This window comes from Paraburkholderia nemoris, from assembly GCF_905221015.1.
Taxonomy (GTDB): domain Bacteria; phylum Pseudomonadota; class Gammaproteobacteria; order Burkholderiales; family Burkholderiaceae; genus Paraburkholderia; species Paraburkholderia nemoris.
Map to the genome: position 1 here is coordinate 341703 of NZ_CAJNBO010000005.1, position 57671 is coordinate 399373.

Annotated in this window: 49 protein-coding genes (2 of these 49 cut by a window edge); 30 read left to right on the forward strand and 19 right to left on the reverse strand. The window is 62.8% G+C overall.

The window, feature by feature from the left end; all coding sequences use genetic code 11:
* Together clpA and clpS are read right to left on the reverse strand one after the other, a co-directional pair.
* Positions 1-1717, reverse strand: the 5' portion of a protein-coding gene (clpA, locus tag KHO33_RS10425) for an ATP-dependent Clp protease ATP-binding subunit ClpA (RefSeq protein ID WP_074282414.1). It extends 581 nt beyond the left edge of the window; the window shows 1717 of its 2298 coding nt (coding positions 1-1717); its start codon is at positions 1715-1717; its stop codon lies beyond the left edge, outside the window.
* The gene (clpS, locus tag KHO33_RS10430; RefSeq protein ID WP_006050100.1) at positions 1714-2028 is read right to left on the reverse strand and encodes an ATP-dependent Clp protease adapter ClpS; all 315 of its coding nucleotides are present in this window, start codon (positions 2026-2028) and stop codon (positions 1714-1716) included. The genes clpA and clpS overlap by 4 nt, the downstream gene beginning before the upstream one ends.
* Positions 2029-2581: 553 nt before the next feature.
* On the opposite strand from clpS, the gene KHO33_RS10435 reads away from it, so the two are divergent.
* The gene (locus tag KHO33_RS10435; RefSeq protein WP_007180614.1) at positions 2582-2788 is read left to right on the forward strand and encodes a cold-shock protein; all 207 of its coding nucleotides are present in this window, start codon (positions 2582-2584) and stop codon (positions 2786-2788) included.
* 248 nt (positions 2789-3036) lie between these two features.
* Here KHO33_RS10435 and icd read toward each other — a convergent pair whose 3' ends face one another.
* The gene (icd, locus tag KHO33_RS10440; RefSeq protein ID WP_054042652.1) at positions 3037-4293 is read right to left on the reverse strand and encodes an NADP-dependent isocitrate dehydrogenase; all 1257 of its coding nucleotides are present in this window, start codon (positions 4291-4293) and stop codon (positions 3037-3039) included.
* 330 nt (positions 4294-4623) lie between these two features.
* Between icd and KHO33_RS10445 the strand changes: the two genes are divergently transcribed.
* The 12 genes from KHO33_RS10445 (at position 4624) to KHO33_RS10500 (ending at position 19072) form a co-directional block, all read left to right on the forward strand.
* The gene (locus KHO33_RS10445) at positions 4624-5193 is read left to right on the forward strand and encodes a pseudouridine synthase (protein ID WP_200564729.1); all 570 of its coding nucleotides are present in this window, start codon (positions 4624-4626) and stop codon (positions 5191-5193) included.
* Positions 5194-5648: 455 nt separating this feature from the next.
* Positions 5649-5843: a hypothetical protein gene (locus KHO33_RS10450; protein WP_011489640.1), complete on the forward strand. Its 195-nt coding sequence runs from the start codon at positions 5649-5651 to the stop codon at positions 5841-5843.
* A gap of 145 nt (positions 5844-5988) precedes the next feature.
* The gene (locus KHO33_RS10455) at positions 5989-6495 is read left to right on the forward strand and encodes a DUF192 domain-containing protein (RefSeq protein WP_054042654.1); all 507 of its coding nucleotides are present in this window, start codon (positions 5989-5991) and stop codon (positions 6493-6495) included.
* A gap of 317 nt (positions 6496-6812) precedes the next feature.
* Positions 6813-8918, forward strand: a complete 2106-nt coding sequence (fusA, locus tag KHO33_RS10460; RefSeq protein ID WP_054042656.1) for an elongation factor G — start codon at positions 6813-6815, stop codon at positions 8916-8918.
* Positions 8919-9127: 209 nt separating this feature from the next.
* Positions 9128-9655 (forward strand): cupin domain-containing protein, encoded by a 528-nt coding sequence (locus KHO33_RS10465; RefSeq protein WP_054042658.1) that lies wholly within the window; start codon positions 9128-9130, stop codon positions 9653-9655.
* A gap of 18 nt (positions 9656-9673) precedes the next feature.
* Positions 9674-10693 (forward strand): HoxN/HupN/NixA family nickel/cobalt transporter, encoded by a 1020-nt coding sequence (locus KHO33_RS10470; RefSeq protein ID WP_054042661.1) that lies wholly within the window; start codon positions 9674-9676, stop codon positions 10691-10693.
* A gap of 332 nt (positions 10694-11025) precedes the next feature.
* Complete coding sequence (locus KHO33_RS10475) at positions 11026-12690, forward strand: ABC transporter substrate-binding protein (RefSeq protein WP_200564730.1); 1665 nt, start codon at positions 11026-11028, stop codon at positions 12688-12690.
* A 45-nt stretch (positions 12691-12735) separates the two neighbouring features.
* Positions 12736-13746, forward strand: a complete 1011-nt coding sequence (locus tag KHO33_RS10480; protein ID WP_200564731.1) for an ABC transporter permease — start codon at positions 12736-12738, stop codon at positions 13744-13746.
* Complete coding sequence (locus KHO33_RS10485) at positions 13743-14621, forward strand: ABC transporter permease (RefSeq protein WP_200564732.1); 879 nt, start codon at positions 13743-13745, stop codon at positions 14619-14621. The genes KHO33_RS10480 and KHO33_RS10485 overlap by 4 nt, the downstream gene beginning before the upstream one ends.
* Positions 14618-16789, forward strand: coding sequence for an ABC transporter ATP-binding protein (locus KHO33_RS10490; RefSeq protein WP_200564733.1), 2172 nt, complete (start codon positions 14618-14620; stop codon positions 16787-16789). The genes KHO33_RS10485 and KHO33_RS10490 overlap by 4 nt, the downstream gene beginning before the upstream one ends.
* Positions 16790-17230: 441 nt before the next feature.
* A complete protein-coding gene (locus tag KHO33_RS10495) occupies positions 17231-18253 on the forward strand; it encodes a hypothetical protein (RefSeq protein WP_200564734.1) in 1023 nt (340 codons plus the stop codon).
* Positions 18254-18577: 324 nt separating this feature from the next.
* Positions 18578-19072: a hypothetical protein gene (locus KHO33_RS10500; RefSeq protein WP_200564735.1), complete on the forward strand. Its 495-nt coding sequence runs from the start codon at positions 18578-18580 to the stop codon at positions 19070-19072.
* Between the two features lie 80 nt (positions 19073-19152).
* Here the strand turns inward: KHO33_RS10500 and KHO33_RS10505 are convergent, their stop codons facing one another.
* Positions 19153-19998, reverse strand: a complete 846-nt coding sequence (locus tag KHO33_RS10505; RefSeq protein WP_054043582.1) for an aldo/keto reductase — start codon at positions 19996-19998, stop codon at positions 19153-19155.
* A gap of 204 nt (positions 19999-20202) precedes the next feature.
* Between KHO33_RS10505 and KHO33_RS10510 the strand changes: the two genes are divergently transcribed.
* Positions 20203-20949: a GntR family transcriptional regulator gene (locus KHO33_RS10510; protein WP_200564736.1), complete on the forward strand. Its 747-nt coding sequence runs from the start codon at positions 20203-20205 to the stop codon at positions 20947-20949.
* Positions 20950-20985: 36 nt separating this feature from the next.
* Here KHO33_RS10510 and KHO33_RS10515 read toward each other — a convergent pair whose 3' ends face one another.
* Positions 20986-22377 (reverse strand): CoA transferase, encoded by a 1392-nt coding sequence (locus tag KHO33_RS10515; RefSeq protein ID WP_200564761.1) that lies wholly within the window; start codon positions 22375-22377, stop codon positions 20986-20988.
* 134 nt (positions 22378-22511) lie between these two features.
* Here KHO33_RS10515 and KHO33_RS10520 point away from each other — a divergent pair, with 134 nt between their 5' ends.
* A complete protein-coding gene (locus KHO33_RS10520; protein WP_200564737.1) occupies positions 22512-23747 on the forward strand; it encodes a citrate/2-methylcitrate synthase in 1236 nt (411 codons plus the stop codon).
* A gap of 92 nt (positions 23748-23839) precedes the next feature.
* Here KHO33_RS10520 and KHO33_RS10525 read toward each other — a convergent pair whose 3' ends face one another.
* A complete protein-coding gene (locus KHO33_RS10525; protein ID WP_054043580.1) occupies positions 23840-24145 on the reverse strand; it encodes a DUF2917 domain-containing protein in 306 nt (101 codons plus the stop codon).
* Positions 24146-24359: 214 nt separating this feature from the next.
* Between KHO33_RS10525 and KHO33_RS10530 the strand changes: the two genes are divergently transcribed.
* From KHO33_RS10530 to KHO33_RS10540, 3 genes are all read left to right on the forward strand, one after another.
* Entirely contained in the window at positions 24360-25778 is a 1419-nt protein-coding gene (locus tag KHO33_RS10530) for an aminotransferase-like domain-containing protein (RefSeq protein ID WP_200564738.1), read from the forward strand.
* 187 nt (positions 25779-25965) lie between these two features.
* The gene (gene mdtD / locus KHO33_RS10535; RefSeq protein ID WP_200564762.1) at positions 25966-27351 is read left to right on the forward strand and encodes a multidrug transporter subunit MdtD; all 1386 of its coding nucleotides are present in this window, start codon (positions 25966-25968) and stop codon (positions 27349-27351) included.
* 283 nt (positions 27352-27634) lie between these two features.
* On the forward strand, positions 27635-28909 hold the full coding sequence (locus tag KHO33_RS10540; protein WP_054034669.1) for an EAL domain-containing protein: 1275 nt from the start codon (positions 27635-27637) through the stop codon (positions 28907-28909).
* On the opposite strand, the gene KHO33_RS10545 is transcribed toward KHO33_RS10540, so the two are convergent.
* Positions 28865-29839 (reverse strand): sigma-70 family RNA polymerase sigma factor, encoded by a 975-nt coding sequence (locus KHO33_RS10545; protein WP_200564739.1) that lies wholly within the window; start codon positions 29837-29839, stop codon positions 28865-28867. The genes KHO33_RS10540 and KHO33_RS10545 overlap by 45 nt on opposite strands.
* 201 nt (positions 29840-30040) lie before the next feature.
* On the opposite strand from KHO33_RS10545, the gene clpP reads away from it, so the two are divergent.
* Entirely contained in the window at positions 30041-30697 is a 657-nt protein-coding gene (clpP, locus tag KHO33_RS10550; RefSeq protein WP_200564740.1) for an ATP-dependent Clp endopeptidase proteolytic subunit ClpP, read from the forward strand.
* Positions 30698-30852: 155 nt separating this feature from the next.
* Positions 30853-32286, forward strand: a complete 1434-nt coding sequence (locus KHO33_RS10555) for an NYN domain-containing protein (RefSeq protein ID WP_200564741.1) — start codon at positions 30853-30855, stop codon at positions 32284-32286.
* 143 nt (positions 32287-32429) lie between these two features.
* Here the strand turns inward: KHO33_RS10555 and KHO33_RS10560 are convergent, their stop codons facing one another.
* The 5 genes from KHO33_RS10560 to xseA form a co-directional block, all read right to left on the reverse strand.
* Complete coding sequence (locus KHO33_RS10560) at positions 32430-34169, reverse strand: PQQ-binding-like beta-propeller repeat protein (RefSeq protein WP_200564742.1); 1740 nt, start codon at positions 34167-34169, stop codon at positions 32430-32432.
* 291 nt (positions 34170-34460) lie between these two features.
* Entirely contained in the window at positions 34461-35039 is a 579-nt protein-coding gene (locus tag KHO33_RS10565; RefSeq protein ID WP_054034670.1) for a glycine zipper family protein, read from the reverse strand.
* A 661-nt stretch (positions 35040-35700) separates the two neighbouring features.
* A complete protein-coding gene (locus tag KHO33_RS10570; protein ID WP_200564743.1) occupies positions 35701-38169 on the reverse strand; it encodes a tetratricopeptide repeat protein in 2469 nt (822 codons plus the stop codon).
* A gap of 631 nt (positions 38170-38800) precedes the next feature.
* Positions 38801-39379, reverse strand: a complete 579-nt coding sequence (locus KHO33_RS10575; protein ID WP_054034297.1) for a superoxide dismutase — start codon at positions 39377-39379, stop codon at positions 38801-38803.
* A 219-nt stretch (positions 39380-39598) separates the two neighbouring features.
* Complete coding sequence (gene xseA / locus KHO33_RS10580; protein WP_200564744.1) at positions 39599-40978, reverse strand: exodeoxyribonuclease VII large subunit; 1380 nt, start codon at positions 40976-40978, stop codon at positions 39599-39601.
* 576 nt (positions 40979-41554) lie between these two features.
* Here xseA and lpxK point away from each other — a divergent pair.
* From lpxK to KHO33_RS10605, 5 genes are all read left to right on the forward strand, one after another.
* Positions 41555-42571: a tetraacyldisaccharide 4'-kinase gene (gene lpxK, locus KHO33_RS10585; RefSeq protein ID WP_200564745.1), complete on the forward strand. Its 1017-nt coding sequence runs from the start codon at positions 41555-41557 to the stop codon at positions 42569-42571.
* Positions 42552-42755 carry a Trm112 family protein gene (locus KHO33_RS10590; RefSeq protein WP_006050060.1) on the forward strand — a complete coding sequence of 68 codons (204 nt, stop codon included), beginning with the start codon at positions 42552-42554 and terminating at the stop codon, positions 42753-42755. Before lpxK ends, KHO33_RS10590 begins: the two co-directional genes overlap by 20 nt.
* A gap of 169 nt (positions 42756-42924) precedes the next feature.
* Positions 42925-43725 carry a 3-deoxy-manno-octulosonate cytidylyltransferase gene (gene kdsB, locus KHO33_RS10595; protein WP_200564746.1) on the forward strand — a complete coding sequence of 267 codons (801 nt, stop codon included), beginning with the start codon at positions 42925-42927 and terminating at the stop codon, positions 43723-43725.
* A gap of 213 nt (positions 43726-43938) precedes the next feature.
* Positions 43939-44604 (forward strand): adenylate kinase, encoded by a 666-nt coding sequence (gene adk, locus KHO33_RS10600; protein ID WP_054034304.1) that lies wholly within the window; start codon positions 43939-43941, stop codon positions 44602-44604.
* Positions 44605-44891: 287 nt separating this feature from the next.
* On the forward strand, positions 44892-45650 hold the full coding sequence (locus KHO33_RS10605; protein WP_200564747.1) for a 3-hydroxyacyl-CoA dehydrogenase: 759 nt from the start codon (positions 44892-44894) through the stop codon (positions 45648-45650).
* A 116-nt stretch (positions 45651-45766) separates the two neighbouring features.
* Here the strand turns inward: KHO33_RS10605 and KHO33_RS10610 are convergent, their stop codons facing one another.
* Positions 45767-46609, reverse strand: a complete 843-nt coding sequence (locus KHO33_RS10610) for a SirB1 family protein (RefSeq protein WP_200564748.1) — start codon at positions 46607-46609, stop codon at positions 45767-45769.
* 5 nt (positions 46610-46614) lie between these two features.
* Complete coding sequence (murJ, locus tag KHO33_RS10615) at positions 46615-48165, reverse strand: murein biosynthesis integral membrane protein MurJ (RefSeq protein WP_200564749.1); 1551 nt, start codon at positions 48163-48165, stop codon at positions 46615-46617.
* 574 nt (positions 48166-48739) lie between these two features.
* On the opposite strand from murJ, the gene rpsT reads away from it, so the two are divergent.
* Positions 48740-49018, forward strand: coding sequence for a 30S ribosomal protein S20 (rpsT, locus tag KHO33_RS10620; protein ID WP_054034306.1), 279 nt, complete (start codon positions 48740-48742; stop codon positions 49016-49018).
* Positions 49019-49249: 231 nt separating this feature from the next.
* On the opposite strand, the gene KHO33_RS10625 is transcribed toward rpsT, so the two are convergent.
* On the reverse strand, positions 49250-49597 hold the full coding sequence (locus tag KHO33_RS10625) for a DUF3579 domain-containing protein (protein ID WP_054034308.1): 348 nt from the start codon (positions 49595-49597) through the stop codon (positions 49250-49252).
* A gap of 437 nt (positions 49598-50034) precedes the next feature.
* Here KHO33_RS10625 and argF point away from each other — a divergent pair, with 437 nt between their 5' ends.
* Together argF and KHO33_RS10635 are read left to right on the forward strand one after the other, a co-directional pair.
* Positions 50035-50964 (forward strand): ornithine carbamoyltransferase, encoded by a 930-nt coding sequence (gene argF / locus KHO33_RS10630; RefSeq protein ID WP_054034310.1) that lies wholly within the window; start codon positions 50035-50037, stop codon positions 50962-50964.
* Positions 50965-51203: 239 nt separating this feature from the next.
* A complete protein-coding gene (locus KHO33_RS10635) occupies positions 51204-52430 on the forward strand; it encodes an argininosuccinate synthase (RefSeq protein WP_054034311.1) in 1227 nt (408 codons plus the stop codon).
* 143 nt (positions 52431-52573) lie between these two features.
* Here KHO33_RS10635 and murB read toward each other — a convergent pair whose 3' ends face one another.
* Positions 52574-53617: a UDP-N-acetylmuramate dehydrogenase gene (gene murB, locus KHO33_RS10640; protein WP_200564750.1), complete on the reverse strand. Its 1044-nt coding sequence runs from the start codon at positions 53615-53617 to the stop codon at positions 52574-52576.
* 184 nt (positions 53618-53801) lie between these two features.
* Here murB and KHO33_RS10645 point away from each other — a divergent pair, with 184 nt between their 5' ends.
* Positions 53802-54287, forward strand: a complete 486-nt coding sequence (locus KHO33_RS10645; protein ID WP_054034313.1) for a YajQ family cyclic di-GMP-binding protein — start codon at positions 53802-53804, stop codon at positions 54285-54287.
* 233 nt (positions 54288-54520) lie between these two features.
* Here KHO33_RS10645 and plsY read toward each other — a convergent pair whose 3' ends face one another.
* Entirely contained in the window at positions 54521-55141 is a 621-nt protein-coding gene (plsY, locus tag KHO33_RS10650) for a glycerol-3-phosphate 1-O-acyltransferase PlsY (RefSeq protein WP_054034315.1), read from the reverse strand.
* A 112-nt stretch (positions 55142-55253) separates the two neighbouring features.
* Entirely contained in the window at positions 55254-55745 is a 492-nt protein-coding gene (ybaK, locus tag KHO33_RS10655) for a Cys-tRNA(Pro) deacylase (RefSeq protein WP_054034317.1), read from the reverse strand.
* A 273-nt stretch (positions 55746-56018) separates the two neighbouring features.
* Between ybaK and KHO33_RS10660 the strand changes: the two genes are divergently transcribed.
* Positions 56019-57581, forward strand: coding sequence for a class I adenylate-forming enzyme family protein (locus KHO33_RS10660; RefSeq protein WP_200564751.1), 1563 nt, complete (start codon positions 56019-56021; stop codon positions 57579-57581).
* A 6-nt stretch (positions 57582-57587) separates the two neighbouring features.
* Here the strand turns inward: KHO33_RS10660 and xerD are convergent, their stop codons facing one another.
* A protein-coding gene (gene xerD / locus KHO33_RS10665) for a site-specific tyrosine recombinase XerD (protein ID WP_054034319.1) crosses the window boundary here: on the reverse strand, positions 57588-57671 show its 3' end. 852 nt of this gene lie beyond the right edge of the window; the window shows 84 of its 936 coding nt (coding positions 853-936); its start codon lies off the right edge, out of view; its stop codon occupies positions 57588-57590.

Genomic DNA, 57671 nt, shown 5'->3' on the forward strand with positions numbered 1-57671 from the left:
GCGCCTTCTCGATTTCGTCGAGCAGCAGCACGCAATGCGGCTTCTTCGTGACAGCTTCGGTCAACAGACCGCCCTGGTCGAAACCGACATAGCCCGGCGGCGCGCCGATCAAACGGCTCACCGCATGACGCTCCATATATTCCGACATGTCGAAGCGGATCAATTCGATCCCCAGCGTGAACGCCAGTTGCTTCGCCACTTCCGTCTTGCCGACGCCTGTCGGGCCCGAGAACAGGAAGGCGCCGATCGGCTTGTCGAGCTTGCCCAAGCCCGCACGCGCCATCTTGATCGCGGCCGACAGCGCGTCGATGGCCGGGTCTTGCCCGAACACCACGCTCTTCAGATCGCGATCCAGCGTTTGCAGCTTGCTGCGATCGTCTTGCGACACGCTTTGCGGCGGGACGCGAGCAATCTTCGAGATGATTTCTTCGATCTCGTTCTTGCCAATGGTTTTCTTCTGCTTCGACTTCGGCAGGATGCGTTGCGCCGCGCCCGCTTCGTCGATCACGTCGATCGCCTTGTCCGGCAGATGACGATCCGTGATGAAGCGTGCCGACAACTCAGCCGCCGCTGACAGCGCGCCCGACGAATACTTCACGCCGTGATGCTCTTCGAAGCGCGACTTCAGGCCGCGCAGGATCGCCACCGTCTGCTCGACGGTCGGCTCGGTCACGTCGACCTTCTGGAAACGGCGCGACAAAGCCGCGTCTTTTTCGAAGATGCCGCGATATTCCGTGAACGTGGTCGCGCCGATGCACTTCAGCGTGCCCGACGACAACGCCGGTTTCAGCAGATTCGATGCGTCCAGCGTGCCGCCCGACGCAGCGCCTGCGCCGATCAGCGTATGAATTTCGTCGATGAACAGGATTGCGTGCGGACGTTCCTTCAATTCCTTGAGGACCGTCTTCAGGCGTTGTTCGAAGTCGCCGCGATATTTGGTGCCGGCGAGCAGCGCGCCCATGTCGAGCGAATACACCTGCGCATCGGCCAGAATATCCGGCACTTCGCCGCGCGTAATGCGCCAGGCGAGCCCTTCGGCGATCGCGGTCTTGCCGACACCGGCCTCACCGACCAGCAGCGGATTGTTCTTGCGGCGGCGGCATAGCACCTGGACCACGCGCTCGACTTCCGACTCGCGCCCGATCAGCGGGTCGATGCGGCCGTCTTTCGCCATCTGGTTCAGATTCTGCGTGAACTGGGCGAGCGGCGTTTCCTTCTGCGCGGCGGCTTCGTCGGACTCGGCATTCGCGTCGCTCGCTTTCGCGGCGTCCGTGCTGCTGGTCTTGGCAATGCCATGCGAGATGAAATTCACCACATCCAGACGCGTCACGCCCTGCTGTTGCAGGTAGTACACCGCATGCGAATCCTTCTCGCCGAAGATCGCCACCAGCACATTCGCGCCGGTCACTTCCTTCTTGCCATTCGAGGTGGATTGCACATGCATGATCGCGCGCTGGATCACACGCTGGAAACCCAGCGTGGGCTGCGTGTCGACGTCGTCCGTGCCAGGCACGGTCGGCGTGTTGTCATGAATGAAGTTGCGCAGGTTCTGGCGCAGATCCTCGATATTGGCCGCGCATGCACGCAACACCTCCGCCGCTGTTGGATTGTCCAACAGTGCCAGCAAAAGATGTTCGACCGTTATGAACTCGTGCCGCGCCTGGCGTGCTTCCATGAACGCCATGTGCAGGCTGACTTCCAGTTCCTGGGCAATCATGCTTCCTCCATCACACACTGCAGCGGATGCCCGGCCTGCCGTGCGTGGGTAACGACTTGCTCGACTTTGGTCGACGCGATGTCCCGCGTATAGACCCCACAAACTCCCCTGCCCTCGCGATGCACCTTCAACATCACCTGCGTTGCGGTTTCACGATCTTTATTGAAATATTCCTGCACGATCATCACGACAAATTCCATTGGCGTGAAGTCGTCATTCAGCAGCACTACCTTGTACATGGAAGGCGGCTTCAGCTTCTTTTCCTGCCGCTCCAGTACGGTGCCGTCCTGCTTGTCCGGGATAATCGCCATACACCCATTCTAAACAACTAGGACAGGCCCGCAATCCTGTCAAAACCCGGCCGACCGGCCGGTGAGCCCGTTCGCTCCCGCCTGATGGGTAAATACCCCAAAGCGGTGCGTCATTTGACGAGCCGATTGCGGAGCCGGCCCCTATCCTGTGATGCGTCGCGGCCGTGCTGCGCCGCAGTCGGATCGAGTATCGCACAACCTGCCCATACTGGCTGACGGCACGCCCCCGGCCAGCGGACGGTGTGCGACCCGCAGAACAGCATGTGAGTCGATTATGCGACTTTTCAAGACAGCACGCTTGGGCAACCGCACATAAGAAAACAAAAGCGGGAAAAACCCTGGAAAACGCCTGTTTGCAACGCGACAACGACGTCTCAAAATTTTCTTGACACTCGAATAAAGAGCCTCAACAATCAAGCTGGCACTTTTTTCACTGCGCCATAAATCGAAAAAATGCCGATGGTGAGCTTGTGAGGAGGGAGCGGCTGCATCGCGCGGTCGTCGAGCTTTTCGAGGGCTCGTGGTAGTGACATGAGTTACAGGGGAAGTTGGAATGGCAACTGGTACGGTCAAATGGTTCAATGACGCAAAAGGTTTCGGATTCATCACGCCTGACGAAGGTGGTGAGGATCTGTTTGCACACTTCTCGGCCATCCAGATGAATGGGTTCAAGACCCTCAAGGAAGGTCAAAAAGTAACCTTCGAGGTCGTGCAAGGCCCGAAAGGCAAACAGGCATCGAACATCCAGGCACCTGCCTGATACCGTTCGTTACCCGTCCTTTTGAAACCCGGCTTCATGCCGGGTTTCTTTTTTGGGGCGGCACATTCTGATTTACGGCAAATCGTGACCATTGCTTGAGGCGGGGATAACGCGAATACCCAAATATCGGACACCCGCCTCTCTTTCCGAATGCTTTCGATACTCATCCGCCGCCGGCCGTAAAAAAACCCCGACCGCCTCACGGCGCCGGGGTTTTGACTCAGGCTGGAAAAACCAGCGCGAATCGCTTACATGTTTTCGATCAACACCTGCCCAAAGCCCGAGCAGGACACCTGCGTCGCGCCTTCCATCAAGCGCGCGAAGTCATAAGTGACCCGTTTTTGCAGAATCGACTTTTCCATCGACTTGATGATCAGGTCGGCCGCTTCAGTCCAGCCCATGTGACGCAGCATCATTTCAGCCGAAAGAATTTCCGAACCCGGATTTACGTAGTCTTTGCCGGCGTACTTCGGCGCCGTGCCGTGGGTGGCTTCGAACATCGCGACCGAATCCGACATGTTCGCCCCCGGCGCAATCCCGATACCACCGACTTGCGCGGCCAGCGCGTCCGAAATGTAGTCGCCGTTCAGGTTCAGCGTGGCGATCACGTCGTATTCCGCAGGACGCAGCAGGATCTGCTGCAGGAACGCATCCGCAATCACGTCTTTCACCACGATGTCGCCACCCGTTTTCGGGTTCTTGATCTTCATCCACGGACCGCCGTCGATCAGCTCCGCGGCGAATTCCTTCTGCGCCAGCGCATAACCGTAGTCGCGGAACGCGCCTTCGGTGAACTTCATGATGTTGCCCTTGTGCACCAGCGTGACCGAGCGGCGATTGTTGTCGATCGCATACTGGATCGCCTTGCGCACGAGGCGCTCCGTGCCTTCGCGCGACACCGGCTTGACACCGATCCCCGAGGTTTCCGGGAAGCGGATCTTCTTCACACCCATTTCTTCGCGCAGGAACTTGATGACCTTCTTCGCATCTTCCGACCCGGCAGGCCATTCGATGCCGGCATAGATGTCTTCCGAATTCTCGCGGAAGATCACCATGTCGATCTTCTCAGGTTCACGCACCGGCGAAGGCACGCCCTTGAAGTACTGCACCGGGCGCAAGCAGACATACAGATCGAGCTCCTGACGCAGCGCGACGTTCAGCGAACGGATACCGCCGCCGACCGGCGTGGTGAGCGGCCCCTTGATCGAGACGACGTACTCCTTCAGCACCTGTAGCGTCTCTTCCGGCAGCCACACGTCCGGGCCGTACACCTTGGTCGACTTCTCACCGGCGTAGATTTCCATCCAGTGGATTTTCTTCTTGCCCGCGTAGGCTTTTTCTACCGCGGCATCCACCACCTTCAACATCACCGGCGTGATGTCGAGGCCCGTTCCATCGCCTTCGATATACGGAATGATCGGCTGGTCGGAAACATTGAGCGAGAAATCTGCGTTGACAGTGATCTTGTCACCGCCGGTCGGAACCTTGATGTGCTGGTACGGCATGATCGGACTCCAGTGAAGGCTGTGCTGAAAGCTGATGGGAGACTGCGGAAACTGGGTGCTCCTCGCTACGCAATGCCGGACGCCTGCGAGCGGCCTGGACGCCTATTCTAGCCCACGCCGACGCAGGCCCGAGTCCGTATGCGGCTCGGGGTTTTCCAACATTGTCGAAAATCAAAACTAGCAACGCTGCTTATTCTTATGTCTTATATAAGACATAAGACTCAACGCGGGTCATTATGCATTATTATTCCGCCATTTACTACCGGGCTGGCGCCCTTCCTGGCCTGCGCGGCACGCTCCGGCCGCCGCTCGACCTTCATCGATTCCTCTATGCGACTCCTCGCCCTGAACAAACCGTTCGGCACCATCTGCCAGTTTTCGCCGCACGAAACGCGGGCGTCGCTGGCCGACTGGGTGAAAGTGCCCGGCATCTATCCGGCGGGCCGGCTCGACTCCGATAGCGAAGGGCTGCTACTCCTCACCGACAACGGCGCGCTGCAGGCACGCATCGCCGAGCCGCGTCACAAACTCGTCAAACGTTATTGGGCACAAGTGGAAGGCGCAGTCGACGATGCCACCTTGAAGAAGCTCGCACGCGGTGTCGATCTCGGCGATTACGTGACGCGGCCCTGCCGCGCCGAATACGTCGAGCCGACCGACTCGCTCTGGACTCGCACGCCGCCGATCCGCTATCGCGCCGCGATTCCGACCACGTGGATCGAGTTGTCGATCACCGAAGGCAAGAACCGCCAGGTGCGACGCATGACCGCTGCGGTGGGTTTCCCGACATTGCGTCTCGTGCGCGCCGGTATCGGGGCACTCGATATTTTTTCGCTCGGGTTGCAGCCAGGAGAGAGTGTCGAGTTGCCGCTGAAGGCCCCATGGGAAGGCATCGCCTGAACGCATTTGCATGCACGCCATGTCTGCACTGAATCCGCATCGAACCGCTATTTCGACCCGCGGCGAAAAAGCTAACTCGTTGTATCCGCAAACAAATTAGCGCGTGAAACCAATATGAAAAACGCGTGAAACAATTGCGTTCGCGATCGCTCTGCCGCCATTCATTTGCTTCAGCACGTTGGCATATAAATTTTCCACGAAATTCACGTCAACCGGTGCGCGAGCTCACGCGTTATTCGACGCAGATGCCGCCCGAAGCTATCCGGCATTCAGCCTTAAGGGCCTTTGCACACGCCGCTCTGGCGGTGAGTACGGGGAGTCTGAGCGCTAAGCAGACGCGTCGAAAAAAATGTTCGATGCGGCTGTCAACCGAAAGGTGGATGGCACGTTTACCGACATGACTCTACATATAACCGGGTCATTTGGTTAATCAACTAAAGCTGAGGATTCACAAAATGAACAAACTGATCGCCGCTCTGGTCGCTGGCCTCTTCGCAACGGCAGCATTCGCACAAGCTTCGGCACCGGCAGCAGCTTCGGCAGCTCCGGCAGCAGCAGCTTCGTCGGCAAAGAAGACCACGAAGCACGCTCACAAGAAGTCGCACAAGAAGGCAGCAGCAGCAGCTGCAGCTTCGGGCGCTTCGGAGTAAGTTTGTTGTAAAAACGCAGTCAAGAACTAGCTTCATTGCCGTTCTTACGGCGTTGAAAGGCAGATCACCGCAAGGCGATCTGCCTTTTTGTTTTTGACGCGCTCGCGTAACATTCGCGAGTTAAATTCCAGCAAGGAGTCATGCCGTGCGATTTCCCATGCGCTCGTTGATTGCGCGTTTCGCTGTTGCCGTTGCACTGCCGCTCGCCGCGATGTCGTTCGCCGCGACCACCGCTGCCCCCGCTCATGCGCAACAGATGCCGGCCGGCGCGAAGCAGCCTGGCGACTTTCCGCGCGCAAAGCTGACCGCGGGCATGTTCGTGATCGACGCAGCCGTCGCCGCCAATGACGCCGACCGCGAACAAGGTCTGATGTATCGCACGACGCTCGCGCCGAATGAAGGCATGCTGTTCGTCTTCAATGAAAACGCCGTGCATTGCTTCTGGATGAAGAACACGTTGATCCCGCTGTCGATCGCATTCATGCGCGCCGACGGCACGGTCACCGATATCGACGAGATGCAGGCCGAGACCACCAACAATCACTGCCCGAAGAACAACGGCGTGTATGCGTTGGAAATGAGCAAGGGCTGGTTCTCGTCGAAAGGCATCAAACCGGGCATGAAAATCCAGGGCTTGCCGGCCGCGCAATAAAGAAGGCGCGTCGAGCACGACGACACCCTGCCGATTCTTCAGCAGCTGCTTTTGAAAAAAAGCCGGTGCCTTTTACGAGGCGCCGGCTTTTTTGCATCCAGCGTGCGGCGTGCGATGCCCGGCACCATGCGGCAGAGGCCGGCGACGTCGCGCGAGCCCATACCAGCAGGCCTTCACACGCGGCTGGCAAGATTCCTGCAAAAGACAGGCCGACGCGCTATCCTAGTATTCTTGGCAAAGCAGCATCCAAGGCTCCCCGGGCAGCACAGACTGCCGCCCGGCAAGCGTTTCAGGCGCGCCATTTCAAGGAGGTTCACGTGCCCCGCAAGACTCCCATCGAGCGCTACCGGAATATCGGCATTAGCGCTCACATCGACGCCGGCAAAACCACCACCACTGAACGCATCCTGTTCTACACAGGCGTGACCCACAAGATCGGCGAGGTTCACGACGGTGCTGCGACGATGGACTGGATGGAACAGGAGCAGGAGCGCGGCATCACGATCACATCGGCTGCCACGACTGCTTTCTGGAAGGGTATGGCCGGCAACTATCCGGAACACCGGATCAACATCATCGACACCCCGGGTCACGTCGACTTCACGATTGAAGTCGAGCGCTCGATGCGCGTGCTCGACGGCGCCTGCATGGTGTATGACTCGGTCGGCGGCGTGCAGCCGCAATCCGAAACCGTGTGGCGTCAGGCAAACAAGTACAAGGTGCCGCGCATTGCGTTCGTCAACAAGATGGACCGCGTCGGCGCGGACTTCTTCCGCGTGCAACGGCAGATTGGCGAGCGCCTGAAGGGCAATGCGGTGCCGATCCAGATCCCGGTCGGTGCGGAAGATCACTTCCAGGGTGTGGTCGACCTCGTCAAGATGAAGGCGATTTACTGGGACGAAGAGAACCAGGGCATCAAGTTCGAGTACCGGGACATTCCGCCCGAGCTCGAGGCCACCGCGAAGGAATGGCACGACAAGATGGTCGAGGCTGCCGCTGAAGCGAGCGAGGAATTGCTCGACAAATACCTGCACGGTGGGACGCTGACCGAAGAGGAAATCAAGCACGGCATTCGTGTGCGTACCATCGCCAACGAGATCGTGCCGATGCTGTGCGGCAGCGCGTTCAAGAACAAGGGCGTGCAGGCCATGCTCGACGCGGTGATCGACTATCTGCCCTCGCCGCTCGACATCCCCGCGATTACCGGTCACGACGAGCACGACAACGAAATCGAGCGTCATCCGAAAGACGACGATCCGTTCTCCGCGCTCGCCTTCAAGATCATGACCGACCCGTTCGTGGGCCAGCTGATTTTCTTCCGCGTGTATTCGGGCGTGGTGAATTCGGGCGATACCGTCTACAACGCGACCAAGGAAAAGAAAGAACGCCTTGGCCGGATCCTGCAGATGCATGCGAACGAGCGCAAGGAAATCAAGGAAGTCTACTGCGGCGACATTGCCGCGGCAGTCGGCCTGAAAGAAGCGACCACGGGCGACACACTGTGCGATCCGCAACACGTGATCATCCTTGAAAAGATGATTTTCCCGGAACCTGTGATTTCGCAGGCCGTCGAGCCGAAGACCAAGGTCGACCAGGAAAAGATGGGCATCGCGCTCAATCGTCTGGCGCAGGAAGACCCGTCGTTCCGCGTGCAGACGGATGAAGAATCCGGCCAGACCATCATCTCCGGGATGGGCGAGTTGCACCTGGAAATTCTGGTCGACCGGATGAAGCGCGAGTTCGGCGTCGAGGCGACCGTCGGCAAGCCGCAGGTGGCTTACCGCGAAACGGTGCGCAACAAGGTCGAAGACGTCGAAGGCAAGTTCGTCAAGCAGTCGGGCGGCCGCGGCCAGTACGGCCACGCGGTGATCACGCTCGAACCGTCGGCGCAAGGCAAGGGCTACGAATTCGTCGACGCGATCAAGGGCGGCGTGATTCCGCGTGAATACATTCCGGCAGTCGACAAGGGCATTCAGGAAACACTGAAGGCCGGCGTGCTGGCGGGCTATCCGGTGGTCGACGTGAAGGTGACGCTGACCTTCGGTTCGTACCACGACGTCGATTCGAACGAAAACGCGTTCCGCATGGCCGGTTCGATGGCCTTCAAGGACGCGATGCGCAAGGCCAAGCCGGTGCTGCTCGAACCGATGATGGCCGTCGAAGTGGAAACGCCGGAAGACTTCATGGGCAACGTGATGGGCGATCTGTCAAGCCGTCGCGGCATGGTGCAAGGCATGGAAGACATCGCCGGCGGTGGCGGCAAGCTGGTGCGCGCCGAAGTGCCGCTCGCGGAGATGTTCGGCTATTCGACGTCGCTGCGTTCGGCAACGCAAGGCCGCGCGACTTACACGATGGAGTTCAAGCACTACGCTGAAACGCCGAACAACGTCGCGGAAGCCGTGATCAACGCGAAGCAGAAGTAAGCACCGCGGGTTGCAACACGTCATGTGCTGCAACCCGCAATGCGACGCAATGAAAGCAGACAGCAAAAGGCCCGTCCCCTGTGGATGGGCTTTTTTTTCGTCCGCGACGCCGCTTGGGGCAGCCGGCAACACACACGTTTTTGAACGTGCAAAAATGCCAAACGGCGCCGTGCCGACCGCCCGGACTAACGCCCATGAGGAGACACACCATGAGCCAGGATCACGAACACCCGCACTACAAGGATGAGCACAAGGACGAGCACGCGCCGGCGCCGATCGATTGGCGCGAGCACGGCGTCAAGGTCATCAAGGGCGACCAGCTCGACAGCAATACCGCGCAAACGCCGGGCATGAACCGCGCGGCGGCGATCAACGCGGCGCGCGTCGGCGCACAGAAAATCTGGGCCGGCACCGTGACGATTCATCCGAATGCGAAAACCGGCGCGCATCATCACGGCGCGCTCGAAAGCGTGATCTACGTGGTGCGAGGCCAGGCACGCATGCGCTGGGGCGAGCATCTCGAGTTCACGGCCGAAGCGGGCCCGGGCGACTTCATCTTCGTGCCGCCCTATGTACCGCATCAGGAAATCAACGCCAGTACCGACGATCCGCTCGAATGCGTGCTGGTGCGCAGCGACAATGAAGCCGTGGTGGTGAATCTGAATATCGACGCGGTGGAAGCGCCGGAAACGGTCTTCTGGGTCGATCCGATTCACAAGCATCCGCACGATCACTAAACCTCTTTCACGCAACTCATGATGCCGACCGATTCGCTGCGCCCTCGCCTCATCACGCTGTATGCCGTCCTGATCGCCGCCAATCTCGGCGCATGGGCGTGGGCGCTGATCGCGTTTCGCCACTATCCGCTGCTGCTCGGCACCGCGCTGCTCGCCTATGGCTTCGGTCTGCGCCACGCGGTGGATGCGGACCATATCGCGGCGATCGATGCCGTCACGCGCAAGCTGATGCAGGCGGGCAAGCGGCCGCTCGGCGTGGGCCTGGCGTTTTCGCTGGGCCATTCGACGATCGTGATCCTGGCGACGATCGGCATTGCGTGGACTGCGCACTCGCTGCACGGCCGCTTCGAGACCTTCAAGGCGGTCGGCGGTCCGATTGGCACCGTCGTCTCGGCGGTGTTTCTGCTGGTGCTGGCATGCGTGAACCTCGTGATCCTGCGCGACGTGTGGCGCCGCTATCGCCACGTCCAACGCGGCGGTGAACTCGCTGCTGAAACGACGGCAAACATCGCGCCCGCCGGTCTGCTGTCGCGCGCATTGCGGCCGATGTTCCGGCTCGTGACGAAAAGCTGGCACATGTACCCGGTCGGCGTGCTGTTCGGCCTCGGCTTCGACACCGCGACCGAAATCGGCCTGCTGGCGATCGCCGCGTCCGAAGCCGGCAAAGGTCTGCCGCTGTATTCGATCCTCGTGTTCCCGGCGCTCTTCACCGCGGGCATGACACTGGTCGATTCGACCGACAACGTGCTGATGGTCCACGCCTACGGCTGGGCCATGGACGATCCGAAACGCAAGCTCTACTACAACGCGAGCATCACGTTCGTTTCAGCGGTGGTGGCGATCGTCATTGGCGGCGTCGAAGCGCTGGGACTGCTGTCGGACAAACTCGGTTTGAACGGCGGTGTTTGGCATGCGGTGGCGGGCCTCAACGAACGCTTCGGCGTACTGGGTTACGGCATCATCGCCACCTTCATGGCGTGCTGGATCGGCTCGGTGCTGTTCCATCGCTGGCGCCGCGCCGACACGGTTGCGCGGTAAATCCAGTTTGCCTACGCGGAGGATCGGTAAGGTTTCCACGGCGGCGACGGCGCAACGGCAATTTCCGCGCTGCGGCATCGTGCGCTTCGCGCAGGCCGTGCGAGACAGCCTGCGAGCGTTGTCGTGACGACACACGTCGGCCCTTTTATACGCCAAACGGAGACCGGACCGCGCTGCAAGCGCGCCGAACCGGCGGGCAATCGCTTACACTGAAACCGCTTTTCGACACTGCAGCGCGCTGCAGCTTTTCGTCATTGCAATAAGTCGCCTTGTCGCGCGTATCCGGCGCGGCCCTTCAGAACCGACAGCAGAACGGACTGGACACTCCATCGATGAAGACTCCCGCGGACCGATTTCTCGAACTCGACCTAGCCCGCCGCACCGCCGACGCCTACGGCAATCACGCCATCGACGAATTCATCGCCGGCCGCATCACGCGCCGCGATCTGCTGCGCTATGCGAGCGTGATCGGTTTGTCGCTGGCTGGTGGCGGCGTGCTGAATACGCCGCGAGCCCGCGCGCAAGGCGCAGCGAGTCCGTCGAACCAGACAATCCGCGTAGCCCACCTGACGCCCGCCGGCGCCGTCGATCCGCTCACCGTGAACGATGCCGCGAGCCTCGCGCTGCTGAACCAGACCGGCGAGTTCCTGATCGACGACGACGGCGAAAAACTCATGCTGAAGCCGGCGCTCGCCTTGTCATGGAAGGCGAACGATAAGGGCGACGTGTGGACCTTCGCGCTGCGCCCGAACGTCAAATTCCACGACGGCCAGGCGTTCACCGCCAAAGACGTCGTCGCCACCTTCGATCGCCTCGCCGATCCGGCGAGCGGTTCGGCGGCACTCTCGGTGTTGAAGGGCGTGCTGTCGAAAGGCGGTGCGAAGGTCGTCGACGAGCACACGGTCGCCTTCCATCTCGATGCGCCGAACGGCAACTTCCCGTATTACGTTTCCTCGGACAATTTCAACGCCGTGATCCTGCCCGCGAACTATGCGGGTGGTTATGAAAAGAGCTTCATCGGCACCGGTCCGTTCAAGCTCGAAAAGTATCAGGCGAAGGTCGGCGCCTCGTTCGTGCGCAATCCGGACTATTGGGGCGACAAAGCGTTACCGCAACGCGTACAGTTCTCGTTCTACGCCGACGAACAGGCGCAAATGCTCGCGCTGCAAGGTCATCAGGCCGACGTGATGGGCACCTTCACCGTGCAGGGCGGCGCCGGCATTCTGAACAATCCGGACTACAAGGCAATCGGCGTGAAGTCGAGCGCGCATCGTCAGATTCATATGCGCAACGACAACCCGCTGTTCAAGGACAAGCGTGTGCGCCAGGCGCTGGCGTTGTCGCTCGATCGCGACGTGCTGGTGCGAGGTCTGTTCAAGGGCCGTGCGCAGATAGGCAACGACAGCCCGTTCGCACCGGTATTTCCGTCTTCCGATGCCGGCGTCGCGCAACGCAAGATCGACATCGCGAAGGCGAAGCAACTGCTTGCGCAAGCGGGCGTGCCGAACGGTTTCGACGTCACGCTGACCACCGAGAAGTACATGGAGATTCCCGATCTCGCGGTGGTCGTGCAGAACGCAGCGAAGGCGATCGGTGTGCGTATCAATCTGAAGGTGGAGAGTCAGTCGCTGTACTACGGCGCAGGCACACCGGGCAAATCGGATTGGCTCGACTCGCCGCTCGGCATCACCGACTACGGTCATCGCGGAGTGCCGAACGTGTTTTTGAACGCGCCGCTCACCAGCACGGGCACGTGGAACGCCGCGCACTTCAAGAACCCGCAATACGATCACCTGGTCGCGCAGTTCGTCGCGGCAGTCGACCTTAGCACGCAGAAGAAAATCTCTGGGCAGATCCAGACGCTGCTGCTCGACGAAACGCCCGTGATCATTCCGTTCTTTTACGATCAGTTGATCGCGATGCGCAAGGGTGTGAACGGCGTGCGCTTTACCGCGCTCGCGCAGCTGTATTTCGACCGCGCGGTGTTGAGCGCGTGAAGTTGAGCGCATAAGCGCACGGCACTTCTTCGGCAGGAGATCACAATGTCGACCACGGTGACCCCTTCCGCCTCTCCGGTCCCCAGCGGCAACGCCGGCCGTGTCGCGCGATTTCTGGCGACGCGAGTCGGTTTGTCGTTGATTACGCTGTGGCTGCTGTCCGTGATCGTGTTCGCGGGCGGCCAGTTGCTGCCCGGCGATATCGGCCGCGCGGTGCTCGGGCCGCTCGCCGATGCACGCGCGGTCGCCGCGCTCAATCATCAGCTCGGCGCGGACCGGCCGCTCATGACGCAATACGTCGAATGGATCTCGCATTTCGTGCGCGGCGACATGGGGCTTTCCTATGCGTACCGTGAACCGGTTGCGCCGTTTATCGCCGACGCCCTGGCGCATTCGGCCAAGCTCGGTCTGCTCGCGTTTATCGTCGTCGTGCCGCTCGGCATTGCGGGCGGCGTGTGGTCGGCCATGCACGCGGGACGCTGGCTCGATCGCACCATCAGCATCGCCGGTTTGTCGGCGACCGTGGTGCCGGAGTTCGTCTCGTCGATCGTGTTGATTCTGGTGTTCGGCGTGTGGCTGCGTTGGTTGCCGATCGAAGCGTCGTATCCGCCCGAAGCGAGCGCGCTCGAACAATTGCGCTATCTGATTCTGCCGGTGCTGCCGCTGGTGCTGGTGTTCTTCGGCTACATCGCGAGAATGGCGCGGGCGGGCACCGTCGAAGCGCTCGATGCGGACTACACCCGCACCGCGATCCTCAAAGGCTTGCCGCGCCGTACCGTGATCTGGCGGCACGTGTTGCGCAACGCACTGTTGCCGACCATCACCGTCGCCGCCACGCAGCTCGGCTACATGATCGGCGGCCTCGTGGTGGTCGAGACGCTGTTTCACTATCAAGGTATCGGCTCGCTGATCTACAACGCCGCCAAGGCCAAGGATTTTCCGATGCTCGAAGCGGGCGTGCTGACGATCGGCGTGGTCTACACCGTCGCCAACCTCGCCGCCGATGCACTGCATATCCTGCTCAATCCGCGACTGCGAGTGAGGAGCGCCGAATGAGCACCATTGTTCCGCCGGCCGCGCCGCCTGCGCCACGTCCGGCTACCGAACCGCGCTTCGACCAGTTGCGCGTGCTGCTGCGCTCGCCCACGTTTGTGGTCGGCGTGTTGATCGTTGGATGGTGGGTCGTCTGTGCGATCGCCGGGCAATGGATCGTACGGATCGACCCGTATGCATCCGATCCGCTCAATTCGCTCACGCCGCCTGATGGCACGCATTGGTTCGGCACCGATCAGCTCGGCCGTGACGTGTTCTCCCGAGTGATTGTCGGCGCGCGCGACATTCTGACCATCGCACCTTTGGCAACCCTGCTCGGCACGGTCGCAGGCACTGCGCTGGGATTGATCGTCGGTTACTTCGAGGGCTGGGTCGACAACGTCGTGGGCCGCGCAATCGACGCCGTGCTCGCGCTGCCGCTCGTGATCGTCGCGTTGCTCGCGCTGGCCGCGGTCGGTGCATCGAACTTCACCGTGATTCTCGTGATCGGCATTACCTTCACGCCGATCACCGCGCGCACGGTACGCGCCGCCGTATTCGCCGAACGGCATCTGGATTACGTCGCCGCCGCGCAATTGCGCGGCGAACGCGCGCCGTACATCATGTTCGCCGAGATTCTGCCGAACGTGCTGCCGCCGATCATTGTCGAGGCGACCGTGCGGCTCGGGTACGCCATTTTCGCGGTCGCCACGCTGTCGTTTCTCGGCTTCGGCATTCAGCCGCCTTCCGCCGATTGGGGACTCGCGCTGTCCGAGTCGTATGCATTGATGGCGGGTGGCGCATGGTGGACCGTGGTGTTCGCGGCCGGCGCCATCGCTTCGCTCGTGGTCGGCGTGAATCTGATCGCCGATAGCGTGCAAGGAGTGCTCGACCGATGAACGGCCCGCCGCCCGCCTCGTTCCCCGCCTTCGACGTCTCGAAGAGCGATCGCACGGATGCGCTGACCGTCGTCGGCCTGACGGTCACATACCGGATGCGCGGACGTGATCGCGAAGTGCTGCAGGACGTCTCGTTTCGCGTGCGGCGCGGCGAGGCGTATGGCCTCGTCGGCGAATCGGGCTGCGGCAAGTCGACGGTTGCGATGGCGGCGCTGCGCTATCTGCCGCGTAACGGCAAGGTGAAGGCCGGCAAGATCATCATCGCCGGCCAGGACGTGCAGAAGCTCGACGCCGACGCGTTGCGCACGATGCGCGCGAACGCGATTTCGATGGTCTATCAGGACCCAGGCCGCGCGTTGAATCCGTCACTGACGATCGCGCGGCAAGTCACGGAAGCCTTCGAAGCCGCCGGTGTTTCGCGTGACGAAGCCGTGCAGCGCACGGTCGAGATTCTGCAGCGGGTGCGCATTGCTGCACCCGAGCGCGTAATGGACAGCTATCCGCATCAGTTGTCGGGCGGCATGCAGCAACGCGTGGTGATCGCGATGGCGCTCGCCTCGAACCCGGCCTTGCTGATTCTCGACGAACCGACCACCGGCCTCGACGCCACCGTCGAAGCCGAAGTGCTCGACCTCGTGGCGCAACTGCGCGAAGAACTCGGCACTGCGGTGCTGTTCATCAGCCATAACCTCGCGGTGATCGGACGGATGTGCGAGCGCGTCGGCGTGCTGTACGCAGGCAAGCTGGTCGAGGAAGGCGCCACTCAGGACGTGTTCGCGCGGCCACGTCATCCCTATACGGTTGGACTGCTGCGCTGTCTGCCGACCACGGGACGCAGCAAGGACACCGAGCGGCTCGACACCATCGCGGGCAATTTGCCCTTGCCCGGCTCGGTCACGCAAGGCTGCATTTACGCCGACCGCTGCCGGCTCGCCGACGACCGCTGCCGCCGTGAGGCACCGCCGCCCTATCGCGTGAGTGCCGCACACGGCGATCAGATGTCGCGCTGCCATTACCACGAACGCGCAATCGAACTGCCGCGTGCATCCGCGGAAGGACTGCCCCTGCGTGGCGATGAGTCGCGTGAGAGCGAGCGCCCCGCTCTCGTGCTGCGCGCGGAAAATCTCTCGAAAACATTCCACGTGTCCGGCGCTCCGCTGCGCGCAGTCGACAACGTTTCGATCGATCTCGCCAGTGGCGAAACGCTCGGCCTCGTCGGCGAATCCGGCAGCGGCAAGACGACGCTAGCGAAACTAATGCTCGGCCTGCTCACACCGGACGCGGGCAGCGTGCTCGAACTCGACGGCACCCCCCTCGCCGCACGCGTCACGCGACGCAACGACGAGCAGGTCAAGTCGCTGCAGATCGTGTTCCAGAATCCGGACTCGGCGCTCAATCGCGCACATTCGGTGAAGCGGCTGATCGGCCGTGCGTTGTCGCGACTTACCGCGTTGCGTGGCGCTGCAATCGACGAACGACTCGCTACGTTGACAGCAGCCGTGCGTTTGCCCGAACGCTATCTCGGCTCGCGCACGCGTCAGTTGTCCGGCGGACTCAAGCAGCGCGTGGCGATCGCGCGCGCGTTTGCCGGTGAGCCGCGCGTGGTGGTTTGCGACGAACCCACGTCCGCGCTCGACGTCTCCGTGCAGGCCGCGATCCTCAACCTGCTCGCCGATCTGCAACGCGAGCGCGGCGTGAGCTACGTGTTCATCTCGCATGATCTGCACGTGGTGCGCTATCTGTCGGATCGCATTGCGGTGCTGTACCTCGGCCGCCTGCTGGAGATCGGACCGGCAGCCGCAGTCTTCGGCGGACCGCACCATCCCTATACCGAAGCGCTTCTGTCTTCGGTGCCGACACTCGACGCCCACGACAACACCGCCCGCATACGGCTGTCCGGCGATCTGCCCAGCGCCGCATCGCCGCCGTCCGGTTGCGTGTTCCATACGCGCTGCCCACGCAAACTCGGAGCGATCTGCGAACAGCAAGACCCGCCCTTCCTCGAAGCCGGCAGCGGTGACGCGGGTCAGCCGTCCGCGCATCGCATTCGCTGTCATATCCCCGTCGACGACCTGCGTGTACTGCAATCCGCCGCGCGCGACAACGCCGGCAAGGTCTCCGGCAGCGGCTCGGAAAACGCACCGGAAAACGCCGCGCGCAACGAATAACGCGCAATAAGTCGGCTTTCCGGCCACGCGTTTCATCATCGAAACATTTTCCTGCGTTTTTTCCTCGCGGCCATCGCACACCCCTATTCGACGCCCGTAGCCGCAAGGCTTTGCGGACCGTGGCATGGATATCGCTAAGTACTGTCCAGACATTCGAATCCAGAAGAGATCGGAAGAGAGCCTGAGAGCGCCGCTTGCGCGAATCGCAGCGACAAGAAGCGATACGTGACGAAGCGCGTTTGAACGGTATCTGCTGAAGCGCAGGCAAGCGTTTGTCAGCAAACCGGCTACGGCGCCGGGAAGACAGTGATGGTGTTTGACTTGCATCCGCAAAACAGACTCGGGGGGCGGCGAGGCTCGCGTTCAGACAGGCCCGGCGTCGGCGATTCAGCGTGGGAGATGGCGGCAGCGAGGTGTCGGCATCCCCTCGGGAGAGACGTGATGAAAACCACAAAATTCAATCAGTACTACTTCGGGGTACTACGGAGTACGGCAATCGCGGCGGGCGTAGCTTTGCTGATCACCCAGGTCGCGTATTCGGCGTCGACGGATGCGGTCCCCAAGTTGATGACGGTTGCCGATGCACCGCTGCCTGCGAGCGGCGCGCACGCAGCGACGCAAAGCGTGCAGGACGACAGTTCGGCGGCGGGCGCAGCGGCGACTGGCACCGCGCCTGATGAACCGACCGCTGCCGACGACGCGGCCATTGTGTTCAGTCCGCGCGATTGCACAACCACCAGTATCGGAGGGTGCGCGCAACATCGCGGCGGCAACGGCGCGGCGAGCGCTGGCAGCGGTGGCGCAGGTGCGAGTGGCAATGGCGCCGGCGGCGCAGCGGGCTCGGGCAGTGGCGGCGGCAAGGGTAACGGCAGCGGTAGCGGCGGTGGAAGTAGCGGCGGTGGAAGTAGCGGCGGTGGTAGCAGCGGTGGCGGAAGCAGCGGCGGTGGCAGCAGCGGCGGTGGCAGCAGCGGCGGCGGTAGCAGCGGTGGCGGTAGCAGCGGTGGCGGTAGCAGCGGCGGCGGAAGCAGCGGTGGCGGAAGCAGCGGCGGTGGTAGCAGCGGCGGCGGAAGCAGCGGCGGTGGTAGCAGCGGCGGTGGCAGCAGCGGTGGCGGCAGCAGCGGCGGTGGCAGCAGCGGCGGTGGCAGCAGCGGCGGTGGCAGCAGCGGCGGTGGTAGCAGCGGCGGTGGCAGCAGCGGCGGTGGCAGCAGCGGCGGTGGCAGCAGCGGCGGTGGCAGCAGTGGCGGTGGCAGCAGTGGTGGCGGCAGCAGCGGGAGCGGCGGCTGCGGTTGCGGTGGCGGCCCCGGCGGCGGGTTCGGCGGTGGGAAAGGCGGCCCCGGTGGTGGTTTTGGCGGAGGCTTCGGTGGCGGGTTCGGCGGCGGCTTTGGCGGAGGCTCCGGCGGCGGTCACGGAGGCAAGGGTGGCGGCGGCAATGGTGGTGGCAATGGCGGAGGAAACGGGCACTAGCAGTCGCCTGTTTCCCGGGTAGGGGGCCCCCGCGCCCTACCCGTCGCTAACGACATGCGTATGCCGTTCGCAGTCCCCCGGCAGCGGCGGTGATGTCTCGATCCCCCGGTCGAGCATCACCGCCCGAAGCCGGTCGAAGTCAGCAGCACCCACAAGCGGCCCGGCAAGACGGCACGCAACGTGCCGCCGCGAAACGCCGACAAACAGTTCCTGTTCTTGCACACGTTTAAAACCAAAACAATCGATCGTGTCGCGCGTGACCGGAACCAAACCGAAGCGATTGCCTCATATCAGATTCAACGTTCGATATGAGGGCACCACAACATGCAACGAAACGTCCCCCACCCCATAGCGCGCACGGCCACCGGCCTGCTGATGGTCGCCGCTCTGGGCCTCGCATCGCTCGCTAATGCGCAAACTTCGGCGCAAACTTCGGCGCAAACACCGGCCACATCGGCCCAGCCGCAGCCGCAAACCCTGTCGCAAGGCGCCCCGCCGGTCGATCCCACCTTCTCCGCCTATTCGCTCGCGCAAACCTGCAAGCTAAAAAACGATAACGTCGCGCAAGGTCAATGCGTCGGCGCGATCCGCGGCATCATCCACGGCTATCAGTACGGCGTGCTGTTCCTCGGTCAGCGCGCGTCGCTGCCGCCCAACGAAACGCAGCGTGTGTCGCTGTGTCTGCGCAATACGCAGGTGTCGTCGATCGTCGACGAATTCATTGCCGACGCCGCCCAGGTCAACGAAGACTCGCTCAAGCACACGCCCGCTGAAGTCGCCGTTCTGGGTTCCGTGCACATGCACCACAGTTGCAATTGATGACGCCCGCGCAGCGAGCCGCAGCGCCATAAGCGCCGCCTCCACGGCTGGCTGCAGTTCGCTGACGGCCGCTACTGCGCTCACAGCATTTCGAGTGGCCGCTTGCTGCGCGGCGGTTTGAAGTAAGTGTCGATGGCAGCGAGTTCGTGCGCGTCGAGTTGCAGTTGCGACGCCCGATGGTTGTCGCGCACATGCTCGACGCGGCCCGCTTTCGGAATCGCGAACACGCCGGGCTTTTGCAAGACCCACGCAAGTGCCACCTGAAACACCGAGACGCCCCGTGCGTCGGCAATATCGTCGAGCGGCGAGCGTTTCGGCAGGCGCGCGTGATCGACCGGACTGTATGCCATCCCCGGCATGTTGCGCGCGGCGAGCCACGGCAACAGGTCGAATTCCGGTCCACGGCGCGCGACGTTGTAGAGAATCTGATTGGTCGCGCACGCCTCACCGCCCGGCGTGGCGACGAGCTCTTCCATATCGTCGGTATCGAAGTTGCTGACGCCCCAGTGGCGAATCTTGCCCGCGCTGCGCAATGCCTCGAATGCCTGGACGGTTTCCGCGAGCGGCACCGAGCCGCGCCAGTGCAGCAGATACAGATCGAGCCGATCGGTTTTCAGGCGCTTGAGGCTCTGCTCGCAGGCCGCGATCACGCCGCGCCGGCTGGCGTTATGCGGATACACCTTGCTGACGAGAAAGACCTGATCGCGCAGCCCCGCCAGCGCTTCGCCGAGAAGCGATTCCGTGGCGCCGTCGCCGTACATTTCCGCCGTGTCGATCAGCGTCATGCCCAATTCGATGCCGCAGCGCAAAGCGGCGAGTTCCGAGGCGCGGCGCGCCGGCTGTTCACCCATCTCCCAGGTGCCCTGCCCCAGTTTCGGAATACGCTCGCCGTCGGGCAGGCTTACGCTCGCGATATCGGTCGTCATGCTTTCTCCTCGAAGTGGCTAAACATAGGGCAACGCGTCCATGTCGATGCGGCGGCGCAGGCGAATCCGCGGCGCTTGATATGGAAATCGTAGGGACGAGTTTAGCGGTTGCACGAGCATCGGATCGGGCACCAGGCAAAAGCCCGCTATAACGGAGCGCGCCGATGTCTTAGAATTGCCGCTTGCCCTTCTTGCGTGAGCCCCATGACCTCTGCCTCGGAAGACCGCTGGCGCGACCTGCGCCCGGACCCGGAAAACGACACGCCGCTGTATCTGCAACTCGCTCGCAAGCTCGGCAGTGCGATTCACGAAAACCGTTGGAACGCGGGCGAGGCGCTGCCCTCTGAGCGCGTGCTGTCCGAAGCGCTCGGCGTCTCGCGGATCACCTCGCGCAAAGCCATTGCCCTGCTGGTCGAACAGGGATTGATCCGCCGCACGCAAGGCGCGGGCAGTTTCATCACGCCGCGCTATGAAGATCCGCTGTCGCGTCTGTCGAGTTTCAGCGAAATGCTGCGGCGACGTGGTTTTACGCCGAGTTCGAAGTGGTTGTCGCGAGAAATTTCGCCGGCAAACCGCGATGAAGTGATTCAACTGGGCTTGTCGCCGGCGGCGGCTGTGACCCGGTTGCGCCGCTTGCGCCTCGCCGACGGCATTGTGATGGCCGTGGAGAATTCCACCTTCCCTGCCGCAGTGATTCCCGATCCTCAGGCGATCGGTGATTCGTTGTACACCTACCTGGAAAATCGCGGACTGACGATTGTCCGCGCGCTGCAGCATTTTCGCGCGGTGAACGCGAACGACGAGATCGCGCACCAGATGAGCATTGCCCCTAACGAGGCGCTGTTGCTGATCACGCGCGTCGGGTACACGGCGGATCAGCGGGCGATCGAGCTGACCGATACCTACTGCCGCAACGATTACTATGATTTCGTGGCGGAGTTGAGGAAGTAAGCGCGGTGTTTGTCCTTCGGGGCAATCGCAACGCCTTCACGCCCATTTCGCCTCATGCGCCCCTATCCGAGCCGGCGGCAAGTCAAAACGCGCAGGCGTCTCCTCCAGACGCTCGGCCGGTAGAACGCCCAGTACTCGCCCGAACTCCGACTGCACGGTTCCCAGACAATCCCGCACATCGTCGATCGAAACGTCCGGCGCCTTCCAGCCGTCGGGAAGCAATCCGAAGGATTGCAACCACCGGCCGGTCTGCGCGAGCGACACCCGCACGTGCCAACTCCCGCCATCGGTGGCTCGCCGCGCCAACGCGGCCATCGCGCCGAAAGCAGCCAAGTATCCCGTCGCGTGATCCAACGCCTGACAAGGCAGATGCTTCGGCTCATCCCATCCCGCTGCCTCGCGCTCGGTAAAAGCAATCCCACTCGCGGACTGCACCAGACTATCGAAGCCGCGCCGCGCAGCCCATGGTCCAGTGTGCCCATAAGCGCAAACCGAGACATAGACGATCCCCGGCCGCACTCGCGCCAATTCCTCGGGACCGAACCCGCGCGCCGTCAGCGCCCCCGGCCGATACGCCTGCAAAAACACATCGGCGCCGCTAACGAGGCCAGTTAACGTTTCCCGGCCAGCTGCATCGCGCAAATCGATCACAGCCGAGCGCTTGCCGCGCCCGTTGTCGATCACCAGCGGCGCAATGTTCGGCAAGTGCGGGCCGTTGACCATCAACACCTCGGCGCCATGCTGCGCGAGCGCACGCCCCGCCACCGGCCCGGCAATGATCCGCGACAAATCCAGCACCCGCACGCCCGCCAGCGGACGCTCCGCGCCGGCCTCGCGCGGCGGCTCGACCGGCGCATCGCCGATGCGCTCGATCTCGAACAACGGCAGCCCCGCAATCGCTTTCGCCTGATCGAGCGCGGCCCACTCGTCGGGCGTGCGAATCAATGCCGCGCACAAGCCGGCGTCGGCGAGCGTCTGATCAAGCGTCGCGCCATCCCAGCCGCGAATCGCCTCGGCCACCGCCGCGCGATCGTTCGCGCAGCCGAGCACCTTCAGCACGCCTTCGAGATGATGCGGAAAGTTTGTGTGCAGCTGAATCCAGCGGCCGTCGCGCGTCGCGTAGAAACCCATCACCGGATCACGCAAAGCGGGCGGCGGACCGTCGTCGATACGCAGATAGCGTTCGCTGCGAAATGAAGCCAGCGCGCGCCGCATCTCCACGGTGACGTGTTGCCGGCGCCCCGTGCGCAAGCGATGGTATTCGGCAGCCGCCAGGCCGCTCGCGGCGATGGTCGCCTGCGCCAATGCGCCGACCCGATAGACCGACGGCAGGCCTGGATCGGCGCCGGGAAGCGAGACGGAGCGCAGCGCAGTCGGGTCGCATTGCGCGGTCATCCAGATATGTTTGAGTGCGAGTTCAGGCGTCAGGGTGCTCATGTCGTTCGTCTCGTTCGAGTTGGAACAGGAAGAAAGTGAACCGAGTCTAGAATTCCGCCTTGCTACAATCAATCTTGATTATGATAATCAATATATATTGATTTCTTCGGTTTCTACGCATTTCCATGCCGCCCTCCCATTCCCTGACCGCTGCCGAAGCCGCCGCCACGCTCGGCATCAGCCTGCCTACGCTGTATGCGTATGTCAGCCGCGGCATGCTGAGCTCATCGCCGGATGCGCAGGGCAAGCACCGGCTCTACGATGCCGGCGAAGTGCGGCGGCTCGCCCGGCGCAAGGAAGACGGCAAGCGCGCCGGCAAGGTCGCGCAAAAGGTGTTGGACTGGGGCGTGCCGGTGCTCGAATCGTCGATCACGCTGGTGGCCGACGGCCGCCTGCTGTATCGCGGGCACGACGCCATGGAACTGGCGCGCACGGCATCCCTGGAGGATATCGCGGCGTTGTTGTGGGAATGCAGTGCGAGGCGTATCGCCGATGCACCGGCCGTCCCTTTCGCCGCCGCGCAGTGGGCCGCGTGGCTCAAGCTCTGGAGCGACAGCGCGCCGCTCGACCGCGCGCTCGTGCTGCTGCCGGCCGCCGCCGCGCAAATGCCGCGGGTATGGGCGCTCGGCCGCGACGCGCAACTCGATACCGCCTGCACGGTCATGCGCTTGCTGGCTGCCGCGATGGTTTCGGCAGCGCCGTCGAACGAACCGCTGCACAAGCAGTTGGCGTCGGCGTGGAATATACGCAACCGTCAGCAGGCGGGGCTGCTGCGCGCGGCGTTGGTGGCCTGCGCGGATCATGAACTGAATGCGTCGACCTTCACGGTCCGCTGCATCACGTCGACGGGAACGCATCTATTCGGCGCCGTGGCCGGCGGTCTGGCCGCCTTGGCCGGCCCGCGACATGGCGGCGAAACGGTACGGATTGCCGCGCTGCTCGATGAAGCGTCACGCGCTCCCGACCTCGACCGCTATCTGGCGAACCGCCTTGTCCGCCACGAGCACGGCGCGCATGGGCCGGTGCTGTCGGGCTTCGGTCATCCGCTTTATCCGGACGGCGATCCGCGCGCGCGTCTGCTGCTCGAGATGCTCGCCGACTGCGCGCCGGCCCGTTCGCCGCTAGGCGAACTGCAGGCGATCGCGCGCACTGTGCGCGACACGACGGGCGCTGAGCCGACTGTCGATTTTGCGCTCGTGGCCATCGAACGGATACTCAGCCTGCCGGCCGGCGCCGCGTTCACGCTGTTCGCGGTCGGCCGGGTGGTCGGCTGGATTGCTCACGCAATGGAACAGACGCGCGACGGCCGGTTGATCCGGCCACGCGCGCGCTATATCGGGGAGGTTGAAGGGAGGCCTTGACTGGCCGCGAAACAGACGCGGCGCACATCCGTGGCCGCATCAGCCGCAGTGGTTACAGCGGCTGAAGCAATTGCCGCAGCCACCTCACTCCGTCACGCCACACCGAACCAGCGCGGCAGCCAGTTCAACATCGGCGAACCGCTCAACGGCCGCGTTACAGCGCGCTCCGACCCGCTAGCCAGCGCGAAACGCGCACCGGCCCGCCCTGCGCTGACCCACGCCAGTGCACCACGCGGCAACTCGATCGATTGCCCCGTTGCCAGCCAGTGATCGCCGTTTTCGCCTTCGACAGTCAACCAGATCTCACCCGAGATCACCTTGAAGACCGACGGACGCGCGACACGCCAGGCCGCCGCAGGCTCGTCATGTTCCATTTCGAAAATCCGGACTTCACGCATCGCTGTTCTCCTTCAAAGAACTTTCCTGTTGTATTGATTATTGACGTGCGATCATCAGATACCCATGCACAGTTCCGAACACTTTCATCGGAACTGTTCAGTCGAAAAAACGGACAGTTGGCGGCAATCGCGCTTCATGGGCACGTGCAGCGCACGCCGCACCGAAGGCTCGGCGCGCCGGCACCCCAACTGCCCGGCGAAGGAAAAGCACCGTATGAAACTCGAAATCCAGCTCGATCGGGAAACCGGCGTACCACTCACCGAACAGATCGTCACGGGCGTCACTGCCTGGATTCGTTCGCGCACCGCTCACCCCGGCTCCAAGCTGCCGTCGATCCGTCAGTTCGCCGCCGACTACGGCGTGAGCCGGTTTCCCGTGATCGAGGCTTACGACCGGCTGGTGTCGCTCGGCTATGTCGACTCGCGTCACGGCTCGGGCTTCTATGTCGCCGACCGCCAGCCGCAAAGCGCGCAATGCCAGGGCACCTCGGACCCGCGCCGCGCCGAGGACGAATCGGGGCACATCCTCCAGCAGTTCAACTACCAAAGTGAGACGCTCAAGCTTGGCAGCGGCTTCATTCCCGACGCATGGCGCGACACGGAGAGCCTCGCGCAGGCGATCCGCCATGTGTCGCGCACCGACAGCGCGAGCATGGTCGATTACGCGCTCCCGCTCGGCAATCTGACCTTGCGTGAACATCTGCAAGGCCGTATTGCTCAATTGGGGATTCAGGCGGACGCCTCGCAGATTCTGATCACCAATGGCGCGAGCCAGGCGCTCGATCTGCTGATGCGCTACATGCTCAAAGCCGGCGACACAATATTCGTGGAGGACCCCGGCTACTACAACCTGAACGGTCTGCTGAAGCTGCACGGCGTGAAGCTGATCGGCATTCCGCGTACCCGCAACGGTCCCGATCTCGATGTACTGCAGGCGCAGTTGCAAGTGAATCGGCCGAAGCTGATGTTCATCAACACGGTATTCCACAATCCGACCGGCACAACGGTCGCGCCGCCGGTGGCATTCCGGCTGCTGCAACTGGCGCGCGAACACGGTTTCACGATCATCGAAGACGACATCTACGCCGACTTCCAGTCCGACGTCACCGACCGTCTCGCCACCCTCGACCAGCTCGAACACGTGATCTACGTGGGCGGCTTGTCGAAGACGCTGTCGTCATCGTTGCGGATCGGCTGCGTGGTGGCGAGCCACGCAATCATCAAGGATCTCGTCGACATCAAGATGCTGACGAGCATCGGCGGTTCGCGTTTTGCCGAGGCGGTCGCCGCGACGTTGCTGGAACGCGGCGCGTACCGCAAGTATCTGGAACGGCTGCGCCGCCGCATGCGCGACGCGCTCGGTTCGACCATCCAGACACTCGAAGACGCCGGCTGGGAGCTGTTCGAAAAGCCTGTCGGCGGCAAGTTCGTGTGGGCGCGCGTGCCGCACGTCGGTAACGCCGAACGGCTGGTGGCGTGCGGCGCACCGCTCGGCGTGACCGTGGCGCCTGGCAGCTATTTCCGGCCGAACATGGAAATGAGCCCGTGGACCAGGATTCACGCCGCGTTCGGCAATGACCCGCGTGCGCAGGCATTTTTCCGTGCCGCTGTGGCGTTGCCTCCCTCGGACTGACCTCGTCACCTTTGTCTTCACGCTGAGCGCATATCCGCTGCGCCGGGCCATGCTTTTCCCTAGAATAGCGAGTCCCAGCCCGTCCCTGCGCGCCTAGCCGCCCTCCATGTCCACGCCGCCGATCCTGCCCGCCTCCGCCCCCGCCGCCCCCACCACTTCGGGCCCCTCGGCCCGCTCGCTCACCGTGATGCTGTGGCTCGTCGCCACCGGCTTCTTCATGCAGACGCTCGACTCCACGATCGTCAACACCGCGCTCCCCGCAATGGCGACGAGCCTCGGCGAGTTGCCGTTGCGCATGCAATCGGTGGTGATCGCCTACTCGCTGACGATGGCGGTGATGATCCCGGTGTCCGGCTGGCTCGCCGACAAACTCGGCACGCGGCGCGTGTTCTTCAGTGCGATCCTCGTGTTCGCAGTCGGCTCGCTGCTGTGCGCCAATGCGCATACCCTGAATCAACTGGTGATCTACCGCATCGTGCAAGGCGTGGGCGGCGCGATGCTGCTGCCGGTCGGGCGGCTCGCGGTGCTGCGTACCTTTCCGGCCGAACGCTATTTGCCGGCTTTGTCGTTCGTGGCGATTCCAGGGCTGATCGGACCACTGATCGGCCCGACGCTCGGCGGCTGGCTCGTGAAAATCGCTTCGTGGCACTGGATCTTTCTGATCAACGTGCCAGTGGGGATCGTGGGTTGCATCGCCACCTTCATCTTCATGCCGGATAGCCGCAACGAGCACACCGGCAAGTTCGATCTGAAGGGCTATCTGCTACTGATTTTCGGTATGGTGGCGATCTCGTTCGCGCTCGACGGCCGCACGGAGTTTGGCATCCAGCACGCCACCGTGCTGGTGTTGCTGATCCTGAGCCTCGCCTGTTTTGTCGCCTACGGTTTGCACGCAGTACGCGAGCCCGCGCCGATCTTCCCGCTCGACCTGTTCAAGATCCACACCTTCAGCGTCGGGTTGCTCGGCAATCTGTTCGCGCGGATCGGCAGCGGCGCGATGCCGTATCTGATTCCTCTGCTCCTGCAGGTGAGTCTCGGCTATAGCGCCTTCGAGGCCGGCATGATGATGCTGCCGGTGGCGGCGGCAGGCATGGCGGCCAAGCGCCTTGTCACGACGCTGATCATCAAATACAGCTACCGGCGCGTGCTGATCGTCAATACGGTGCTGGTGGGGCTGACCATGGCGAGCTTCGCGCTCACTTCAGCCAGCCAGCCGCTGTGGCTGCGGCTCGTGCAACTGGCGTTCTTCGGCGCGGTCAACTCGATGCAGTTCACCGCGATGAATACGCTGACGCTCAAAGACCTCGGCACCGGCGGCGCGAGCAGCGGCAACAGCCTGTTCTCGCTCGTGCAGATGCTGTCGATGAGCCTCGGCGTGACGGTGGCCGGCGCATTGCTCGCGACCTTCACCGGCCTCCTGCCGCGCGTGACGGCCGCCAACTCGCTGCCCGCGTTCCACGCGACGTTCCTGTGTGTCGGCATCATCACGGCCGGCTCGTCGTGGATCTTCGCGCAACTTTCGCCGGACATCCGGACGCCCGCGAAAAAGACCGATCCTTCGGAGCGGACCTGAGTTTTGCGCCCGATTGCGGTAGCGTTGCCGCTTCCCGCCCGCTACCCGGCGCGCCTAGTCGCCGACCCGCAACGGGGCGCGGGCCGCACCACCGAAGTGCGAATCATCGCCTTCGCGCCCGCGCTAGCGCACAATCGCCGTACTGACAGCGGCAAGCGGGCGCGCCCAGAGTGTTTCCGCACGCGCATAGTTCTTGCTCGCCTATCCTGTAAACTCACATTTTGCGCGTGCCCGCTCGTGCCGAGCATGAGAAGCGCGCCGCCACTTCCACACGACTGACATGATGAGCATGATCGAACTCGATCCTCCCGGCTTCCAGCCGCCGCGCCCGATGGCGGGCGACGAAGGCTCCCGGCGCACCGTCCTGTACGGCGGCTACACGGTTTTCAGCGTGTTCCAGCCGGTTTTCTCGGTGTCGCACCGGCGTGCGATCGGTTATCACGCTTCGCTGCGCGCACACGACGAACATGCGCTGCAGGTGCCATCGCACGAGGTTTTCACGCAGGCGGCGCGGCGCGGCGACCTGCTGGAGCTCGGACGGCTCGCCGAATCGCTGCATCTGGGCAACTTCAACGCCTTCGACAGCCACGACGAATGGCTTTTCCTGAGCCTGCATCCGGCGGCGCTGATGGACACCAGTTACGGCGACGCACTGCTCGCCGGCCTCAAGGCGCTGGGCCTGCCGCCGCAACGGGTGGTGCTGGAAGTATCCGAACAGGCCGGCGGTGAAACTACGCGCTTCGCCGACATCATCGACTCGCTGCGCAAGTCCGGCTTCCTGATCGCGCTGGACGGCTTTGGCGCCAAGCATTCGAATATCGACCGCGTGTGGAATCTGCGTCCGGACATCGTCACGCTTGATCGTTGCATTCTCGCGCAAGCGAGCGAACACTCGCATATCGAACGCGTGCTGCCGGGCCTCGTCTCGCTGCTGCACGAATCCGGCCAACTGGTGCTGATGGGCGGCCTGAGCACCGAGCGCGATGCGCTGATCGCACTCGAATGCAATGTCGACTTCGTGCAGGGCGCGTACTTCGCGGGCCCGAGCGTCGAGCCGGTGAAACCGCAAGCGGCGGCCGGCCTGATGGACTCGCTCTCCGCGGCGCTACGCGAACGGGTTGCCACGCGCGAACGCGCACAGTCCGCACGGCTCGCACCCTATGTCACGGCGCTGGAAACGGCGGCTGCCCAACTTGTGGCCGGGGAATCGGTAGCCCAGGCGACCGCGACGCTGCTCACGCTCGGCGAGACGGCACGCTGTTTCGTGCTCGACGGCTCGGGCCGGCAGATCGGCGACAACGTGCTGCCGGCGGGGCGCGCCTCGCAACGCGCGAAGCGCTTCCGACCCCTGCTGCATTCGGAAGGCGCGAGCTGGGAACGCCGGCCGTACTTCATTCAGGCCATGCGCGTACCGGGCCAGGTGCACCTCACGCCGCCCTACCTCTCGATCAACGAAGCACACCTGTGCGTGACGGCCTCGATCGCCGCGCATACGCCGCACGGCACCCAGGTGCTATGCGTCGACATCAACTGGGAAGTCGCTGCGCATCGTAATTGAGGCCAGTGCGTTCCGCTGGATCCGCGCGAGCAGCTTCATGACGGCCGCGCGGCCCAGCAAGCGGTTGGCTGCCTGCAAGCGCGCAGCGCGGGTGACGGCGCGCAACGCGACGATCTTCGTCGACCCGTCCGCCTGACTTAGCGTGGACACGTCGATGACCCCGACAACCTCGCCCTCGAAGAGCAACGCAATACACATTGCGCCTTCGACCGACACCGCCTCCGCATGGCTCGCCTGATGCGCGAGCGCCGTTACCGTCTCCATCCAGGCCACCGGCGCCAGTTCCTGCGTGCACACCGGCGCATCGCTGACGACTTCCGGCGCATCGCTAAAGAGCCGTAACAAGCCCGCCCGATCCTGCGCTTCCAGCGCTGTGCGCAAGCGTTCCACGATCCGTGCATGCGCGGCGGGGTCCGGTCGTTCCAGCGGCTCGCCCGCACGCTGCAACCGCGTCTTGGCCCGATGGACGATCTGCCGGCAACTGGCCGGTGTACGGTCGAGGATCTTCGCAATCTCCGCATAGTCGCAATCGAACGCTTCATGCAGTACGAATGCCGCCCGCTCATCCGGCTTCAGACGCTCGAGCAGGAGCATCACGCCGTACGACATCTCCGCCGCGCGTAGGGCCAGTTCCTCCGCCGACGGCGCCACCCCGTCGAGCCAGGGCTCCGGCAGCCAGCCGGCAGCCTGTGACGCGCGTTCGCGCTGCACGTGACGCAGCCGGTCAATCGCCGCGCGCGTGGTGATTGTGGTGAGCCAGGCGGCCGGTGTCTGCACCTCTTGTGTATCGGCGAGATGCCACTTGAGCCAGACGTCCTGCACCACGTCTTCCGCTTCGGCGCGGCTGCCGAGCATGCGGTACGCCAGCGCGAGCAGGCGGGCACGCACGGCCTCGAAGCTGGATGCCTTGTCGATTCCTTGTTCCGTCATGCCTTGACCTCCTGATCTACATCCTTTTTACCTTGACGCTCGGGCTGCCGTCGATGTGACAGCCCAACGAAAAAAAATTCCTGTCACGCCGCGGCCCTTCCTCTCGTCATACGGGCAACAACCAACGCAATGGGCGCGTGGTTGTTCGAATTGGTCATCGCTCCCGGCTACCGGCAACGCACCACCTGAAACGAGGCAAGCATGCATTCCAGCTATCCGTCCATCACCGGCCTCGGCCTCGTGCCCACCGTGATCGAACAGTCCGGCCGCGGCGAGCGCGCCTACGACATCTATTCGCGTCTGCTGCGCGAGCGCATCGTCTTTCTGGTCGGTCCGGTGAACGAACAGTCCGCCAGTGTGATCGTCGCTCAATTGCTGTTTCTGGAATCCGAGAATCCCGACAAGGATATTTCTTTTTACATCAATTCGCCGGGCGGCTCGGTGTATGACGGCCTCGCCATCTACGACACGATGCAGTTCATCAAGCCCGAGGTGTCGACCTTGTGCACCGGCTTTGCCGCCAGCATGGGCACGTTTTTGCTGACCGCCGGCCAGCGCGGCAAACGGTACGCGCTGCCGAACGCGCGCATCATGATTCACCAGCCGTCGGGCGGCAGCCAGGGCACCGCTGCCGACGTCGAGATCCAGGCCAAAGAGGTGCTCTACCTGCGCGAACGTCTCAACACGATGATGGCCGAACGCACCGGGCGCAGCATCGAGGAAATCGTGCGTGACACCGACCGTGACAACTTCATGTCGGCCCAAGGCGCGAAGGAGTACGGCCTTGTCGACGAGGTGCTGGAAACACGCGCGGCGCTAGGCAATCCAGTCGATCCGGCTCGTCACCGTGACATGTAGCGCGACACGGCCGCACCGGCAGAAACGTCCTCGCCCCAGACGGTTTTTGCCGCCCCTATCGGTGCGCCGGAAACACAAAAGCTGATCACCTCCGCTGGAATCGCTATCATGGTCGCGATTCGTCGAATTCGACGATCGCTTCAATGGAGATATTCATGGCGTCATCCAACGAAACCGTCAGCATGGCGCTATTCTGCGACTTCGAAAACGTTGCGCTCGGCGTGCGCGACGCGAAGTACGACAAATTCGACATCAAGCTGGTGCTCGAACGTCTGCTGCTCAAGGGCAGCATTGTCGTGAAGAAAGCGTATTGCGACTGGGACCGCTACAAGAGTTTCAAAGGCGCGATGCACGAGGCCAATTTCGAGTTGATCGAGATTCCGCACGTGCGCCAATCGGGCAAGAATTCCGCCGACATCCGGCTCGTGGTCGACGCGCTCGACCTCTGCTACACGAAATCGCACGTCAATACCTTTGTCATCATCAGCGGAGACTCGGACTTTTCGCCGTTAGTGTCGAAGCTGCGCGAGAACAACAAGCAGGTGATCGGTGTCGGCGTGCAGCAATCCACCTCCGATCTGCTGATCGCGAACTGCGACGAATTCTTCTTTTACGACGACCTCGTGCGCGAAAGCCAGCGCACGGTCGCCAAGCGCGAGTCGTCGCGCCCGCAACAGACCGCGCAGCAGACGGCCAAACGTACGCCCGACGAAGAAAAGTCGCGCAGCAAGGAAGACCTCGAAAAACGCCGCACCAAGGCAGTCGAGATCGCCGTGCAGACGTTCGACGCGCTCGCGTCCGAACGTGGCGACAGCGGCAAGATCTGGGCGTCGGTGCTGAAGAACGCGATCAAACGCCGCAAGCCGGATTTCAACGAAACGTACTACGGCTTTCGCGCATTCGGCAATCTGCTGGAAGAAGCGCATGCGCGCGGGCTGCTCGAATTCGGCCGTGATGAGAAGTCAGGTGCGTACGTTTATCGGGGCGCGGCTGGAAATACGGGCGCCGAAAACGTGAACGAGCCGTCCGAAGCAAATGAGTCGGCAGAGCAGATGATCGTTGAAGCACAGGTTGCCGAAACCGTGGTCGCCGAGTCGGGCGGCAAGCACGAGTCGCGCCGCCGGGGCCGCGGCAATCGCAAGCCCGGCCGTGGCCAGCAGGAAAGCGCGCAGGACGAGCGTGTGGCGGTTGACCACAGCCGTCATGCACAGGCTCAAACTGACACGGGGCACACCCACGCGCCGTCGGCCAGTGAATCCGTTTTCGAACAGCCGGAAGCCACCTGGGCAGAACCGGAGGCCTTTGCAACTGAACCGGTCGCAGTAGCCGAAGAAGAAGCACAGGAAACGAGCGGCACCCAACCTAAGCGCCGCAAGGAACGCGCACCGCGCAAGACAGCCGCGAAGAAAGCGAAGAAGACAACACCGCGAAAGATCGATGAGGTCCCGGAGATCGCGGCGCCTGCTGAAGCACCGGCAGCGTCTGTCACAGAAGAAAAAGCGCCCGTGGCCGCCAAAAAGGCAGCGCGCAAAACCGCCCCACGCAGCCGCCGTCCGCGTAAGACAGCGGCAGCGAGCGAGGTGGAATAAGCGTCTCACTTTGCGTGACGTGCGCCGGATTTCTTCCGGTACACCGATAGCAATGCAAGTGCCGCAACAACGCAAACTCCGCTGGAAACTAAACGCCCCTGCTCGCAATGAACAGGGGCTTTCCCATTTCCAGTTCGCAACGCCTACAACAAACCAAACACCGCCACTCCATTCGTCGTGCCCACAAACACTTTTCCGCGCGCGATCATCGGCGTGATGAACTTGTTGCCCGCGCCCCATTGATCGCGCGTGCCCGCCTGATTGCTGTTGTACAGCTCGCTCGCGAGGTTGCTTGCGTTGTACGCATGCAGGGCACCCGTCGTGCCGTTTTCCGCCACCCAGACGATGCCGTTACTCGAGCCGTTGGCCGACACGGCCGGTGTCGCACCGGGATAGGCAAACGTGGTCGGACTCTTTGACGATGCGGTGGTCGCGAGAAACGCACCGGAGATCGGCAGCGCCTTCAGGTTATCGTTCCAGCCGCCGTAATAGACCACACCGTTGTAATAAGCCGGCGAGCCCCAGATGCCGCCCGCGAGCGTGCCGGTCAGCACCTGCCAGTTATTGTTCGCCGTGGGACTGAATTTACCCATCGAATCGCGATCGACCACGTAGATCAGATTGTCCTTGCCCGCCGCCACCGCCAGGTGTTTGACGACGCCGCCCGCAGTTGTCTGATCCGGCAACAGCATCACGCCGCCCGAACCGAAATCGTTGTCGGCATTTGCCTCGGCCACGACGTTACTCATGGCGAAGTAATCGGTGACCTGCAGGTTTCCTAAGGACAGCTTCATCAGCGAGTTGCCGAAGTCGCCGTCAACCGGAAAGCCCTGCGCATTCAGCGTGGTGCCGAACGTGCCGTTGCCGTCGACGACGTAAATCGAGGTACCGTCCGAGGCCATGCCTGAGCCGGCCATCCAGATCGATCCCTGACTACCGTTCGGCGCGACGTCGAACACACTGGTCTGCTTCAACGTGTCGGCGCTATAGGCCATCAACCAGCCGGTGTAAGCGCCCGACATGCAGTGCGCGGTCCAGCCCATATAGACGTTGCCGCCGACCAGCGTGAGCGCCGCGCGCACAGTATGCAGCGACGGATTGAAGGTGATGGTGCCGTTGACGCTCCCCGCGCCGCTGCCGGGGAAGCTCGCCGCAATCTCCGTCGGCCCGCCGAGCACTTCGGCCCCCGTGGTCAGATCGAGCGCATGCAGCCGATGATGGTACCCACCGCTGCCGTCTTTGGTCATCGCCACGGCATACAGCACGCCATTCGCGCCGCGATTGCGATCGATCACCGGCGTCGACGTAATGCCGATTTCCGGCGTGATGTCCTGGCACCCGCGGTCGTCGCTGGATGTCTCGCCGCTGCCGACCAACGAGACCTTCCACAATTGCGCGAAGGTGGTGGCGTCATACGCGTACACGCTATCGTGTTCGGTGGCGACGTAGACCACGTCGTGAGCGGTGCCGCTAATCGGCAGACTCGTGACGAACAGTGGCTGTGCATCGACCTTGCCGTCCGCGGAGAGAAACGCGACTTTGCCGAAGCTCGTTGAATTCACGTTCGCGAGCGTCAGCGTCGTCTCGGCGAGCATCTGGCCCGTGCGGGCGAGATCGTTGTGATGCATCAGCACGTCGGTAGCGAACGCCGCCGTGCCCATCGACGTGCCACCCGAACTGGTTGAGCCGGTGCCGCCACTGCCGCTAGTCGAGCCGCTGCCGGTAGTGCCACTGCCGGCCGACGAACCCGAACCCGTACCCGATGAGCCACCCGAGCCGCCGCCGCAAGAAAGGAAGCAGCCGGCGACGAGTGCAATCGCCAGCCGCTCGCACACGCGGGACCACACTCTCGGATTGAACGTGCCGGTTTGCGGTCGCTGCATGGTCGCCTCGTTTGCACGATGTCCGGCTCACTCCGTGCGTCGGGCTGCGTCGAACGGCGGAGTCAGAAACGGCGGATGCCGGCAGGGATGGAGTGGAGTTTGAGGGCTGTGCGGAACCGCCTGACCACTGGCGTCCCTGACCCTCCATCCAAACGTACGCCCTTTGCCGGGCGGCTTGCCGCCATCGTTTCGCGTCTATCCGCCAGACATGACAAAAGCTTTACAGCAACAAACTTGCCTGCTCCCTCGCGCAAACGGTTTATTTCGGCGATGCGAGGTCTCCGCTCGACCTCAGTAATACGGGTAAGGCGCGTACATCACCGGAGGCGGCGCGACATATCTCGGCGGCGGAGCATAGTAGTACGGCTGAGGTGCGTAATAGGCCGGCTGCGGCGCATAGTAGGCCGGTTGCGGCGGCTGCGAGATCGTGTTGCCCTTCGATGTCATGCACTGCGCGTAGGCGGCGTCGTAACGCGCTTGCAGGCCCGCCGCGGAATACTGCGCGCCATTTGCGCCGTTCGCGCCGCCGATCAGCAAGCCGCTGCCCGCGCCGATCGCCGCGCCCGCGCCCGCATTGCCCGCCGCCGCGCCGATCAGTGCGCCGACCGCCGCGCCGCCAAGCGTGCCCAGCGCCGCGCTGTTCACGCTGTTGGTGGTCGCCGCCTGGGCGGCCGCGTTCGGGTCGGTCGAGCGGTTCGCGTAGTCGCGGCATGCATAGTCGTCCTGCTGGAACTGCCCGAGCGGCTCGCCGCTGCGCGGCAGCGCGACCACGCTTGGGCCGCTCGGCGGCATGACCGCGCAACCGCCGAGCGCGAGCGCAACGACGGCGGCCGGTACGGCGAGGCTTATCGACTTGGTGCTGGAGATCATGTTCGTGCGCTTCGATGACATTGGAATTCAAACGTTATGCCAATCGGTGGCGCGCTTGGTTACGAGATCGTTACAGAAAGTTTTTCGCTTACATTCTCGCGCGCGTTTGCGCGGCATGGCCCCGCAGCCTGGAAGGCCCACGCTGCCGCGTCATATCGGGTAATGCTTGTAAGCGAAGCCGCAATCTGTTTTCGCAGCGCGCGGCCTAAACTGGCTTGCGCTAATAGTGGGCAATGAATCTGAGGGTGACTCGATGAACCGGCTTGTTTTTCTGGCGGCGGCAGCTTCTGCCGCCTGTATATCACCCGTTTTCGCGCAGTCGAACACGACATTCCCGAGCAGCGCGATCGAACCGTCGACAACGACCTTTCCTAGCGCTTCGATCGCTCAGAATTTTCAGTACATCAATCACCCGCCTCCACCTCCCGCGCCTGCGAGTTCGGTGTCATCCAGCAGCGGCGGGCGCGGCCATCGTCATCGGCAGATGTCGACGGATTCCGATACGACCGGCGCGGCGTCGACGCAGCCTTGATCGAACGCGCGCAAGGTCTGAATCCGCACGGAAACAAGGGTCCGCCGACCTCGCCGCAGTTACCATCTGTGACAAAGCTTGCACTCCGACCGGCCCCGCAGGCGCCCACCCGACGACTATTTCTCCCCGTTACCGCGTAACTGCGGGAAAAACACGCGTAGCTCGCCCTCCGAGGGCTTCACCTGGCATCGTCATTCCCCCTGCTGCAGCGCTGTCGCGCCTGGCCGGCGTGCTCCGTTGCCCCTGCTTGCACCACGTTCCCCAGACATGGCGGTAAGCGGCCTCGACATGGCGCGCAAAACGCGCGCCGTCCATCAACGGCGACGCCGCGAGCCGTGCCCGCAGGCTCGCACGCATCGCGCTCAGGCGCGGCAGATCGCGTACCAGTTGGACGGCGGTCTCGACGAACTGTGCGTCGCTGTCCACGGCGAGGTCGCGCAGACCCAGGTTCTCCAACTGGCTCAGTCCGGCGCGCCCTACTGACGTGCCGCCAACCCGCGTGACGACCGGCACCCCCATCCTGTACGAGTCGAGGCTCGTCGTATGGCCGTTATACGGAAACGTGTCGAGCCCGACGTCGATCTGGTGATACGTGCGCAGATAGTCCGCGCGGGGCCGAAACGACGTAAAGGAGACCCGCTCCTCGGCGATCCCATGGTGTCCCATTCGTTCGAGCAGAAGCGCACGGGCCGCGCCGCTCGGGGCCATCAGTAGCAGCCTCGCGTCCGCCACTTCGCGCATCACGTCGCCCCACAGTCTGAACGTCGCATCGCTCAGCTTGCACGGGTTGTTCAGGCAACCGAACGTCGGATAGCCGTTCGATAGCGCAGGCAACGCATTGACCTCAGGCGTATCCGTCAAAGCGTCATAGCACCAGAAAGAGTGCGGCAGACGGATGGAAACTTCGCTATACCAGGCATCGCTGCCGACCGGGTCGAGCCACGGGTCGGTGAACCGGTAGTCGATCGCATCGATGCCGGTCGTCCCCGGATAGGCCAGCCAGGCGATCTGCACCGGCGCAGGTTTGAGTGCAAACAGCAACGGACGGCCATCCGCCATATGCATGGTCAGGTCGATCAGAATATCGATCCGGTCGTCGCGGATCATCTGGGCGAGCCGCTCGTCGTCGACTGCGCGCACGTCGCGCCATACGTCGGCATGAGCGGCTACGCGCTGCGTCAGATCGTCCGGCCGAGTGACGCTCGCGTAACAGAAGACTTCGAACTGTTCGTGATCGTGATGCGAGAGCAGCGGAAGCGTAAACAGCGTCTGGCAATGATCGCGGAAGTCCGGCGAGACGTAGCCGATGCGCAAGCGGCGGGACGGCGTCGCATCGTTCGGATGCGGCTCGTGGGTGCCGCGATACGGCGCCTCGTGCCGCGCCGACCATCGACGGCATTCGTCCAGTAGCTGCTGAGGATGCTCGGCCTGGAAGCTCAATGCGTAGACCAGGTTGCTGTGCGCGACGACGTTGTAGGGGTCGCACGTGAGCGCCCGGCGATAACAATCGATGCCGTCGTCGAGGCGCCCCTGGTCCTTCAGCACGTTGCCGAGATTGTTGTGCGTGACGGAGTGATGCGGGTCGACGGCGAGCGCCTCGTGCAAATGAGATTCCGCCTCGGCGATGCGGCCGAGCGTACGCATGAGAGTCGCCGCGTTGTTGAGCGCGGCCACGAAACCGGGGCGCAGGCGGATCGCCGCGCCAAACGCGTGCTCAGCGTCCTCATGCGATCCCGACTCCTGAAGAACGATACCCAGATTGTTGTAGGCATCGGCGTGCGTCGGCGCCTGCTCGATCGCCCGCCGATAGTGGCTTACCGCTTCGCTTCGCCTGCCGAGCGCATGCAGCGCATTGGCCAGGTTATACGCTGCTTCGGGGAAGACGGGGTCCAACTCGAGCGCGTGCGTCAGCAACGCAGCGGATCGTACGAACTCGCCGCGCCGGTGAAGCGCGACGCCGAGATTCACCAGGCTACAGGGCGAGTCGGGTGCCACGCGTACCGCTGCCTCGAGCTGCACCACGGCTTCTTCCAGCCGGCCGTGCGCTTCGAGGAGTGTGCCGAGATTTGTGAGTGCGTTGGCGTCGTCGGGTTGCGCCGCGATCGCGCGGCGGTAAGCGGCTTCCGCGGCATGCAGGTCGCCCAGTTGCCGGTGGCAATTGCCGAGGTTGTTGAGCGCGTCGACGTGCCCTGGTTCGAGCGCCAGCAGCGACGTATGGATCTCTATTGCAGCAGCGTATTCGCCGACTGCTTGCAGCGCCGCCGCGAGGGCGAACAGCACGTCGGTGGAACCGGCTTCGAATGACAGTGCTTGCAGATAGGCGTCGATCGCTTCGGTAAATCGTTGCGCGGCGGCAAACACTTGCCCTCGGACGAAGTGGTATCGCGCGTTTTCCGGCGCGCGAGTCAACGCCGCATCGAGCCACGCAAGCGCGGCATCGTGCGCGCCGCCTTGCATGTCGAGCACGCCGAGACGGAACATCACGTTCGCGTCGTCGGGGTTGATCGCGAGCGCACGCTCGTACAACTCGCGGGCATGGCCGAACTCACCCGCGAGATGATGTGCCGTCGCGAGATCCAGAATCTGAGTGATTTCCATCGTGCCCCGCCGAAGGACTGCTGTTTCACCGATGTCACTTCGACCCGGACCACTGTCCGCATCACATCCTTGTGATGCCGTCGCGCGAGGCGAACCACAGGCGGCGCGAAGGGGAACGAATATCAGCGAACGATAGCGAGCGAGTCCTTACCGCGGTTTACCAGTGCTCACCGCGCGAAACATGTGGTGATGCAGTCACACGGCATCCAGTCGGGGAGCGAAACATCGTGGAAGCTTTCAGGGTTCGAAGCTGTAAGCGAGCACGGCACGCGCGCGGCGCTTGGCCGGTGCGGCGCACGCTCCATTCAGATGACGGAGACACCGATGACAAGTCTTTCGATGGCAAGACCGGGAGCTTTCGGCAAGGCCGCATCCGGAATGCGGAACGCTGACGAAGCTTGCCTGCAGCAAGAAATATCCAGTAACCCGTAAGTAACAATGGATATGAACGGCGAAAGATTTGACGCGCAAATGCGACGGACGGCAAACCTGAAGAACCAAAAAGCAGAAAGCCCTCACGAAGGAGGGCTTTCTGCTTTACTACCGTTTCCAGACATCATTGCAGCGATCCGTTCGGATCCCCAATTTTGTTGGACATCCGAACTATCCCGTCACGCTGCAACCGGCAAACTTACGCGAAGTTCTTCGACGCGAATGCCCAGTTGACGATGTTCCAGTACGCTTCAACGAACTTCGGACGCGCATTGCGGTAGTCGATGTAGTACGCGTGTTCCCACACGTCGATCGTCAGCAGTGCCTTCGCGTCCGTGGTCAGCGGCGTAGCTGCGTTGCTCGTCGACACCAGGTCGAGCGAACCGTCAGCCTTCTTCACCAGCCATGCCCAACCCGAGCCGAACGTGCCGACTGCGGTCTTGGCGAATTCTTCCTTGAACTTCTCGAACGAACCCCACTTGGCGTTGATCGCGTCAGCCAGTGCGCCGGTCGGAGCACCGCCACCTTGCGGCGACAGGCTGTTCCAGAAGAACGTGTGGTTCCACACCTGAGCCGCGTTGTTAAAGATGCCGCCCGATGCCTTCTTGACGATCTCTTCGAGCGACAGGTTCTCGAACTCCGTGCCCTTGATCAGATTGTTCAGGTTGGTCACATAGGTCTGGTGGTGCTTGCCGTAGTGATACTCGAGCGTCTCTTCCGACATGTTCGGAACGAGTGCGTTTTTTGCAAACGGCAGCGGCGGGAGCGTATGTTCCATGGTGCTTTCCTTGTGTCTGTATCTGTTGTGGGGGAGTCTGCGGATAAGGCTTTAGAGCACTCGATTGTAGGCGAGTTGGAATAACCCCGCAAACCAACGGACTTTATGTCCGGCATCGGCGAACATGCCGCACACATAGCGTAATTAGTGCCTTCGCACGGGCTGTGCCCGGCTCTCGCGACGGTCAAAAATGCGCTTTTGCGTGCCGTCGGCGAAGTGTCAGAAACCGTCAGTCAGACGCGGTTGCACGTCGGCGAGGGCAATGTCCGCCGCCCCTTCGGCGAGATGCACCGTAAGGCGCCTTCCCGGCTTCAGCGACGACGGCGCACGCACCGCGCGGCCGCTTTGCGCATCGAGCACGGCAGCATAACCGCGCTCCAGCGTGCGCTGCGGGCTCAGTACTTCAAGCCGGGCAGCCAGCGTGTCGATACGCGCGGACTGACGTTCATGCTGGCGTAACAATGCAGCGTCCAGACGCTGCGAGAGCATGCCGAGCTTTGCCTGATGCGCGGCAAGATCAGGCCGCCAGCGCTGCCAGCGCATCTGCAGCAGAGAAAACCGCGCTCGGGCGTCACGCACAGGACGCGCGCCTGCCGATGCCAGCCGCACGCTCAATTGCTGCAAATGCGTGCGCTGCCGCGCGAGCCGCTCGGCCGGCGACACGAGCCGGCGCGCGAGCCAGTCGAGTTGTTGGGCGCGCCGCTCCATCATGCGGCCGAAGCCACGAGCGAGCGTCGCATGCCGATGATCGAGCTCGCGCAGCAACAGCACGCGCTGTGGGCTGACGAGTTCGGCGGCGCCGGTGGGCGTCGGTGCGCGCACGTCGGCGGCGAAGTCGGCGATCGTGAAATCGGTTTCGTGACCCACGCCGCTCACCACCGGTATCGCGCTTTCGGCGATCGCACGCGCCAGCACTTCTTCGTTGAACGCCCACAGGTCTTCAATCGAGCCTCCGCCGCGGCACACGATCAGCACATCGACTTCGCGCCGTGCGCTGGCGGCATCGACCATCGCGGCTACTTTGGCGCTGGCGCCCACGCCCTGCACCGGCGCCGGATGGACGATCACCGGAATATGCGGGGCGCGGCGCGACAAGGTAGTCAGGACGTCACGCAATGCGGCGGCCTGTAACGACGTCACGATACCGATCGCCCGCGGATGGGCCGGCAACGCGCGTTTGCGTTCGGCGGCAAAGAGACCCTCGGCTTCAAGTTGCGCCTTCAGCCTGAGAAAGGCTTCGTAAAGACGCCCCTGCCCCGTGCGGCGCACCGCTTCCACATTCAGTTGCAGCTCGCCGCGCGGCTCGTACATCGTCACCAGCGCGCGCACTTCGATGCGATCGCCTTCGCGCGGCGTGAACTCGGCGTATTGCGCGCGACCGCGGAACATCACGCAGCGCATCTGCGCCTGCGCGTCCTTGATCGAGAAATACCAATGGCCGCTCGCGGCACGCGTGAAGTTCGACACTTCCCCGGACACCCAGACGAGCGGAAACGAGCGTTCGAGCATCGTGCCGATGGCACGGTTGAGCGCGGAAACGGGGACGACAACTTCACCGCCGGGCGTAGCCGACGCGGAAAAAGGGCTTTCGGGATTCATGCGAGGAATATCGGTGACTGGCCGGACAGACGATAGACCGAGTGGCCATCGGCGTCCAGCACAGCAGACGAATTGTTAAAAGTGTCCACATGTCGGGAGCCGTTAGACGAATGCCGCCAGATCGCCCGCCAGGTCGCGTGAATTGGAAGCATGTCATTGATTTATATGGATTTTGCATCTCGTTAAAGAGAACGATTGCCGATACGGAGCGCTCGGCGCGGCCCTCTCAGCCTGTTGACGGGCAGGTTCTCCACAAAGTTATCCACAGGCTGTGAGCATCGTCCGGAACCGCCACTTGCCGCGCGGCGCGAGGCGCGTGACTTGCCGGGCGGGACGTGCGCGCGCTAGAGTGGCGGGTTCGACAGCATGTTGAAAGTCCACCGCGCTCGCCATTACGGCCCATAGACTGCACACTGCGGGCACACCGCGCGAGCGCATCGGATATAGCCGCTGTCTGACCTTTTCGCTTCACTTTTCGATTGTCCGGAGAACCGCGTTGATGCTTGCACCGCGTATTGCGCCTGGCGCTTTCATGCCGCCGTCCCGGCCCCTTTCGCCCGTCCTTACGGCTTGCCGATGAGTGGACTGAGCGACCGTCTCGAAGCACGCCTCGCGCGCGAGTGGCAGCAGCGTGGACCGTTGGCGTGGGCGCTGACGCCCTTCGCGTGTGTGTTCGGCGCGATTGCCGCCACGCGCCGCGCCGCTTTCTCGTTCGGCTGGCTGAAATCCGTGCGCATTGGCGTGCCGGTGGTGGTGGTCGGCAACGTGACCGTCGGCGGCACCGGCAAGACGCCGACCGTTATCGCCCTGGTCGAAGCCTTGCGCGCCGCCGGCTTTAAGCCCGGCGTAGTCTCGCGTGGCTATGGCGCGCGCGTCAAAGGACCGACGCGGGTTCTCGCGACGTCGGCGGCAAGCGTCGGCGGTGACGAGCCGCTGCTGATCGCGCGCCGCACCGGCGCGCCGGTGTGGGTCTGCCCGGATCGCGTCGCGGCCGCGCAGGCGCTGTGCGCCGCGCATCGCGAAGTCGATGTGATCGTCAGCGACGACGGCTTGCAGCACTATCGCCTCGAACGCGACGCCGAACTGGTGGTCTTCGATCACCGGCTCGGCGGCAATGGTTTCCTGCTGCCGGCCGGTCCGCTGCGCGAGCCGCTGTCGCGCCATCGCGATGCGACGCTGATCAACGACCCGTACGCCCGCACGTTGCCCCCATGGCCGAACACGTTCGCGCTGCAACTCGCGCCCGCCGACGCCTGGCATCTCGACAACCCCGCTCTGCGCCGCCCGCTCGCGCAATTCAGCGGCGAGCGCGTACTGGCCGCGGCCGGCATCGGCGCACCGGAGCGCTTTTTCGCGACGCTGCGCGCGGCCGGCCTCTCGCCCGCTACCCGCGCCTTGCCGGATCACTACGCGTTCGAGCGCAATCCTTTTGCGGACGTCGACGCGGACGCCATCCTGATAACTGAAAAGGATGCGGTAAAATTAGGGTCCTGGCACGACGCGCGCATCTGGGTTGTCCCTGTCGAAGCCGCGCTCGATCATCGCCTCATTGCATTAGTTGTGGAGAAAGTCCGTGGACGCTCGCCTGCTTGAAATTCTCGTCTGCCCGATCTGCAAGGGCCCGCTCAGCTACGACCGTTCTGCGCAGGAACTGATCTGCAACGCGGACAAACTTGCCTATCCGATCCGCGACGGCATTCCCGTGATGCTGGTCGATGAAGCGCGGCAGACCGTGGAAGGCACGCCGGTCGATCTGAATCCGGGCTCGGTGGCCTGAGTCAGCTTTTGCCCGACGCGGGGCGGCTGTGGCGCGAGGCCATTCAACGCGCCGCGCGTGTCTAGTCCGCAATTGCGGCATTTGCCGTCTTGTTTGCCATCTTTCCCATCAGCGCCCGCCCTGCACTTGCGAGCGCTTTCTTCCGGTTTCATCGCCGCTCGTCCTTCCGATGACCAACGCCAACGCCACCACTCCCCCGTTCATCGCCGTCGTGCCGGCCCGGCTCGCTTCGACGCGTCTGCCCAACAAGCCGCTCGCCGATATCGGCGGCAAGCCGATGGTGGTGCGGGTCGCCGAACGCGCACGCGAATCGGGCGCGCAGCAGGTGCTGATCGCCTCCGACGCGCAGACGGTGCTGGACGTCGCCCGCGAGCACGGTTTCGAAGCCGTGTTGACGCGAGCCGATCATCCTTCGGGCACCGACCGCCTCGCGGAAGTAGCGGCCCAGTTCGGCTGGAGCGACGAGACGATCGTGGTAAACGTTCAGGGCGATGAGCCGCTGATCGACCCCGCGCTCGTGTGCGGCGTGGCGTTGCACCTGGCTTCGAGCCATGGCTGCGCGATCGCCACCGCCGCGCATCCGATTACCGACCCTGCGGAAATTTTCAATCCGAACGTCGTCAAGGTCGTGCTCGACGCGCGCGACGTCGCGCTGTATTTTTCGCGCGCGCCGATTCCGTGGGCACGCGACGCGTATCAGCCGCATTGGCCCGACGTGGCGTCGATGCCCACGCCGCCGGCGCCCGCAGTCGTCCACCGGCATATCGGCCTGTACGCGTACCGCGCCGGATTCCTGCGCTCGTATCCGGGTCTCGCGATCTCGCCGATCGAGCAGGTCGAAGCGCTCGAACAACTGCGCGCGATGTGGCATGGTGAGCGCATCGCCGTGCTCGTCACGCAGAATGCGCCGCTGCCCGGCGTCGACACGCCCGCCGATCTCGCGCGCGTACAGGCTTTATTCGGGGCTTGAGCGGAAAAACCCATGGCATAATCGGACGGTTGTGCGCGCCTCCCTTTAAACGCGAGAGTCAGGGTTTGCCCGGTCGCACCGTTATGGTCTTGCAGCGCCGTCGTGTTCGACGTGCTGCGCGAGACGCGAAACGGAAGCCGATGCGGGTCCCTCGACGAATCGCCGGATGGCTGCAGCGTCACCAAAGAATTCACATAGATCTGGAGATATCACATGCGTTTGATCCTTTTGGGTGCGCCCGGCGCGGGCAAGGGCACTCAGGCAAACTTCATCAAGGAAAAATTCGGCATTCCGCAAATTTCCACCGGTGACATGCTGCGCGCCGCCGTCAAGGCAGGCACGCCGCTCGGTCTTGAAGCCAAGCGTTTCATGGATGCCGGCGAACTGGTCACGGACGAGCTGATCATCAATCTGGTGAAGGAACGCCTGCAGCAGCCGGATTGCGCGAACGGTTATCTGTTCGACGGTTTTCCGCGCACCATTCCGCAAGCGGAAGCCATGAAGCAGGCAGGCGTCGCGATCGACTACGTGCTGGAAATCGACGTGCCGTTCGAAGAGATCATCGTGCGTATGAGCGGCCGCCGCTCGCACGCCGCGTCGGGCCGTACGTACCACGTCAAGTTCAACCCGCCGAAGGTTGAAGGGGTGGACGACGTGACAGGCGAACCGCTGATCCAGCGCGACGACGACAAGGAAGAAACGGTCAAGAAGCGCCTCGATGTGTACGTTGCGCAAACCAAGCCGCTGATCGAGTACTACAACAACTGGGCGCAAAACGGCGACCCGGCGACCTCGCTGACGGCACCGCAATATCGCCGCATTTCGGGCCTCGGCTCGGTCGACGAAATTCGCAACCGCGCGTTCGACGCGTTGAAGTAATCGCGCATCTGCGGTTGTTGGTCGAAAAACCCGCCCATTCCGGCGGGTTTTTTATTGCCCGCGGCGAGGCGTGGTGTTCGCGCCTCTCAGGTCTCCGTCGTCCGCCATGCCTCGCATTGATTAGCCATCCGTAGCAGTTCAGCGGCACTTTGGGTTTTCGACCGCCAGGGGGGCCCGCCCGTCCGCCCCCCGCCGCTTCGCTTTCCGCATTGCAGCATAGCCGTTACAATCGATCATCGAAAAGATATTCGATCGAGACATTACTGAACTGAAGCAAAGGAGAAGACATGGAGATTCGTGACAACGTATTCCTGATCACCGGCGGTGCATCGGGCCTCGGCGCGGCTACGGCGCGCCTTTTAGTCGAGAACGGCGGCAAGGTGGTGCTGGCCGACCTGAATCAGGATGCCGGTGAGGCGCTCGCGAAGGAACTCGGCGGTGTGTTCGTCAAGTGCGACGTGAGCCGCGAAGACGACGCCACGCAAGCGGTCGAAGCCGCCACGAAGCTCGGCACGCTGCGCGGCCTCGTCAATTGCGCCGGCGTTGCGCCCGCCATCAAGACGGTCGGCAAAGACGGCCCGCATCCGCTCGAGTCGTTCGCTCGCACCATCTCCATCAATCTGATCGGCACCTTTAATATGATCCGGCTCGCCGCTGCGGCCATGTCGAAGAACGAACCGAATGCGAATGGCGAGCGTGGCGTGATCATCAACACGGCATCGGTGGCCGCGTATGACGGCCAGATCGGCCAGGCCGCCTATGCTGCGTCCAAAAGCGGCGTGGTCGGCATGACGCTGCCGATCGCACGCGACCTGTCGCGCAACGCAATCCGCGTGATGACGATTGCCCCGGGCATCTTCGAAACGCCGATGCTGCTCGGCATGCCGCAGGAAGTGCAGGATGCGCTCGGCGCGATGGTGCCGTTCCCGCCGCGCCTCGGCAAACCGGCCGAGTACGCGATGCTGGCCAAGCAGATCTTCGATAATCCGATGCTCAATGGCGAAGTGATTCGTCTGGACGGCGCGATCCGGATGCAGCCGAAGTAATGTAATGACGTACCCAGCGCGCCGCTTTATGCAGCTGCGCCAATGAAAAACGCCTGCACGTGAGTCATGTGCAGGCGTTTTGTTTTTCCTCTGACCTGTAGGCCGGAAAGCGGCTCTTAGTCGCGGTCGTCGTACTGAGTGCGCTGACGCAGTTCGTGCAATTGCGACTCCACCACCGTCGCGTCCTCCGCATCCGGCCGGTCGCCGAGATAGCGTTCAAGATCCTCGAGCGCCGGGCGCAGATAATCGAGCCGCGCATAGGCGAAACCGCGATCGCGCACTTCCTCGATACTCTCCGGCAACAGGATCACGAGACGCTGTTGCACCGCCAGCAGACGCTGCCAGCGTTCCGTCTGAAGATATGTGGACTTCAGATTGCGCAGCATGCGAGCGATGATCTCGCGGCGCGTGGCCGGTTGCAGCAAGATGCGCAGCGCCCTGCTCACCGACTCGCCCGCCGACGCCACATACGGCTCCAGCATGTCCACCATCTGCGATTCGGACAGCGAATGCCCGCTGGTCGGATCGAGCATCACGTCGCCATCCGGCGTGGTGACGCGCAGCAGGAAGTGGCCCGGAAACGACACGCCGCGCGCCGGGATGCCGATCTGCTCGGCCATCTCCAGATACAGCACCGCCAGCGAAATCGGAATGCCGCGGCGCCGCTTGAGCACCACATTCAGATGGCTGTTGTCGGGATCGTAATAATCGTTGAGGTTGCTGGCGAAACCCAGCTCGCGGAAGAAAAATCGGTTGAGAATGCCGACCTTCTGCCTGATGTCGGCGTCGTCCGGCATGCGGCGCTGCAAACGCAAAACCAGCTCGTCGATCTCGGCCAGCGTGCCTTGCAAATCGAGATCGGGATAAGCGTCCTGCGCGAGCGAGAGCGCCGCCTCGGTCAGCGGCAGGCTGTCATCTTCGGCAACCAGCGTACTGAAATAGTCGAGAACTCGCGTCATCGTGATCACTTCACTCGCCTTTTGAAATACGCGTACTTGAAGCCCATCAGCCAAAGCATACCGAAATATAGCGCGGCGAACAGTACCAGGCACGCCCCCAGCAACACGATGCGGTCGACCGGCCGGTTATGCATGCCGATCCAGTCGAAGCTGATCGCAAGCCAATGCATCGTGCCGGCCAGCACCAGACAGGCGCCGAACAACTGCACGAAGAACTTCAACCAGCCATTCGACGGCATGTAGATGCCACGCTTGCGCAGGCCGAGGAACAGGAATAGCGCGTTGACGCAAGCGCCGAGCCCGACGCTCAGCGTGAGACCCGCATGCGCGAAGATCGGCACGAACAGATAGTTGCTCAGTTGCGTGACGATCAGCACGCCGATGCCGATCTTCACCGGCGTCTTGATGTCCTGTTTCGCGTAGAAACCAGGCGCGAGGATTTTGATCAGAATCAGGCCGATCAGGCCGATGCCGTAGGCCGACAGCGCACGGCCAACCATGACCACTGAGTTGCCGTCGAACTTGCCGTAGTGGAACAGCGTCGCGGTGAGCGGCTGGGCGAAGAAAAACAGCGCGACGGCGCTCGGAGCGGCCAACAGGAATGTGACGCGCAGCCCCCAGTCGAGCAGCGACGAATACTCGTGCGGATCGGCGTCCACGTGCGCCTTCGACAGGCTCGGCAGCAGGATCGTGCCGAGCGCGACGCCGAGCAGCGCGGTCGGAAATTCCATCAACCGGTCGGCGTAATTGATCCAGGATACGGCGCCCGGGCCGATGCGAGAAGCAATATTGGTGTTGATGATCAGGCTGATCTGCGCGACCGACACGGCGAACATCGCCGGCACCATCTTCGACAGCACCCGCTTCACGCCGCGGTGCGCGAGCGCCTTCAGCGGATTCAGACCGATGCGCGGCAGCATGTCGATCTTCTTCAGACCGGGCAGTTGCACGATGAATTGCAGCACGCCGCCGGCGATCACCGCCCAAGCGAGCGCGTAGACCGGCGTGTGCAGGCGCGGCGCGACAAACACCGCCGCGACGATGAACGCGACGTTCAGCAGGACCGGCGCGAACGCGGGCAGCGAAAAGTTCTTGTACGTATTCAGCACGCCGGACGCCAGCGACGTCAGCGAGATGAAAATGATGTACGGGAACATGATGCGCGTCATCGTGACCGCGAGCGCATAGGCCTGGCCTTCATGCGCGAGCCCTGACGCGACGATGAATACCACGCCCGACGCCCCCACCACGCCGATCAGCGAGAGAATCGCGAGCGCCCAGGCCAGCACGGTCGAGGTCGCATCGACGAGCGCCTTGGTGGCGTCGTGCCCTTGCTGGTTTTTGAATTCGGCCAGAATCGGCACGAAGGCCTGCGAGAACGCACCCTCGGCGGAAATGCGGCGCAGCAGATTGGGAATGCGGAAGGCGACGTAAAACGCGTCAGTATATTGACTGGCGCCGAACGCGCGGGCGATCAGCGTTTCGCGGGCCAGTCCGGTCACGCGCGACAGCAGCGTGAAGCCGCTGACCGTCAGCAGGGCTCGGAATAGATTCATGGGGCGCTTATTATACGGGTGCCGCAGGTGCGGACGACGAGCCGGAACGCGAATCGGACCGATTTGCGCCGCAGACGTTCGGTCGGATGGGCGGATCGGGTTGTTTTTTGTTGCCTGCCGCAGGCTTCGCGAGCCACGCCCTAGCCGCCCGCTTACCCGTTGCGACAGTGCCAAGACGTTCGCGAACCGCCGAAACTCGCCAAAATTAACAGAATCCCCGAGGATGGGCGCCGACCCGGCATATCAGAATTGGCGATTCCTCGTTGCCACGTGCCTGATTTTGTTGCTATAATCGCCGGTTTCGAAGCTCGCTCAATTTTCGGACGGGTTTTCGAGGAGGTTCGGGCACGCAGTAAGCGGCGTCGCTCCAGCAGCGCGCAAGCCATATTGAGGCGCCAATCAGCCTCGAAATACACCGGAACACGGGCCCGCCTTCGCGTAGTCCGATCGATTTTTCGAATTATTTCGACACTTTTGCGCTCTTGGGCAATCGCTTCCAAGAGTTCGATCTAAAAGCAGCACCTCACCACTTGAAGGTCAGGTACTGGAAACAGGAACAGGATAAGGAACCGTCATGGCTAACTCCGCACAAGCACGCAAGCGCGCCCGCCAGGCCGCCAAGGCAAACTCGCACAACTCGGCACTGCGCTCGAAGTTCCGCACGGCTATCAAGGCTGTCCGCAAGGCAATCGAAGCAGGCGACAAGGCTAAGGCCGTCGAGATCTTCCAGGCATCGTCGAAGACCATCGACATCATCGCCGACAAGAAAATCGTTCACAAGAACAAGGCAGCTCGTAACAAGAGCCGTCTGGCTGCAGCCCTCAAGGGTCTGCAAGCACCCGCAGCGCAGTAAATTCGGTCAGCCCGCTTCGGTGGGCTACCTCCTGTTTCCGCTGCTACAGAAAGGCTCGCTTCGGCGGGCTTTTTTGCTTGATACCGACGGAAACGGATATTGACTCACGCCTGCTCGCGAGTCAGCTGGTTGCACATCGAAGCCATCCGCCTTGAAGCCAATGCTTCAGGCGCAAAAAAACCCGCCACTGGCGGGTTTTTCTTTTTGCCGAACTGGCCCGGCAAGTTCGCACTAGATCACGTGCCTCTTCTCTTGCGGCGTAGCGTGCTCGAGTTGCAACTCGCACGCCTCGGTCACGAGAAGGTCATTATCTTTCGCGAAGTTGAGAACGAAATCGAAGGCCATCGGCTCGATGTCGCGCAAGCGCGAATCGAGAATCACGCACTTGAGGTCGCCGATCATGGTGGGCCGGACATACAACGAGTATTGCAGGTAAGCATTCGGCCCCCTGCCGCGCGGGCTGGGACCAAAGCACGCCATGACGCCTGCGAGCCGCTCCGACCAGTCACTCGGCCGAAACTTTTTTCCGGTCGACGTGATGCCCTGAATGAAATATTCGGTTGGAGCTGCTTCGGCCATGTAGGAATACCTGTGTGACTGCCCAGCGGGATGACGGCAAAGCTGACTGCAAAGCGGCTTTGGGATGCCTGAACACGTTGGCCACGCCTGAATGGCGAGCTGCGCCGCCAGAAACCACGAAGGGCCAGATAAGCCGCCTCGGCGCTCATCTTGACGGCGCATCGCGACGAAACTTTCCGGAGTGCGCGAGCCGTGTCCCGCAAGCTTAATACCGGCCTGCTGGGCTTAGGGATAACCGGTAGATTATAGCGCAGCGGACCTTTTTCCGCACCGCACACAAGGCTCGTTTGAGGGTTGCGAAAGGCTTTCAGCCAGCTTGCCTGGCCTTTTGGCCGACTCGTCAAACGGGGCGAAATCCTTTATGCTGCATTGAGTTACCACAAACGACGGCGGCGCCGTCCGGCAATCCTGCCGGGTGAGACCGCCGTATTTGTTTCATGACCGCCAAGAAAATTCGCCACTACCTGCAGTTCAAGGATTTCTCGCTGGAAGACTACGAGTACGTGCTGGAACGCGCGCGCATTCTGAAACGCAAATTCAAGAACTACGAGACCTACCACCCGCTGCACGACCGCACGCTGGCGATGATCTTCGAGAAAAACTCGACGCGCACGCGCCTGTCGTTCGAAGCCGGCATCTTCCAGCTGGGCGGCCACGCCGTCTTCATGAGCACGCGCGACACGCAGCTCGGGCGCGGCGAGCCGATCGAAGACGCCGCGCAAGTGATCTCGCGCATGGTCGACATCATCATGATCCGCACCTTCGGCCAGGACATTCTCACGCGCTTTGCCGAGAATTCGCGCGTGCCGGTGATCAATGGGCTGACCAACGAATATCACCCGTGCCAGGTGCTGGCGGACATCTTCACGTATTTCGAACATCGCGGTCCGATTCGCGACAAGACGGTCGCGTGGGTTGGCGATGCGAACAACATGCTCTACACGTGGATCGAAGCCGCCCAGATTCTAGGCTTCAAGCTGCGCCTGTCCACGCCGCCGGGCTACAAGCTCGACCACGCCATGGTCGCCGCTGAAAGCGCCCCGTTCTATCAGGAATTCGACGACCCGAACGAGGCCTGCACGGGCGCCGATCTGGTCACCACAGACGTGTGGACCAGCATGGGCTTCGAGGCAGAAAACGAAGCCCGCAAGAAAGCCTTTGCGGATTGGTGCGTCGACGCCGAGATGATGGCGCGCGCCAATTCTGACGCCTTGTTCATGCACTGCCTGCCTGCCCACCGCGGCGAGGAAGTCAGCGCGGAAGTGATCGACGGCCCGCAAAGTGTCGTGTGGGACGAAGCGGAAAATCGTCTGCACGTGCAAAAGGCGTTGATGGAATACCTGCTGCTCGGCAAGCTGAATCACTAAGCGAGCCGGCTACGCAGCACCTGCGTGAAGCGTGACGGGGCCTTGAATACGAGGCAAGGCATCCACGTTTAACGCCACGCATCGAGCCGGCGTCCGCAGATGCAAACGGAACCGGCTCACCCACCGCAGCACTCCAAAAACGCGGGCAAGCGGCGGTTTAGTGTCAAAATAGTGGTTTTCCGCGCTCCGGAACCGCCGGCGCGCCTTGTTTTCCAGCTTTCTCCAGCTACGAGTTCACCATGAGCGATATCAAGAAAGTCGTGCTCGCCTATTCGGGCGGCCTCGACACCTCCGTCATCCTGAAGTGGTTGCAGGACAATTACGACGCCGAAGTCGTCACGTTTACGGCCGACATCGGCCAGGGCGAAGAGCTGGAACCGGCGCGCAAGAAAGCCCTGCAACTCGGCATCAAGCAGGACAACATCTTCATCGAAGACCTGCGCGAAGAATTCGTGCGCGACTACGTGTTCCCGATGTTCCGCGCCAACACGATCTATGAAGGCGAATACCTGCTGGGCACGTCGATTGCACGTCCGCTGATTGCCAAGCGTCAGATCGAAATCGCCCGCGCCACCGGCGCGCAAGCGGTCTCGCACGGCGCAACCGGCAAGGGCAACGACCAGGTTCGTTTCGAACTCGGTTATTACGCGCTGGAACCGGGCATCAAGGTGATCGCACCGTGGCGCGAATGGGATCTGCTGTCGCGCGAAAAGCTGCTCGCCTACGCTGAAAAGGCCGGCATTCCGATCGAAATGAAGCACAAGCAAGGCGGCGCGCCGTATTCGATGGACGCGAACCTGCTGCACATCTCGTTCGAAGGCCGTCACCTGGAAGACCCGAAGGCCGAAGCCGAAGCCGATATGTGGCGTTGGACGGTGTCGCCGGAACAGGCGCCCGACCAGGCTGAATACCTCGACATCGAGTACGAGCACGGCGACCCGGTCGCGATCAACGGCAAGCGTCTGTCGCCGGCTGAAATGCTGACCGAATTGAACCGTTTGGGTGGCAAGCACGGCATCGGCCGTCTGGACCTGGTCGAAAACCGTTACGTCGGCATGAAGTCGCGCGGTTGCTATGAAACGCCGGGCGGCACGATCATGCTGAAGGCGCACCGCGGCATCGAGTCGATCACGCTCGATCGCGAAGTGGCCCACCTGAAAGACGACCTGATGGCCCGTTACGCATCGCTGATTTACAACGGCTACTGGTGGAGCCCGGAGCGCCGCGCCATTCAGGTGCTGATCGACCATACGCAAGAGAAGGTTAACGGCTGGGTGCGTGTGAAGCTGTACAAGGGCAGTGTCTCGGTTGTCGCGCGCGATTCGAAGGAAACGCTGTTCGACAAGACGATCGCTACGTTCGACGACGACGGCGGTGCGTACAACCAGGCCGACGCTGGCGGGTTCATCAAGCTGAACGCGTTGCGTATGCGGATTGCGGAAAACGCGCGTCGTCAGCGCGACTAAGGACGTGCCTTTCGGTGAAGGCTAGCTTCGCATAAGCGAAGCTAAGCGCCACGAAACACTGCCGACAGTGCAGCTCAGATGCAAAAAAGGCGCCGGGGGGAAACTCCCGGCACCTTTTTCATTGCTGCATGCCGCTCACGCAATCACAAGCAAACCGGCTCCGCTTCCAGCTCAACCCCAAATCGCGCCAGCACATCGCGCTGAACCGCCTTTGCGAGCGCCAACACTTCGGCGCCGCTCGCCCCGCCGCGATTGACCAGCACCAGCGCCTGCCGCTCGTGCACGGCCGCTGCACCCATCGCGCGGCCTTTCCAGCCGCATCGATCGATCAGCCAGCCCGCCGCGAGCTTCACCCGGCCGTCCGGTTGCGGGTAAGACACGAGCTCGGGCTCCTTGACCTTCAGCGCTTCGAACTGCGTTGCCTCGACGACCGGATTCTTGAAGAAACTCCCGGCGTTACCCAACTGAAGCGGATCGGGCAGCTTGGCGCGCCGCACCGCGACTACCGCGTCGAAAATCGCCTGCGCACTCGGCGCGGCGGCATCGGCATGACCACCGGCAGCCAGTTCACGCGCGATATCCGCGTAACCGGCGCGCGGCTGCCAAACCTTCGGCAAACGGAAAGTGACCGACGTGATGACAAACCGGTCGCGCCCTTCCCGCTTGAAAAAACTGTCGCGGTAACCGAATCGGCACGCCTTTGCATCGAGCTCGACGACGGCGCCCGTTTCCAGCTCAACCGCCCGCAGCGACGCAAATCGCTCGCACATCTCCAGCCCATACGCGCCGATGTTCTGAATCGGCGCCGCCCCCACCGTGCCCGGAATTAGCGCGAGGTTCTCCAGCCCAGGCAGTCCTTGCGTCAAAGTCCACGCGACAAAGTCATGCCATGGTTCGCCGGCTGCTGCCTCGACGTACCATGCATCGTCGTCCTCGCGCACGACGCGGCGGCCTTGCAGCGCCACCAGCAGCACCAGTCCGGCGAAGTCGCCCGTCAGCACGACATTGCTGCCGCCGCCCAGCACCAGCCGCGGCAAGCCGGTAGCACGCGGATCGCGCACGGCAGTCATCAGTTGCGCTTCGTGCTCGATCCGGCACGCAAACTGCGCGCGAACATCGAAACCGAAGGTGTTATGCGCCTTCAGCGGATAGCCTGCAATGAACGCGGCGGAATCGGATTGGGACATCGGAATGAGAAGAATGGAACGGCCAGCTAAACGACATCGGGCCCCGGCCGCACGACAATGCGCGGCGGCCTTAGGCAAAAGGGAGTGGCGTCGGTAAAATGACGTCCGGTCCGTGATTATAGCGAGTGCCCCGTGAGCAGCCGACCGGCCGCGCCACGCACCGCAGCACTATTGGGAGAAAACAATGCCATCGTTTGACGTCGTCTGCGAAGCAGACATGATCGAAGTCAAGAACGCGATCGAGCAGTCCAACAAGGAAATTTCAACCCGCTTCGACTTCAAAGGGTCGGACGCGCGCGTCGAGCACAAGGAAAGCGAAATCACCGCCTACGCCGACGACGATTTCAAGCTCGGTCAGGTGAAAGACGTCCTGCTGTCGAAAATGGCCAAGCGCAATGTGGACGTGCGCTTCCTCGACTACGGCAAGATCGAGAAGATCGGCGGCGACAAGGTCAAGCAGATCATCAAGATCAAGAAAGGGGTATCCGGCGATCTGTCGAAGAAAATCGTGCGTCTCGTGAAGGACAGCAAGATCAAGGTCCAGGCGAGCATTCAGGGCGACGCGGTGCGTATCACCGGTGGCAAGCGCGACGATCTGCAAAGCGTGATCGCGATGCTGCGCAAGGACGTGACTGACACGCCGCTCGACTTCAATAACTTCCGCGACTGAACGCGCGTCACGCTCAAGACCGAGCGCGTGCTGCCGCTCGGCAATGGGCGTGCGTTGAGGCCCGGCAATGGGTCGCGTGGAAACTTAGCACCCGACTCAGCACCCGCACGGATTGCATGCGCTCGGCACATAGCCCATGCGCGTTCAGCGCCTACTTCGTGAAGGCACTCAGGCACGCCGGCCAACACCCGGCCGTACCCCGCCCACGGTCAAGGTTCGTACCACCCGCCGCGCTAGGCCGCTGCGTCGGGTTTCTTCTTGGCGCCGATGCGGCTTTCCTGCCCGCGCATCAATTTGGCGATGTTGCCGCGGTGGCGCCAGACCAGCAGCGAACTCATCACGACAATCGCCAGCGCGATGATATGCGGCCCGAACAGAAAGCCGTCGAAGATCGGCGCGAACACCGCCGCGGCCAGTGCCGCCAGCGAAGAATAGCGCGTAAAAAACGCCACGATCAGCCACGTAAGCAACGTGGCCAAGCCAAGGATCGGGTTGATCGCGAGCAGCACGCCCGCCGCGGTCGCCACGCCCTTGCCGCCCTTGAAGCGGAAGAAGATCGGATACAGGTGGCCGAGAAACACAGCAATGGATGCAATCGCGACCGACGTATCGTCGAGGCCGTAACGCGCGCCGAAGTGCACCACGAACCACACCGGCAGCCATCCTTTAAACGCGTCGCCGATCAGGGTGAGAATCGCGGCCTTCTTGCTGCCGCTGCGCAGCACGTTGGTGGCGCCCGGGTTGCCCGAGCCGTATGAGCGCGGGTCGTCCAGCCCCATGGCGGCGCTCACGATCACGGCGAACGACACCGAGCCGATCAGGTAGGCAACGACAGCAACGATCAGGTTTTGCATCTGGGACTCTTATAAGGATCGGCGGTCTGAAACTCGACATCCAACCGCAACAGGGAACAAGGCGGCGCACATTCTACCGAACCCACCCGCCCGGAAAACATTGAGACAAACGTCAATCGACGCTCGCGCATTGAACCGGCTTCGCCGCCAGCAAGCCGGTCAAAATCGTGGGCTCGATGCTGACCAGAAAACCGCGCCGCCCGCCGTTCAGCCAGATTTTGTCCATCTCGAGGATGCTCGACTCGACGTACACCGGCATCTGCTTCTTCGTGCCGAACGGCGACGTGCCGCCGATCAGATAGCCGGAATGCCGGCTCGCCACCTCGGGCTTGCATGGCTCGACGCGTTTCGCGCCGATCTGCCGGGCCAGATTCTTGGTGCTGACGGTGCGGTCGCCGTGCATCAGCACGATCAGCGGCTTGGCGTGCTCGTCCTCCATCACCAGCGTCTTCACGACATGGTGTTCGTCCACGCCGAGCTGGCGCGCCGACTCCTCGGTGCCGCCGTGCTCCACGTAATCATAAGGATGCTCGCCGAAAGTGACGCCGTGACGGCGCAGAAACTGCGTCGCGGGCGTTTCGGAGACGTGTCTGGATTTGCTCATCGGCGCATTGTAATGGCGAGTTTGCGCAACGGCTATTTGCCGAACGGCCAATTGTGCGGGATCGGCGATTGTGGCACGATCGTTCGCAAATCATCCGGCACACTGTATGCCGGGCACTGAATACGTTTAGCGACCATGCAGAGCTCGAACTCTGGTCGACCGCTTTGCATGGGACCAGAGTAAGACGCTAAAGCGCCAACTCTGGTCGACCGCTTTGCATGGGACCAGAGTAAGACGCTAAAGCGCCAACTCTGGTCGACATAGGAGACAGCATTGAGCCACGATTCATCCACCCGCTCCACGATCGACATTCCCGCGCTGCTAGCCGCCCTGCCCGCGCGTATTGCCGACATTCCGGCGCTCGCGGCCGCGCGCGATCCGCAACACGTCGCCTTGATCGAGGATGCGCGCCGCCTTACCAGCGCGCAGCTTCTGGAAGCCGTCAATGCCACCGCCGCACAGCTGCGCGAATGGGGCGTGCGTGGCGGCGATCGCGTAATGATCGTGGCCGAGAACAGTATCGTGCAGATCGTGCTCCTGTTCGCCACCGCGCAACTCGACGCGTGGGCGCTGGTGTCGAACGCCCGCCTGTCCGCCGCCGAACTCGATGCGATCCGGGCGCACGCGCAGCCTCGCGTGGTCGCGTATGCGGTCGAGAGCTCCGTGGATGCCCAACAGCATGCGCGGCGGCTTCAGGCCGTCACCGCGCCTGCCATCACGCCGGATATCGGCGCCTGGTCGTACACGGTCGACCCCGACGCGAAAGCCGAGCCGGTCGAGGGCGCGAATGACCGTCAATGCGCCGCACTGATCTACACCACGGGAACCACGGGCGCGCCGAAAGGCGTGATGCTGTCCCACCGCAATCTGCTCTTCATAGCAGCCATCTCGAGCCGCTTGCGCAAAGTCGGTCCGGACGATGTCGTGTACGCCGTTCTACCGATCTCGCACGTGTACGGCTTTGCCTCGGTGTGTCTCGGCAGCCTGCACGCCGGTGCGACCCTGCGCCTCGCCCCGCGTTTCGCCCCGGAGGCGGTGCGGCGCGCGCTAGCCGAAGAGCGCGTATCGATCTTTCAGGGCGTTCCAGCCATGCACGCCAAATTGCTCGAACATTTGCAGACGCACGGCCACGCGTGGTCTGCGCCGCGTCTGCGCTTTGCCTATTCGGGCGGCTCGCCGCTCGACGCCGCGCTGAAAGCGCACGTCGAAAGCGTCTACGGCCTGCCGCTGCACAACGGCTATGGCATGACCGAGAGCAGTCCGACCGTCTCCCACACCATGCTCGATGCGCCGCGCAGCGATTGCTCGGTCGGCGAGGTTATTCCTGGCGTCGACGTGCGGTTCGTCGGACTCGACGGCGTGGATGCCGCGCCGGGCGAAATCGGTGAACTGTGGGTGCGTGGCCCGAACGTGATGCTGGGTTACTACCGCAGCCCGGAGCAAACCCGCGCCGTCGTTACCGAAGACGGCTGGCTCAAGACCGGAGATCTCGCGCGGCAGGACGCGGACGGTGCATTGCATATCGTCGGACGCAGCAAGGAGCTGATCATCCGCTCGGGCTTCAACGTGTATCCGGCGGAAGTCGAGCATGTGTTGAATGCGCATCCGCAGGTGGTGCAGTCGGCGGTGATCGGGCGCGCGGTGGAGGGTAACGAGGAAGTGGTCGCGTTCGTCGAATTGATCGCGGGCGCGACGGTGACGCCGGCTGAACTGATCGCGTGGTGCGGCGAGCGTCTCGCGCCGTACAAGCGCCCTGCTGATGTGAAGGTGCTCGCCGCGCTACCGGCCGCGTCGACCGGCAAGATTCTCAAGCACCGGCTTCGCGAATTCGTCTAACGCGCCTCACCCGCGCGGATGATGCTGCGCATGCAGCGACTTCAACCGTTCGCGGGCCACGTGCGTATAGATCTGCGTGGTCGAGATATC

Excerpts from the sequence above, each read along its gene's own strand:
- kdsB (WP_200564746.1), top strand. The coding sequence starts at position 42,925 with ATGACCAACGCCAACGCCACCACTCCCCCGTTCATCGCCGTCGTGCCG.
- KHO33_RS10480 (WP_200564731.1), top strand. The coding sequence starts at position 12,736 with ATGTCGACCACGGTGACCCCTTCCGCCTCTCCGGTCCCCAGCGGCAAC.
- KHO33_RS10565 (WP_054034670.1), bottom strand. The coding sequence starts at position 35,039 with ATGATCTCCAGCACCAAGTCGATAAGCCTCGCCGTACCGGCCGCCGTC.
- icd (WP_054042652.1), bottom strand. The coding sequence starts at position 4,293 with ATGCCGTACCAGCACATCAAGGTTCCGACCGGCGGTGACAAGATCACT.
- clpP (WP_200564740.1), top strand. The coding sequence starts at position 30,041 with ATGCATTCCAGCTATCCGTCCATCACCGGCCTCGGCCTCGTGCCCACC.
- KHO33_RS10610 (WP_200564748.1), bottom strand. The coding sequence starts at position 46,609 with ATGACGCGAGTTCTCGACTATTTCAGTACGCTGGTTGCCGAAGATGAC.
- KHO33_RS10525 (WP_054043580.1), bottom strand. The coding sequence starts at position 24,145 with ATGCGTGAAGTCCGGATTTTCGAAATGGAACATGACGAGCCTGCGGCG.
- xseA (WP_200564744.1), bottom strand. The coding sequence starts at position 40,978 with ATGAATCCCGAAAGCCCTTTTTCCGCGTCGGCTACGCCCGGCGGTGAA.
- KHO33_RS10575 (WP_054034297.1), bottom strand. The coding sequence starts at position 39,379 with ATGGAACATACGCTCCCGCCGCTGCCGTTTGCAAAAAACGCACTCGTT.
- clpS (WP_006050100.1), bottom strand. The coding sequence starts at position 2,028 with ATGGCGATTATCCCGGACAAGCAGGACGGCACCGTACTGGAGCGGCAG.
- KHO33_RS10475 (WP_200564730.1), top strand. The coding sequence starts at position 11,026 with ATGAAGACTCCCGCGGACCGATTTCTCGAACTCGACCTAGCCCGCCGC.
- KHO33_RS10530 (WP_200564738.1), top strand. The coding sequence starts at position 24,360 with ATGAAACTCGAAATCCAGCTCGATCGGGAAACCGGCGTACCACTCACC.
- KHO33_RS10545 (WP_200564739.1), bottom strand. The coding sequence starts at position 29,839 with ATGACGGAACAAGGAATCGACAAGGCATCCAGCTTCGAGGCCGTGCGT.
- KHO33_RS10505 (WP_054043582.1), bottom strand. The coding sequence starts at position 19,998 with ATGACGACCGATATCGCGAGCGTAAGCCTGCCCGACGGCGAGCGTATT.
- KHO33_RS10495 (WP_200564734.1), top strand. The coding sequence starts at position 17,231 with ATGAAAACCACAAAATTCAATCAGTACTACTTCGGGGTACTACGGAGT.
- KHO33_RS10450 (WP_011489640.1), top strand. The coding sequence starts at position 5,649 with ATGAACAAACTGATCGCCGCTCTGGTCGCTGGCCTCTTCGCAACGGCA.
- KHO33_RS10445 (WP_200564729.1), top strand. The coding sequence starts at position 4,624 with ATGCGACTCCTCGCCCTGAACAAACCGTTCGGCACCATCTGCCAGTTT.
- plsY (WP_054034315.1), bottom strand. The coding sequence starts at position 55,141 with ATGCAAAACCTGATCGTTGCTGTCGTTGCCTACCTGATCGGCTCGGTG.
- KHO33_RS10500 (WP_200564735.1), top strand. The coding sequence starts at position 18,578 with ATGCAACGAAACGTCCCCCACCCCATAGCGCGCACGGCCACCGGCCTG.
- KHO33_RS10520 (WP_200564737.1), top strand. The coding sequence starts at position 22,512 with ATGCCGCCCTCCCATTCCCTGACCGCTGCCGAAGCCGCCGCCACGCTC.
- murJ (WP_200564749.1), bottom strand. The coding sequence starts at position 48,165 with ATGAATCTATTCCGAGCCCTGCTGACGGTCAGCGGCTTCACGCTGCTG.
- ybaK (WP_054034317.1), bottom strand. The coding sequence starts at position 55,745 with ATGAGCAAATCCAGACACGTCTCCGAAACGCCCGCGACGCAGTTTCTG.
- KHO33_RS10490 (WP_200564733.1), top strand. The coding sequence starts at position 14,618 with ATGAACGGCCCGCCGCCCGCCTCGTTCCCCGCCTTCGACGTCTCGAAG.
- KHO33_RS10555 (WP_200564741.1), top strand. The coding sequence starts at position 30,853 with ATGGCGTCATCCAACGAAACCGTCAGCATGGCGCTATTCTGCGACTTC.
- KHO33_RS10560 (WP_200564742.1), bottom strand. The coding sequence starts at position 34,169 with ATGCAGCGACCGCAAACCGGCACGTTCAATCCGAGAGTGTGGTCCCGC.
- KHO33_RS10540 (WP_054034669.1), top strand. The coding sequence starts at position 27,635 with ATGAGCATGATCGAACTCGATCCTCCCGGCTTCCAGCCGCCGCGCCCG.
- argF (WP_054034310.1), top strand. The coding sequence starts at position 50,035 with ATGACCGCCAAGAAAATTCGCCACTACCTGCAGTTCAAGGATTTCTCG.
- KHO33_RS10470 (WP_054042661.1), top strand. The coding sequence starts at position 9,674 with ATGATGCCGACCGATTCGCTGCGCCCTCGCCTCATCACGCTGTATGCC.
- lpxK (WP_200564745.1), top strand. The coding sequence starts at position 41,555 with ATGAGTGGACTGAGCGACCGTCTCGAAGCACGCCTCGCGCGCGAGTGG.
- KHO33_RS10625 (WP_054034308.1), bottom strand. The coding sequence starts at position 49,597 with ATGGCCGAAGCAGCTCCAACCGAATATTTCATTCAGGGCATCACGTCG.
- rpsT (WP_054034306.1), top strand. The coding sequence starts at position 48,740 with ATGGCTAACTCCGCACAAGCACGCAAGCGCGCCCGCCAGGCCGCCAAG.
- KHO33_RS10635 (WP_054034311.1), top strand. The coding sequence starts at position 51,204 with ATGAGCGATATCAAGAAAGTCGTGCTCGCCTATTCGGGCGGCCTCGAC.
- mdtD (WP_200564762.1), top strand. The coding sequence starts at position 25,966 with ATGCTGTGGCTCGTCGCCACCGGCTTCTTCATGCAGACGCTCGACTCC.
- adk (WP_054034304.1), top strand. The coding sequence starts at position 43,939 with ATGCGTTTGATCCTTTTGGGTGCGCCCGGCGCGGGCAAGGGCACTCAG.
- KHO33_RS10435 (WP_007180614.1), top strand. The coding sequence starts at position 2,582 with ATGGCAACTGGTACGGTCAAATGGTTCAATGACGCAAAAGGTTTCGGA.
- KHO33_RS10510 (WP_200564736.1), top strand. The coding sequence starts at position 20,203 with ATGACCTCTGCCTCGGAAGACCGCTGGCGCGACCTGCGCCCGGACCCG.
- KHO33_RS10605 (WP_200564747.1), top strand. The coding sequence starts at position 44,892 with ATGGAGATTCGTGACAACGTATTCCTGATCACCGGCGGTGCATCGGGC.
- KHO33_RS10485 (WP_200564732.1), top strand. The coding sequence starts at position 13,743 with ATGAGCACCATTGTTCCGCCGGCCGCGCCGCCTGCGCCACGTCCGGCT.
- KHO33_RS10570 (WP_200564743.1), bottom strand. The coding sequence starts at position 38,169 with ATGGAAATCACTCAGATTCTGGATCTCGCGACGGCACATCATCTCGCG.
- KHO33_RS10645 (WP_054034313.1), top strand. The coding sequence starts at position 53,802 with ATGCCATCGTTTGACGTCGTCTGCGAAGCAGACATGATCGAAGTCAAG.
- KHO33_RS10465 (WP_054042658.1), top strand. The coding sequence starts at position 9,128 with ATGAGCCAGGATCACGAACACCCGCACTACAAGGATGAGCACAAGGAC.
- murB (WP_200564750.1), bottom strand. The coding sequence starts at position 53,617 with ATGTCCCAATCCGATTCCGCCGCGTTCATTGCAGGCTATCCGCTGAAG.